Raw genomic sequence first — 47,492 nt, 5'->3', positions numbered from 1 at the left:
GCGCCCGCTGCTACGCCCTGCACCCCTGGATCGACGGCCGCCACCGTGACGGCGCCCAGCTCTCCACCGGCGGCTCCCGGCGCCTGGGCACCCTCCTCGGACACGTCCACACCTGCCTGGAGCAGGTCATGGAGCGCACGCCGCCCGGCGAGGAGTACGAGAGCGCCCGCCCCGAGGACACCTTCCGGGTCATCGACGAGCTGCTCCCCCTCGCCCGGGCCCGCCGGCCCCGCACCTGCTTCGACGAGCTCGCCGAGCACCGGCTGCTCGAACGCCGGGTCCTCCTCGCCGAGCACGCCCACCGCCGCCCCCCGCCCGCCGCCGCGGCCGGCTGGGTGCACGGCGACTTCCACCCGCTGAACCTGCTCTACCGGGGCGCGGAGCCGGCCGCGATCCTCGACTGGGACCGCCTGGGCGTCCAGCCCCGGGCCGAGGAGGCCGTCAGGGCCGCCGCCATCTTCTTCGTACGGCCGGCGGGCGAACTGGCGCTGGGGAAGGTGCGGGCCTACGCGCGGGCGTACCGGCGGGCGGCGGGTGCGGACGCCGCCGAACTCGCCGCGGCGGTGCACCGGGTGTGGTGGGAGCGCCTCAACGACTTCTGGATACTGCGCTGGCGCTACCAGCTCCACGACCGAAGGGCCGACCCGCAGTTTCCTGCGGCGTCGGCCCTGGCGGTGTGGTGGACCCGCGAGTACGAGGCGGTGCGCGACGCCTTCGCGGGGTGAGCGGTCCGGCTCCCGGTCAGGGAGTGGTCCCGCCGTCGCCCACCCCGGTCGTCGTACCCGTGTTGGTGTTGCCGGTCGTCGTGCCGGTGTTCGAGTTGCCCGCCGACGTACCCGTGTTGGTGTTGCCCTCCGTGGTGCCCTGGGTGCTGCCTTCCGTGGTCCCCTCGGTGGTGTTGCCCTCCGTGGTGCCCTCGGTCCCCTCCGTCGTCCCCTCGGTGTCCGTCCCGCCGTCGGACGGGTCCGTCGACGGCGACGACGGGGTGTCCGTCGGCGTGCTCGGGGTCGACGGTTCGTACGACGGCGTGTACGGCGGGGTCCAGGGCTGCTGGTTGCCGCCCGTGGACGTGGCCGGCTCACTCGTCTCCTGCGAGGGCGTCGGCGTCGGGGTGGGCGAGTCCTGCGTCTTGGAGGGCGAGTTGGAGACCGTCGGCGGCGTCGTCCTACCGCCGCCCTTCTCCCCGGCCTTGTCCAGCGCGTACACCACACCCGCCATGATCGCGATCAGCGCGAGCGCCACGAACAGCAGCATCTTGCCGCGGCCGCCCCTGCGGCCCTGGGAGCCGTAGCCGCCGTCCGGACCGTAACCGCCGTGCCCGCCGCCGTCGTAGCCGCCGTCGTCGGCGTTCACCGGCGGCAGGATCGGGCGCTGCGCGGTCTCGTGGTGCATCGGGTGGCCGAGCGCGGCCGTCGCGGCGACGCCCCCGACCGGTGTGTGGCCGCCCTCGTGGAGCTCCACCGGCCCGGTGTTCCACGTGCCCGTGTGGCCGCCCTGCTGCTGGAGCATCTGCAGGCCGTACTGGATCAGCCCGCGCATCTCCTCCGCGCTCTGGAACCGGTCGTCCGGGTCCTTCGCGAGCGACCGCATGACCAGACCGTCGAGCTCCGGCGGCGCCGCCTGGGCCACGTCCGACGGCGGGATCGGCGCGTCCTGGACGTGCTGGTAGACCACCGAGAGCGGGGTCTCGCCCGTGAACGGGGGGCGCGACGCGAGCAGTTCGTAGAGCAGGCAGCCCGTGGCGTACAGGTCGGAGCGGTGGTCGACGGCCTTGCCGAGGGCCTGCTCGGGGGAGAGGTACTGCGGCGTGCCCATGACCATGCCGGTCTGAGTCATCGTCGACTGCGCGCCGTGCAGGGCGCGGGCGATGCCGAAGTCCATGACCTTCACCGCGCCGCCGTCCGTGATGATGACGTTCGCGGGCTTGATGTCACGGTGCACGATGCCGTGCTGGTGCGAGTACGCGAGCGCTTCGAGGACGCCCGAGACGATGATCAGGGCCTGCTCCGGGCCCGGCGCCTCGGCGCTGATCAGCAGGTCGCGGATGGTGCGGCCCTCGACCAGCTCCATCACGATGTACGGGACGGACTGGCTGCCCACCACGTCCTCGCCGGAGTCGTACACCGCCACGATGGCATGGTGGTTGAGTCCGGCGACCGACTGCGCCTCGCGCGTGAAGCGGGCCTTGGAGACCGGGTCCTCGGCGAGGTCGGAGCGGAGCAGCTTGACGGCCACGGTGCGGCCGAGACGTACGTCCTCGGCGGCGAACACCTCGGCCATGCCGCCGCGTCCCAGACGGTGGGTCAGCCGGTAGCGGCCGTCACCGACCACTCCGCCAACGCCCCAGGACTCCGCAGCAGCGCCCGACACACCGCCGCCTGCCTCGGATTCGGGTGCCATCAGTCCTCGCCGTCATCTGTTCCGCGTGTCTTCCCGTACCGCCGTCACGCTACAGGCTCCGTCCGGCAACACGGTCCGAGATGGACCGGCCATCCAACCGCCTCCGCGTACGCCTGTGCAAATTCGGGCCCATTCCTGTAACGCTTGCGAGACGCTTCTTGTGCGGAGGGTCACGGAACGGGCACCCGGCTTGACGTGTCGGTGCCCTCGGGCAGACTTGGCCAGGAAATTCCGGATCAGCGCCGCCACGCGCGCGTAGGGGGAAGCACGAATGAGCCAGGACGGCGCACAGGGCCGCTATGCGGGCGGTTCGGTCGCGGGCGGCCGGTACCAGCTTCGCGACCTGCTCGGCGAGGGCGGTATGGCCTCCGTCTACCTGGCCTACGACAGCGCGCTCGACCGACAGGTCGCCATCAAGACGCTGCACACGGAGCTCGGCAGGGAACAGTCGTTCCGCGAGCGGTTCCGGCGTGAGGCACAGGCGGTCGCGAAGCTGTCGCACACCAACATCGTCTCGGTCTTCGACACCGGCGAGGACACCCTCGACGGCGCCGTCATGCCGTACATCGTCATGGAGTACGTCGAGGGCCAGCCGCTCGGCTCGGTCCTGGCCTCGGACGTACGGCAGTACGGCGCGATGCCGGCGGACAAGGCGCTCAAGGTGACGGCCGACGTGCTCGCCGCGCTCGAGACCAGCCACGAAATGGGCCTCGTCCACCGGGACATCAAGCCCGGCAACGTGATGATGACCAAGCGCGGCGTGGTCAAGGTCATGGACTTCGGCATCGCGCGCGCCATGCAGTCCGGTGTCACCTCCATGACGCAGACCGGCATGGTCGTCGGCACCCCGCAGTACCTCTCCCCCGAGCAGGCCCTCGGGCGTGCGGTGGACGCCCGCTCCGACCTGTACTCGGTCGGCATCATGCTCTTCCAGCTCCTCACGGGCCGGCTGCCCTTCGACGCGGACTCGCCGCTCGCCATCGCGTACGCCCACGTGCAGGAGGAGCCGGTCGCGCCGTCCTCCGTCAACCGCTCGGTGACGCCGGCGATGGACGCGCTCGTCGGCCGCGCGCTGAAGAAGAACCCGAACGAGCGGTTCCCGAGCGCGGCGGCGATGCGGGACGAGTGCCTGCGAGTGCTGTCGGCCGGCCAGACGAGCGCTCCGGTGATCGTGGCGGGCGGTCCGGTCAGCAGCGGTTCCGGAGTCGGTTCGGCGGTCTTCCCGCCGGTCGGGCAGACGCCGCCGCCCCAGACGCACGGTGTCCAGCAGCCGTACCAGCCGCACACGCCCCAGCCGGGCCCGTACGGACCCGCGACGCCGGCCCCCACGCCTTCCTACGGATATCCGCAGCAGGCCCCGACGCCGGCTCCGATGTACCAGACGCCCACCCCGGGTCCGTACACGATGTCGCCGCAGCCGTCGTCGCCCGTGAGCGGTGGTGCCGGCGGGTCACGCCGGAACATGCCGGTGATCGTGGGCGCGATCGTCGTGGCGCTGGTCGCCATCGGTGGTGTCATCACGGCGCTCTCCATCAAGGAGGACCCGAACACCAATGCGGACGGTGACGACCCGAGCCAGAGCCAGACGGCGGCGCCGGGTCACAAGGGTCCCGATCTGACCAAGACGATCGACCCGAAGAAGTGCACGGAGCCGAAGGAGTCGAGAGACGACCCGGCGAAGTTCGAGATCCCGAACTTCACCTACAAGAACATCCAGTCGGTGAAGGCCTGTGTCCAGGCCGCGGGCTGGAAGATCATGACCCAGACGCCGGTGGACGAGGCCACGTACGGCGAGGGCACGGTCCTCAGCCAGTACCCGCCGGCCGGTGAGGACGCGACGGCGGAGAACGCCGAGTTCACGCTGGAGATCTCGACGGGCAACCCGCCGCAGTAGAGGGCCGCGTCGCCGCCGGGCCCGGGGGCCGGGGCGGCGGGGCCCGAGCCGCTGGGTCCCGGGGTGTCCGTCATTCGTGCGCAGGCGCCGGGATGCCGGATATGCCCCGACATGTGACGCTGAAGCGCAGATCTCGGCGGCTCGGTACGGGAGGCGGTCCCGGTGGTTCCAGGACTCCGCCGCGCGCGGACGCGGGCCCTCGGCCCGGCGCTCGTGTGCGGGCTGGTGATGGGTGTCGTGCCGACGGCGTACGGGACCGAGAGGGGGCCGGCGCCTCACCCCTCGGTCTCGACGAAGGCCCTTTCGAAGACTCCTTCGAAGGCGCCCGGGACGGCGCCGGCGCCCGCGAAGACCTCGCCGCACGCCTCTGGTTCGTGGAGAACACGGGGGAAGGTTCCGGGGGAGACCACGTCGCATGGGCCGGGAACGGCGTCGGGAACGGCTGCGGGCCCGTCGCCGGACGGCTCATACGGCTCATACGGCTCGGACGACCCCCACGGCTCCCACGGCTCCCACGGCTCGGACGGCTCCCACGGCTCGCATCGCCCGCGCTCGCCCGGCGCGAGCCCCCACGCCGGGCCCTCCGGCCCTCTTGCCCCTCCCCCTCCGTCCGGCCCGCCTGGCTCGCCTGGCTTGCCGGGCCCGCCTGGCCCGCCCGGCCCTTCGCGAACGGTCGCGCCTTCGGCGCCGTCCGGACCGGTCTCGGCGACGAGTTCCGTACCGGCCTCCGCGAACGCGAGCGAGTCTCCCGGCCCCGGCCCTGCCGGATCACTGGCCGGGCGTCCGGCCGGGGAGGGGCGCGAGCGACCCGGCCGCCCGCCCTCGTCGCCCGGGCCGGGCGACCCGAGCAGCCCCCAGGCGTCGAGCCCCTCACGTACCAAAACTGCAACAGCCGACCCGCCCCCCGAGGAGTGGGAGGCACCGGACGAGGCCCTCGAAGCGGTACCCGAGGGGGAGGTCCCGCCCTTCGAGTCCCCCGCCGCGAGCGCGCCCGCCGCCGCCCCTGGGACCATCACCGGGGCCACCGGCACCCTCGCTGACCGGCAGATTCCCGTCCTGACCCTGGGCGCGGGGCTCGCGATGATGGGGCTCGGCATCGGCTTCCTCGGTGTCCGGATGCGCCGCCACTGAGCGCCGGCGTCCCCCGGACGACCCCCTTCCGTCCCCCTTGAGACGGACCCTCGGCATCCCCCCGAGGTCGCTTGTCCGCGTGGGCATACTCGGTATACATACTGAGTATGTCGATCCGCCACGGGCTTCTGGCCCTCCTCGAACGCGGGCCGCGCTACGGCTCGCAGCTCCGTACGGAGTTCGAGTCCCGCACAGGCTCCACCTGGCCCCTCAACGTCGGCCAGGTCTACACGACCCTCAGCCGTCTCGAACGGGACGGCATGGTCACGCAGGACGGCGAGGACGAGGCGGGCCACGCCCTCTACTCGATCACCGACAGCGGCCGGGAGGAACTGAGGAGCTGGTTCGAGAAGCCCGTCGACCGCACCAGCCCCGCCCGTGACGAGCTCGCCATCAAGCTCGCCATGGCCGTCGGGGCACCCGGCGTCGACATCCGCGCCGTCATCCAGTCGCAGCGCCACCACACCGTGAAGGCGATGCAGGACTACACCCGGCTCAAGGTCCAGGCGCTCGCCGCCCTCGAGAGCGGCCCGTCCCGGGAACGCGACGACGTGGCGTGGCTCCTCGTCCTGGAGCAGCTGATCTTCCAGACCGAGGCCGAGGCCCGCTGGCTCGACCACTGCGAGTCCCGGCTGATCCGGCTCTCCACAGCGGTGGGCGAGAACCGGCCGGCCCCGACCGCCGCCGCCCCGGTCCAGACCGTGGGCCCGACACCGCTGCACTGACCCCGCGGCCCGTGCCCCGGCCTGGGCCCGGCCCTGGAACCGGGCGCCCGGCCGGGCCCCGCGCGCCCAGCACGCCCGCAGGCCCGCACCTCGCCCACCCCATGTCCCGTACCACCTCTCAACCGCTCCGTACGCGGTGGCCGTCCGGCACCCGGACGTCCGCCGGCGTACGCCTTAGGGGGACCCCTCCATGTCCACACAGCAGCCCGTGCTGCGACTGCAGAACCTGACCCGCGTCCACGGCTCCGGCGCCACGGAGGTGCATGCCCTGCGCGGCATAGACCTCGACGTGTTCCCCGGGGAACTCGTCGCCGTCATGGGCCCCTCCGGCTCCGGCAAGTCCACCCTGCTCACCATCGCGGGCGGCCTGGACACCCCCACCTCCGGCCGGGTGATCGTCGAGAACACCGACATCACCACCGCCGACCGCAAGGCCCTCGCCGCCCTGCGCCGCCGCAGCATCGGTTACGTCTTCCAGGACTACAACCTCATCCCCGCCCTGACGGCCGCCGAGAACGTCGCCCTCCCCCGGGAGCTGGACGGGACCTCCGCACGCAAGGCACGCGGCGAGGCCCTCGCCGCCCTGCAGGAAATGGACCTCGGCCATCTCGCCGACCGCTTCCCCGACGAGATGTCGGGAGGCCAGCAGCAGCGGGTCGCCATCGCCCGCGCCCTCGTCGGCGACCGGCGCCTCGTCCTGGCCGACGAGCCCACCGGCGCCCTGGACTCCGAGACCGGCGAGTCCGTCCTCGCCCTGCTGCGCAGCCGCTGCGACGCGGGCGCCGCCGGCGTCCTGGTCACCCACGAGCCGCGCTTCGCCGCCTGGGCCGACCGCGTCGTCTTCCTCCGGGACGGTGCCGTCGTCGACCAGACCGCACGCAGCGAAGCCGACTCGCTCCTGTCCGGCCAGGCGGCCGAACGGTGAAGAACTGGTTCCACTCCTGGCGCGCCGCGGTCCGCATCGCCCGCCGCGACGCCTGGCGCTACAAGGGCCGCAGCTTCCTGGTCCTCGCCATGATCGCCCTGCCCATCCTGGGCGTCAGCGCCGTCGACCTGACCCTGCGCAGCTCCGAGCTCTCCGCCTCGGAGAGTCTCGACCGGATGATCGGCGCCGCCGACGCCCGCTTCAACGACGCCGCCGTGGCTGGTGTCCCGATCCTCCAGACGCCCGACGGCGAGATGCACACCCCGGCGAAGGACTACGGGGACAAGGTCTGGCCCAGCGGCCCGACCGATGTCACCAAGACCTTCCCGGCCGGCGCCGTCGTCCTGACCGACAGCTCCGGAAGCGCCAAGCTCACCACCGCCCACGGCCTGCTCCAGACCGAGGTCCGTGAGCTCAAGGCCGCCGACCCGGTCGCCCGGGGCATCCTGACGCTCCTGGACGGCCGCTTCCCGGAGAAGGCGGACGAGGTCGCCGCCACCTCGCACTTCCTGGAGACCAGCGGGCTGAAGGTCGGCTCCGCCCTCTCCCCGCGCGGCTCCGACACCACGTACCGGATCGTGGGCTCCTACGAGCTTCCCAACGACCTGAAGACCGATCAGGTCAACGCCCTGCCGGGAGCCTTCCTCGCCCCGTACGCGAAGGCCGTCGAGAAGGCCGGGCTGACCGCGCCCGGCGTCTCCACCACGTATCTGGTGAAGACGCCCGGTGGTTTCACGTGGAACATGGTCCAGCAGATCAACACCAAGGGTGTGGCGGTCACCTCGCGTGCCGTCCTCCTGGATCCGCCCGCCGACTCCGAGGTCCCGCTCTACCAGAAGGACGGTTGGGCCAATTTCGAGACCAGCGCGGGCGCCCAGGCCGCGGAACTGGCCGCTCTCGGCACCGTCGTCGGCCTCGCCATGCTGGAGATCTGCCTGCTGGCCGGGCCCGCGTTCGCCGTCGGCGCCCGCCGCTCACGCCGCCAGCTGGGGCTCGTCGGCGCCAACGGCGGCAGCCGGAGCCACATCCGCGCCATCGTGCTCAGCGGCGGACTCGTCATCGGCGTCGCCGCGGCCGTCACCGGCACCGTGCTCGCGCTGATCCTGACCTTCGCCCTCCAACCGCTCCTCGAGGACGCCATGGGGCAGCGGTTCGGCCACTTCGACATCCGCCCCCTGGAACTGCTCGCCATCGCGCTGCTCGCCGTGCTGACCGGCCTGCTGGCCGCGATCGTCCCGGCCATCACCTCCTCCCGTCAGACCGTCCTGGCCTCGCTCACCGGCCGTCGCGGTGTCCGCCGCAGCAGTCGCGTGCTGCCGCTGGTCGGCCTGGGCGCCCTGCTCCTGGGCGGCGCGATCGCGCTCTACGGATCGCTCGTCTCCGACCAGTTCGTCATCGTCGCGGGCGGCAGCGCCATCGCCGAGCTGGGTGTGGTCGCCATGACCCCCGCGCTCGTCGGCCTCTTCGGCCGCACCGGCCGCTGGCTGCCGCTCTCTCCGCGGCTCGCGCTGCGCGACGCCGTGCGCAACCGGGGCCGTACGGCACCCGCCGTCGCCGCGGTGCTCGCCGCCGTCGCCGGAACCGTCGCCGTCTCCACGTACGCGGCGAGCGACGACGCCCAGCAGGCGGCCGAGTACACGGCGCGGCTCCCGCACGGCGCGGTCTCCGCCCTCGTCGTCGAGGACGGCGGGCGGGACGTCCCCGCGGTCCGCGAGGCCGTCCAGCGCCTGTTTCCCATCGACACCCGGGCGGACGTGAACCGCGTCTCGGTCGGCAAGCCCGGCTGCTCGCCCTACGGCGAGGGCGCCGGCTGCGGCCGCTACGAGATCGTCATCCCCCCGGCCAACGAGTGCCCGCTCTGGGCCCGCTCCGACCGCGGCGAGGACCCCTCGGAGAAGTTCTCCAAGGAGGAGCGGCGCAAGCTCGCCGAGGACTGGCGCTGCCAGGAGCACAGCGGCGGCTTCCACGGCGACGGCGGACTGCTCGTCGGCGACGCGAAGCTCCTGAAGGTCCTCGGGATCGAGGACGCGGGCGCGGAGAAGGCCCTGGCCGAAGGCAAGGTCGTCTCCTTCTCCAAGGCCCAGCTCGACCGGAACGGCAAGGTCACCGTCAAGGTGATCACCGACACGGAGAAGGCCCTGAAGGCCGAGCAGGAAGGCAAGCCGGCTCCGGGCACCCTCACCGCCCTCCCGGCCCATCAGGTGTCCGGCGACCCGAACTCGTACGGCGTGCAGGCGCTGATCACCCCGGCCGCGGCCAAGGCCGCCGGTCTCTCCACGGTGCCGCTCGGCTCGTTCTACTCCACCGAACGGATGCCCACCGCCGAGCAGCGCCAGAAGCTGGACGGCGAGATCGCCAAGCTCGGCAGCGACGTCGATTTCCACCTGGAGGAGGGGTTCGTCGGGGAGAGCAGCATCGTGCTCCTCGTGCTGACCGTCTTCGCCGGTCTGGTCACCATCGGCGCCGCCGGCATCGCCACCGGGCTCGCCCAGGCCGACGCCGAGGCCGACCTCAAGACGCTCTCCGCCGTCGGGGCGCCGCCGCGGGTGCGCCGCACGCTCAGCGGTTTCCAGTGCGGGGTGGTGGCCGCGATGGGGGTGATCCTCGGATCAGCGGCCGGGGTGCTGCCGGCGATCGGGCTGCGGCTGACCGAGGAACGCGAGCGGCTGCGCTTCTACGAGGAGAGCCTGGACGAGGGCTGGGGCGCCATGTCGTCCCCGCCGTACGTGCCGATCGTCGTCCCCTGGGAGACGCTCGCGGCGCTCCTGGTGCTCGTACCGCTGGGTGCCGCGCTGCTCGCCGCCCTGGTGACGCGCTCGCGCGGCGCCGTGGCCCGCCGCGCCGCGATCTGACCGGATTCGTTGCCTTGTCGTGCCCCTGGAGGAGGGTGGATCACGCTCCACCAGGGGCACACCGTGAGGTGACGCACGTGTGCGAGAGAATGGCGGCATGGAGATGCCGAGGAATGAACGGTCGCAGGAGAGCCCCCAGGTCCTCATCGTGGGACAGGACGGAATGGCGCTCGGCGGCACTCAGGGTGACGACGAATCCCGCGAGGTCCCGGTGACGGAAATGGTCGAGCAGCCTGCGAAGGTCATGCGCATCGGCAGCATGATCAAGCAGCTCCTGGAAGAAGTACGGGCGGCTCCTCTCGACGAGGCGAGCCGGGTCAGACTCAAGGACATCCACGCCAGCTCCGTGAAGGAGCTGGAGGACGGGCTCGCCCCCGAGCTGGTCGAGGAACTGGAGCGTCTCTCCCTGCCGTTCACGGACGAGGCGATCCCCTCCGAGGCGGAACTGCGCATCGCCCAGGCGCAGTTGGTCGGCTGGCTCGAGGGCCTCTTCCACGGCATCCAGACGGCGCTGTTCGCCCAGCAGATGGCGGCCCGCGCCCAGTTGGAGCAGATGCGCCGGGCGCTCCCGCCGGGAGCGTCCCACGACGATGACGACGAGCAGGGCCCCGGACACGCGGTCCGCTCGGGCCCGTACCTGTAGGTCCGTCACCTGTAAGGTCCGTCGCTGTACGCGGCATGCGTGAGGGCCCGGCACACACCGTGTGCCGGGCCCTCACGCGTTGCGGGGTCGGGTCGACCGGTCAGCGCTGCGGCGCGAGCAGGAGGACCTTGCCGACGTGGTCGCCGGAGTCCACCGCCCGGTGCGCCTCGGCCGCGCGCGGCATAGGCACCGTACGGTGGACGACCGGGCGGACCGTGCCCGCGCCGACCAGCGGCCACACGTGCTCGCGTACGGCGGCGACGATGGCCGTCTTCTCGTGCAGCGGGCGGGCCCGCAGGGTGGTCGCCGTGATCGCGCCGCGCTTGGCGAACAGCGCGCCGATGTTCAACTCGCCCTTCACCCCGCCCTGCATGCCGATGATCGCCAGGCGCCCGTTGACCGCGAGGGCCTTCACATTGCGGTCCAGGTACTTCGCGCCGACGATGTCGAGGATGACGTCCGCGCCGGCGCCGTCCGTCGCCTTGCGCAGCTCCTCGACGAAGTCCTGCTCGCGGTAGTCGATCAGGATGTCCGCGCCGAGCTCGGCGCACCGCGCGAGCTTCTCGGGGCTGCCCGCGGTGACCGCGACCCGGGCGCCGACCGCCTTGGCGAGTTGGATCGCCATCGTGCCGATGCCACTCGCGCCGCCGTGCACCAGCAGCGTCTCGCCCGGCCGCAGGTGAGCGATCATGAACACGTTCGACCAGACCGTGCTGGTGGCCTCCGGCAGCGCCGCGGCCGTGACGAGGTCGACTCCGTCCGGCACGGGAAGCAGCTGCCCGACGGGCACGGCGACCTTCTCCGCGTAACCGCCGCCGACCAGCAGCGCGCACACCTCGTCGCCGACGGACCAGCCCGACACCCCCGGACCGAGCGCGGCGATCCGCCCCGAACATTCGAGGCCGGGGTACGGAGAGGTGCCGGGCGGGGGATCGTAGAAGCCCTGGCGCTGGAGCAGGTCGGCACGGTTGACGGCGCTGGCCACCACCTCGACGACGACCTCGCCCTCGGCGGGCACGGGATCGGGCACCTCGGCCCAGACGAGGGCTTCGGGTCCACCTGGTTCCGGAATCGTGATCGCATGCATGGCGGCGAGGCTACTCGGGCGGAGTCGTCAGCGGCGGGACGGGCGCCGCGCGCACGATCGTGATCACACGGTCCGTCAACTGCAGCGGACTGGCGGCCGGGTCGTCGTAACCGAGCAGCCGGTGCCCGCGCAGGACGCTCACCACCAGGTCGTCGGTCTCCCGCACGTTCTTGCCCACCTCGGCCTTTATCACCGGCCGTTCCACCAGGTCGAGGCCCGAGCCCTGCTGGATCAGGTCCTCCATGACCGTGCCGGCGCTGGGGCTGAGCACGGAGAGTCCGAGCAGCCGTCCGGCGGCGCTGGCGCTGGTGATGACGGCGTCCGCACCGGACTGGCGCAGCAGCGGCGCGTTCTCCTCCTCACGGACCGCGGCGACGATCTTCGCGCCCCGGTTGAGCTGGCGGGCGGTCAGGGTGACCAGGACGGCCGTGTCGTCGCGCTGGGTCGCGATGACGATCTGACGGGCCTTCTGCACCTCGGCACGGAGCAGGACATCACTGCGCGTCGCGTCGCCGACCACGCCGACGAACCCGTCGGCGTTGGCGGTGTCGATCACCTTGCTGGAGGGATCGACGATCACGATCTGCTCCTTGCGCAGCCCCGTCGCGCAGAGGGTCTGGATCGCGGAACGGCCCTTGGTACCGAAGCCGACGATGACGGTGTGGTCGCGCAAGGTGGACCTCCAGCGGTTCAGCCGCCACTCCTCCCGGGTCCTTTCAGTGAGGACCTCGAGAGTGGTGCCGACCAGGATGATCAGGAACAACACGCGCAACGGCGTGACCAGCAGGATGTTGACGAGCCTCGCCGAGTCGCTGTGCGGGACGATGTCGCCGTAGCCCGTGGTGGAGAGGGTCACCGTCGCGTAGTAGGCGCAGTCGAGGAAGTCGAGGGTGCCGTTGGCGTTGTCGTGGTAGCCGTCGCGGTCCAGGTAGACGATGAGGGTCGTGAGGGCCAGCACCCCCAGCGCCATCAACAGGCGCTTGCCGACCTGCCACAGCGGCTTCTCGACGATCTGGCGGGGAAGGTGCACCCGGGAGGGGGAGACCTTCTCGTCCACGTGACGGGCCATGACGTCACGACTGGGAAGTTTCACGTGAAACATGCTCCTTGTGCCGCGCCCGGGGCCGGCGACACCGGCCAGGGCAGGTCGAGGATCTCCAGCACGTCACCGGGGCGCGCGCCGCCGGGCGGGACCACGGCCATGCCGTCCGCCGCGGCGATACCGCGGAGCATCGCCGGACCGTTGTAGTGCAGGGGGACGACCTGATCGCCCCGGTGGACGACGGGGACCAGCCGGGTGTCGTGCGGATGACCGTGCACCTCGTCCCGTACGGCTGCGCGGTACGGGGTGGAGGCCGGGGCTCCCGCGAGGGCGCGCAGCAGCGGCTCGGCGAGGGTGAGCAGCCCGGAGATCGCGGCGAGGGGGTTGCCGGGCAGCCCGACCAGGTGCCGGCCGCCTTCGAGGCGGGCGAGCAGCATCGGGTGGCCGGGGCGGACCTTCACCCCGTCGACCAGGAGCGCGGCTCCGGCCTGGGCGAGCACGGGGTGGACGTGGTCGACGGGGCCGGCCGCCGTACCTCCGGTGGTGATCACCAGATCCGCCGGGGACCCGATGACGGCGGCCCGCAGGGCGTCGGCGTCGTCACCGATCCGGCGGGTGGCGAGGACGTCGGCGCCGAGCGTGTTCAGCCAGGGGCCGAGCATGGGGCCGAGAGCATCGCGGATCAGCCCGTCGTGGGGGAGTCCGGCCGTCAGAAGCTCGTCGCCGAGGACCAGGATCTCCACCCGGGGGCGGGGCAGCGTGGGCAGCTCGTCGTAACCGGCGGCCGCGGCGAGGCCGAGGACGGCCGGAGTCACCGGGGTTCCGGCGGGCAGCAGCTGGTCTCCGGACCGGCACTCCTGGCCCCGGGGACGGATGTCCTGGCCGGGCACGACCTCGCGCCGGGCGTGCAGATGACCGCCGGCGTCGGTTCGGGAGTGCTCGCTGCGGACGACCGCGGTGGTCTCGGGCGGAACGCGGGCGCCGGTGGCGATCCGCACGGCCGTCCCGTCCTCCAGCGCGGTGGCGGAAGCGTGCCCGGCGAGGACGGCTCCCTCGTCGCGGATCGCCCAGGGGCCGGGGCCCGCGACCGCCCAGCCGTCCATGGCCGAGGTGTCGAAGGACGGGAGATCGGTGAGCGCGCGGAGCGGCTCGGCGAGGACGTGGCCGAGGGCCTGCCCGAGAGGGGTCGCGTGGCGACGGGGGCGCTCGGGATCGCGGTGGTCGGGACTGGAGCCGGGGCGAGCGGGGCCGGAGGGGCCGGTGGTGGGGTGGCCCGGGCCCGGGTGGGCGGGGCCGGTGTGGGCTCCGGCGCGGGTGGCGACGTCCCGGGCGTCGGGCCAGGGGGTGGCGCGGTGGCGTTCCGTCTTGGCGCGGGGCACCCCGGCAGGGGAATCCTCGGCGCGGACCGAGGCGGTCCCGGGCGGCGCGCTGCGCGGCGAGGCGGTCCGGTGTGCGAGGGTGCGCGGCGCGACGAGGGCGAGCGCCTCGTCGACGCCATCGCTCTCGGGCTCTGCGCCGGATGTGGCGCCGGGCTCGGCGCCCGTCTCGGCGCCGGCGACCGGTCCCGAGCCGGTGACGGGTCGGATGACCTTCCCCGCGGCGCGCTGCTGAGGGTGGGTCATCCGGCGTCGTCCTGCTTGCCCTGGTCCGTCTCGGCGGCCCAGCGGTTGGCGAGCGCGGCGGCCTTGCGGGCCGCCTCGGCGACCGCCTCCGGGCCCCCGTCGGCTCCGGCCCTGCCCGCCGCGTAGCCGACCAGGAACGTGGTCAGCGGTGCGGCGGGGCGGGCTACGCCGTGGGCGGCGTCCCGGGCCAGATCGAGCAACACGCCGGTGTCGACGTCGATCTCGATGCCCAGTTCGTCCTTGACTGCGGTGATCCATTCGTCCAGCACGTTCCCATGCTCCCTGATCCGGGTCCGGGCCGCTGCGATGTCCTCCCAGGTGTCGCAGTCGAAGGAGGCCAGGGGCGCCGCGGTGATCCGGATGACGCGGAGCTCCTGGGTGAGCAGACGCAGCGGCAGGCCGGAAAGGGTGCCGTGCGCGGAGGTGATGAGAGCGAGCTCACGCCGGAGCGCCTCGGTGCGGTAGGCGGCGACCAGCGGCTGGTCCCGTCCGCCGGCGTCCACCAGGAGCGCGGCCTCGGAATGGGGGGCCCCGCCCAGTGCGTCGAGGAGCTGTCGGCAGGTCCCCTCGTCGAGGAACGGCAGATCGGCGGAGAGGGCGAGCACGGTGCCGGCCTCGACCCGGCACAGCCCCGCGTCGAGCGCCGCCAGGGGCCCTTGCCCGGGCGGCTGCTCCCTGGCCCAGACCACGGGTCGTACGGTCTCCCGGCGCCCGCCGACGACCACGGTGCGCCCGGCCCCCCGGCAGGCGGCGAGCACCCGGTCGAGCAGGGCCCGGCCCCCGACCCGCACGGCGGGTTTGTCCACCCCGCCGAGCCGGCCGGCGGCACCTCCGGCCAGCACGATGGCGTCATACGCGGTCGTCATCCCAGCAGTATGGTCCGCCTCCGCCCGCTCCGGCCCGGAGGACCGGCCACTGTCTCAAGGACGGAGACGGGTGCCGGGGCTGCGGCCCGTGCGGCGTGCCGGGGGCCGCCCGGCCCCCGGCACGCTGTCAGAGGGTGCGCAGCAGGACCGCGGGGTGCTCGACGCAGTCCGCGACATAGCGGAGGAAGCCGCCGGCCGTGCCGCCGTCGCAGACCCGGTGGTCGAAGGTCAGCGACAGCTGGACGACCTGGCGGACGGCCAGTTCGCCCTGGTGGACCCATGGCTTGGGGATGATCCGGCCGACTCCGAGCATCGCCGCCTCGGGGTGGTTGATGATCGGCGTGGAGCCGTCGACCCCGAACACCCCGTAGTTGTTCAGCGTGAACGTCCCGCCCGTCAGGTCCGCCGGGGTCAGCGTCCCCTGCCGCGCCGCCTCGGTCAGCCGCGCGAACTCCTCGGTCAGCGACTCCGCCGTCCGCGTCCCCGCGTCCCGGACCACCGGGACGACCAGACCACGCTCGGTCTGGGCCGCGAACCCGAGGTGCATGGACGGCAGCCGAACGATCTCCCGGGCGGCCATGTCCACTGTGGAGTTGAGCTCCGGGTGGCGGGAGAGCGCATGGACGCAGATCCGGGCGAGCAGCGCGAGCAGCGAGATCTTCGGCCCGCCTGCGGCGTTCATCGCGGTCCGTGCCGCCATGAGCTCGGTCGCGTCGGCGTCCACCCAGCAGGTCGCGTCCGGGATCTCCGTACGGCTGCGCGACAGCTTGTCGGCCACGGCGCCGCGGACTCCCCTGAGGGGAATCCGCTCACCGGCACCCGCGGCCACCGGCGCGGACGTCGACACCCGGCCGGGCGCCGACCCGTTCGCGGACACCGGCACGGACGCGGGTGCCGCGGGTGCGGCAGCCGTCCCGGCTGCGGTCACGGCCCGTTCCACGTCGGCCCGCAGGATCAGCCCGTCCGGACCCGATCCCCGCACCTCGCGCAGATCCAGCCCCTTCTCGCGGGCCAGCTTCCGCACGAGCGGCGAGATCACCGGCACGGGCCCCTGGTGACCGGCGGTGGGCGCGGCGGTGCGCGGGGCGGTGGCGACCACCTGCGCCGATCCGGCCGGGGCGCCCGACGGCGTACCGGTCAGCACCGGGTCGTCACGGCGCACCCGGCGGCGTCGCGCCGCGGGGCCGGCCGTGCCGTACCCGACGAGCACATTGCCGGAGTACTCCGACGACACCGCCGACTCCGCCGGCACCGGCGACTCCGAGGAAGCGGGCTTCGCGGCCGAGGCGCCCGGGGCGCCTGTCGCCGGCGCCTCCGTTCCTCCCACCGCGACCGTCAGCAGCGGTGCGCCGACGGGAAGTTCGGTCCCCTCGTCGCCGAAGCGGGCGGTCACCACGCCCCCGTAGGGGCAGGGCACCTCGACCATCGCCTTGGCGGTCTCGACCTCGACGACCGGCTGGTCGATGGCGACGACATCGCCGACGTTCACCAGCCACCGCACGATCTCCGCCTCGGTCAGCCCCTCCCCGAGGTCCGGCAGCTTGAACTCGAGCACCTGGGCCATCAGCTCCCCGCCTCCCACTGCAGCCGCGCCACCGCGTCGAGGATCCGGTCCACGCCCGGCAGATGGTGCCGCTCCAGCATCGGCGGCGGGTACGGGATGTCGAATCCGGCGACCCGGAGCACCGGCGCCTCCAGGTGGTGGAAGCAGCGCTCGGTCACCCGCGCGGCGATCTCGCCGCCCGGGCCGCCGAAGCCGGCCGACTCGTGCACGACGACCGCCCGCCCGGTGCGCCGCACCGACGCGCAGACCGTCTCGTCGTCGAACGGCACCAGCGAGCGCAGGTCGACCACCTCCAGGTTCCAGCCCTCCGCCCGGGCGGCCTCGGCCGCCTCCAGACAGACCGGCAGGGACGGCCCGTACGTGATCAGCGTGGCGCTGCTTCCGCTGCGCCGCACCACGGCCTTGCCGATCGGCTCCACCGGCGCGGGCGCCTCGGGCGACCAGTCGGCCTTCGACCAGTACAGCCTCTTGGGCTCCAGGAAGACGACCGGGTCGTCGGAGGCGATCGCCGCCCGCAGCAGACCGTAGGCGTCCTCGACCGTGGCCGGGGTGACGACATGGAGCCCCGGAGTCGCCATGTAGTACGCCTCGGAGGAGTCGCTGTGGTGCTCGACGCCGCCGATCCCGCCGCCGTACGGCACGCGGACCACCAGCGGCATCGGCATCGCGCCGCGGGTGCGGTTCCGCATCCGCGACACATGGCTGATCAGCTGCTCGAACGCCGGGTAGGCGAACGCGTCGAACTGCATCTCGACGACCGGACGCAGCCCGTACATCGCCATGCCGACGGCCGTGCCGAGAATGCCGGCCTCGGCCAGCGGCGTGTCCGTGCAGCGGTCCTCGCCGAACTCCTTCGCCAGGCCGTCCGTCACCCGGAAGACACCGCCCAGCGTGCCGACGTCCTCGCCCATCACATGGACGGTCGGGTCCTCGGCCATGGCGTCGCGCATGGCCCGCTGCAGGGCCTGGGCCATGGTGGCGGGCTTGGCCGAGGCCTTGTCCGCCGTCTTCTGCGCGGTCGTCATCACGCCTCGCTCTCGGCGTCGAGTTCGGCACGCAGCTGCGCCGCCTGCTCGCGCAGCTGGGTGGTCTGCTCGGCGTAGACGTGCGCGAACAGATCCATCGGGTCGAGGACGGGGTCGGCGTTCATCCGCTCGCGCAGCGCCGCCGCCATCGTCTCCGCGGCCTCGGCCGCCGCCCGCTTCCCGTCCTCGTCGAGGATTCCGCGCTCGGTCATCTCCCGCTCCAGGAGGAGGATCGGGTCGTGTGCCCGCCACGCCTCGACCTCGCTGTCGCCGCGGTAGCGCGTGGCGTCGTCGGCGTTGGTGTGCGCGTCGATGCGGTACGTGACGGCCTCGACCAGCGTCGGTCCGCCGCCCCGTCGCGCCCGTGCCACGGCCTCGGTCAGCACCTGGTGGACGGCGACGGCGTCGTTCCCGTCGACGAGCCGGCCCGGCATGCCGTACCCGACGGCCTTGTGGGCCAGGGAGGGGGCCGCGGTCTGCTTGGCGAGCGGCACGGAGATCGCGAAGCCGTTGTTCTGGACCAGGAAGACCACCGGCGCCTGCCAGACGGCGGCGAAGTTCAGCGCCTCGTGGAAGTCGCCCTCGCTGGTGCCGCCGTCGCCGACCATGGCGAGCGCGACCACGTCGTCGCCCTTGAGCCGGGCGGCGTGGGCCAGGCCCACCGCGTGCGGCAGCTGGGTGGCGAGCGGGGTGGACAGCGGCGCCACGCGGTGCTCACGCGGGTCGTACCCGGTGTGCCAGTCCCCGCGCAGCAGCGTCAGGGCCTGGACGGGGTCGAGGCCACGGGCGACGGCGGCGAGGGTGTCGCGGTACGAGGGGAACAGCCAGTCGCGGTCCTCCAGGGCGAGCGCGGCCGCGACCTCGCTCGCCTCCTGGCCGGTGGTGGAGGGGTACACCGCGAGGCGGCCCTGCTTGGTCAGGGCGGTGGCCTGCGCGTTGTACCGACGGCCGCGTACCAGCTCCGCGTAGAGCCGCCGCAGCAGCTCGGGGTCGGCGGAGGCCACGGCGTCCGTGCCGAGGACCCGGAACGGCTCGGCGTCGGGCAGCAGCGGGCCCGGGTCGGTGCGGGGCTTCCACGCCGGCGGCGGAGTGGGCCGGTAGGCAGGGGTGGCGGCGGGCGGCTCTTGGACTGTCGAACTGCGCTGTTGCAACGAGTCCACCTCCTCGTGGGAGCGGGCATAAGACCCGAGGGCGGGTGGCGCGAATGTGGCGCGCCTCACCTACCGATTGTTCGGTCGTGGAGGCATTTTGGCTACAGGCGCCCTCAGCCTGTGGACAATCGGTTCTCCACAGCCTGGGATAGGAGCATGTCGTCCATGGGAGAGAGGCGGGGGGACATGGCGGATGAACAAATGGCCGAGGGCCGGGAGCGGGGCCTGCCCCCCGGCCCGAGCACACCGCCCGGCCCCGGGCCCGGTGGTACGTCCCAGGCGCCGGTGGTGCGCCCCCTGGACGCCATCGACCGCGACATCCTCCGCCTCCTCCAGACGGACGGCCGCGCCTCGATACGAGCCGTCGCCGAGCGGGTCCACGTGTCGCGGGCGAACGCCTACGCGCGGATCAACCGGCTCATCGACGACGGGGTGATCCGCGGCTTCAGCGCGCGCGTCAACCACGAACGCGCCGGGCAGGGAGCATCGGCGTACATCACGCTCAAGATCGTGCAGAACTCCTGGCGCACCGTGCGCGAGCAGCTCCAGGCCCTCCCCGGCGCCGCGCACATCGCACTCGTCAGCGGAGACTTCGACGTCCTGCTCCTGGTCCACACGCCGGACAACAGGACGCTGCGCGAGCTGGTGCTGACCAAGCTCCAGTCGATCCCCGAGGTGCTCTCCACCCGCACGCTGCTGGTCTTCGAGGAGACGGACCTGGATCCGGACCACTGACCCGGCCGGCCCGCCGCGCGGGCCCCTCCTCCGCCAGGCGGCTCCGGGGGCCGGCTCGTCAGCGGACGGTGCGCAGCCCGTCGAAGGCGAGGTGGACGACGGTGTCGGCGAGCTGCTCGCGGTCCGCGTTGCCGCCGGGGTGCGGCCGGTACCACTCCACCAGCGAGTTGATCATGCCGAAGAGCAACCGGGTGGCCAGCTTGATGTCCACATCGGCCCGCAGGTCCCCGTCGGCCACGGCGGCTTTCAGCAGCTCGGCGACCTTCTGGTCGAACTCCCGGCGCCGGTCCAGCGCCCACCGCTCGGTGCCGGTGTTGCCCCGCACCCGCAGCAGCAGCGTCACGTACGGCAGCTCCGCCGTCAGCACCTCGACGGTGCGCCGGGTCACGTACTCGACCCGCTCGATGGCCCGTCCCTGCCCGGCGCCCGGCTCGTCGAGGATGGCGAAGAGCCCGTCGAGGGCGCGGCTGACGGCGCGCCGCAGCAGCTCCTCCTTGCCCGTGACGTGGTGGTAGATCGAGGACTTGGAGATCCCCGCCGCCTTGGAGAGGTGCTCCATGGAGGTGCCGTCGTAGCCGCGCTCGTTGAAGACCCGCACGGCGACGGAGAGCAGCGTCTCGGGGGTGTACGTGTCGCGCTTCGCGGTGGTCATGACGAGGCCTCCGCGCCCGCCGAGGCCTGCTCGGCGGCGGACTGCTCGGCTGCCGCGGCGTGCTCGGCGGCGACGCGCCGGCGCAGCGCCTGGGAGGGGGCGTAGCGGCCCGTCGGGTACTCCTCGTGGAGGTTCGAGAGCGTCTCGAGCACCCAGCCCGCGCCCAGCTCCTCGCCCCAGGCGAGGGGCCCGCGCGGGTAGTTCACGCCGAGCCGCATCGCGGTGTCGATGTCGTCGGGTTCCGCCACCGCGCGCGTGGCGGCGTCGAACGCGAAGTCGGCGAGCATCGCGACCGTCCGGGCGACGATCATGCCGGGGACGTCACGGATGACGCTGACCTTCTTGCCGGCCGCCTGGAAGAGGCCGATCGCCTCGGCAAGTGCGCCGTCCGCCACTGTGGAGGCCGGGGCCAGGACGATCCGCTCGCAGGTGCGGAAGTCCAGCGCCAGGTCGAAGTGGATGACCGGCATCTCGGCGTCGTCGGCCGCGGTGCCGTCGGCGAGGAAGAGCCTGGTGCCGCTGGGCAGCTCGATCCAGCCGGGATAGCCCGGCACGGCGTCGTCCGCGAAGTCGACCGGGACGCCGGCTTCCTGGATCACTCGTGCCAGTTCGCGGGCCTGGTAGAGGTCGCCCTGGACCGTGACGGAGGCCGGCGGCCTGGCCGGCGGCGCGGTGTGCGGCTCGGCGGCCGGCGCGCCCTCCCCGTACGGGAACCAGCCGTGCCCCGACTTGCGGCCGAGCCGGCCCGATTCCACCAGGCGCCGCTGGGCGAGGGACGGGGTGAACCTGGGGTCCTGGTAGAAGGATTCCCAGACGGAGCGGGTGACGGCCTCGTTCACGTCCTGACCGATGAGGTCGGTCAGCTCGAAGGGCCCCATGCGGAAGCCGCCGCACTCGCGCAGGGCCGCGTCGATGGTGGCCGGATCGGCCGCACCCTCCTCGTGGACCCGCAGCGCCTCCGCGTAGAAGGGCCTGGCTATGCGGTTCACGATGAAGCCGGGGGTGTCCGCGCAGCGCACCGGCGTCTTGCCCCAGCTCTTCGCGGTCTCGTACGCGCGCGTGGCGGCGGCCGGGTCCGTGGCGAAGCCGCTGACGACCTCGACGAGCGGAAGCAGCGGGGCCGGGTTGAAGAAGTGCAGCCCCACGAACCGGCCGGGCAGCCGCAGCGCGCCCGCGACGGCGGTGACGGAGAGGGAGGAGGTGTTGGTGGCGAGAAGGGTGTCGTCGCCGACGATCTTCTCGAGCTCGGCGAAGAGCCGCTGCTTGACGGCGAGGTCCTCGACGACCGCCTCGACGACGAGGGCGGCGTCGGCCAGCTCCGCCGGCTCGGCCGCGGCGTGCAGGCGGGCCACGGCGCCGTCGCGCTCCGACCGGTCCATCCGGCCTTTCGCGACCAGGCGGTCCAGGCGGGCGGCGAGCGCGGTGACGGCCGCCTCGGCCCGGCCGGGGGCGCTGTCGTAGAGGCGTACGGGATGTCCGGCGACCAGGGCGACCTGGGCGATTCCCTGGCCCATGGTCCCCGTGCCGACGACGGCGACGGTACGGCTCCGGTCGACGGGCTCGGCTCCGGTCCCCGGCGCGGCGTCCGGTACGGCGTCGCTCACATTGGCGGTCATACGACTGATCCTCCCCGATGGGTTGTCCACAGCTTCGACAGAACCCCTTGTCCCGACCGATCGTTCGGTTACTCTAACTCTGTCCGCCCGTCCACGCCCAGCTCGACGAGGAGTTGGTCCCGCAATGGCCGCCGCTCAGCTGACCACCGACGCCCTGGCCGAGAAGCACCGGTCCACACTCGACCAGGCTCTCGACACCATCCGCACCCGTGCCTACTGGTCGCCGCACCCCGAGCATCCCAAGGCCTACGGCGAGAACGGCTCGCTGGACGCCGCCGCGGGCCTCGACGCGTACAAGTCGCTCCTCGACCGGCGCTTCGAACTGGACCAGCCCGGCACGGACGGCTGGACCGGTGGCGAGATCTCGCCTTATGGCCCCGCCCTCGGCGTGGAGTACCCGCACGCCGACATCGACGTCCTGCTGCCCGCGATGCGCGTCGGCATGGCCGCCTGGCGCGACGCCGGCGCCGAGGTGCGCGCCCTGGTCTGCCTGGAGATCCTCGCCCGGATCTCCGCCCGTACGCACGAGTTCGCGCACGCGGTCATGCACACCAGCGGCCAGGCCTTCATGATGGCGTTCCAGGCCGGCGGCCCGCACGCCCAGGACCGCGGTCTGGAGGCGGTGGCGTACGCGTACGCCGAACAGACCCGCACTCCCGGCAGCGCCGACTGGTCCAAGCCGCAGGGCAAGCGGGACCCTCTGGAGCTGGCCAAGTCCTTCACGCCGGTCGCCCGCGGCATCGCGCTGATGATCGGCTGCAACACCTTCCCGACGTGGAACGGCTACCCGGGCCTGTTCGCCTCCCTGGCCACCGGCAACCCGGTCCTGGTCAAGCCGCACCCGCGTGCCGTCCTCCCGCTGGCGCTCACGGTCCGCGTCGCCCGCGAGGTCCTGGCCGAGGCCGGATTCGACCCCAACCTGGTCGCGGTGGCCGTCGAGCGGCCCGGCGAGGGCATCGCCAAGACCCTGGCCGTCCGCCCCGAGATCCGGATCATCGACTACACCGGGTCCACCGCCTTCGGCGAATGGCTGGAGACCCACGCCCGCCAGGCGCAGGTCTACACGGAGAAGGCGGGCGTCAACACGGTGGTCGTCGACTCCACCGACGACTACAAGGGAATGCTGTCCAACCTGGCGTTCTCCCTCTCGCTCTACAGCGGCCAGATGTGCACCACCCCGCAGAACCTGCTGATCCCCCGCGACGGCATCACCACGGACGCGGGACCCAAGTCGTACGACGAGGTGGTCACCGATCTCGCCGCCGCGGTCGGCGGTCTCCTCGGCGACGACGCGCGGGCGAACGCCCTGCTCGGCGCCTTGGTCAACCCCGATGTGAAGGCGCGACTGGAGGCCGCGGCCGGCCTCGGCGAGGTGGCGCTCGCCTCCCGCGAGGTCGCCAACCCGGACTTCCCGGACGCCGTGGTCCGTACGCCCGTCATCGTGAAGCTCGACGGCTCCAAGCCGGACGACGAGGCCGCGTACCTCTCCGAGTGCTTCGGCCCGGTCTCCTTCGCCGTCTCCGTCGACTCGACCACCGACGCGCTGGAGCTGCTGCGCCGCACGGTCCGGGAGAAGGGCGCGATGACGGTCGGCGCGTACACGACCTCGGCCGACACCGAGCGCGCCGTCGAGGAGGTCTGCCTGGAGGAGTCGGCCCAGCTCTCGCTGAACCTGACGGGCGGGGTCTACGTCAACCAGACCGCCGCCTTCTCCGACTTCCACGGCTCCGGCGGCAACCCTGCCGCGAACGCGGCGCTGTGCGACAGCGCCTTCGTCGCCAACCGCTTCCGGGTGGTGGAGGTTCGCCGCCAGGCGTGAGCCAGGGCGCTCGCGGGGGCCCTCAGGGCCCCCGCGAGCACTCCCAAGGCCTCAGCGCCGTATCAGCCCCGGCCCGACCCCTGCCCCTGCAGGGGCTTGGCGCCGTCGCCGACCTCGGCGTACCGCTGCACCCAAGCGTGCATCGCGATCGCGGCCGCGGCGCCCGCGTTGATCGACCGGGTCGAGCCGAACTGGGCGATCGAGCAGACCATCGCCGCGTGCTCGCGCGCCTCCTCGGTGAGCCCCGGCCCCTCCTGCCCGAACAGCAGCACACAGCGCCGCGGCAGCACGGTCCGCTCCAGCGGCACCGCGCCCGGCAGATTGTCGATCCCGATGATCGGCAGCTCCTCGGCGGCCGCCCACGCCGTCAGCGACGCGGTGTCGGGGTGGTGGCGCACATGCTGGTAGCGGTCGGTGACCATGGCACCGCGCCGGTTCCAGCGCCGCCGGCCCACGATGTGGATCTCCTTGGCCAGGAAGGCGTTGGCGGTCCGCACCACCGACCCGATGTTGAAGTCGTGGCCCCAGTTCTCCACCGCGACATGGAAGTCGTGCCGGCGGGTGTCCAGGTCGGCGACGATCGCCTCCCGCGTCCAGTAGCGGTAGCGGTCGACGACGTTGCGCCGGTCGCCCCCGGCCAGCAGCTCGGGGTCGTAGCGCTCACCGTCCGGCCAGGGCTGCGGATGCGGCCCCACACCGACCTCGGGGGCGTACCCCTCGTCGAACTGGATCGGCTCGGACTCTTCTGCGGTGCTCACCCCACGAGGGTACGGGGGGTGTTCTCACCGCCCGTACGACGCTGCTCCGGCACCCTCCCCCCGTACCGGCGCGGCAACAGCCGGGACAGCAGCCGGTCCCGGCCGCGCCCCACCCGCGCCCCGAGCCAGACCAGGAAAGCCGTCGGCAGGAACACCGCGTCCGCGGAGATCATGGCGAGCGAGAACAGCGGCAGCCCGAGGAGCACGGCGATCCCGGCGTGCTCAAGCATCATCGCGACCAGCAGGACGTTCTTCACCCTGCGGTTGAAGAGGGCGAACGGGAAGGCGACCTGGACCAGCACGGTGCCGTAGGTCAACACCATCACCATCACGCCGCTGGATGCGAGCAGGTCGGAGAGGGCCGGCCAGGGCGTGAAGTAGTCCAGATGAAGCGGGTAGTACAGCGCCGTGCCGTCCTGCCAGCGCGAACCCTGGATCTTGTACCAGCCGGCCGTGGCGTAGATCAGACAGACCTCGGCCATCATCACGACGAGCGCGCCGTTGTGGGCGAGGTTGGCGAGGACGTCGAGGAGCGTGCGCGGCTCGCCCGGGGTGAAGCGGCACACCAGCCACCACAGCGCCTGCCCCAGCCACAGCACCCACAGCAGCACCACCAGCCACACAGATCCGGTCACATCGGCGAAGGCGGTGGCGGCGAGCAGGAAGCCCCCCAGCACCGTCCACAGCAGCGGGCCGACGACGTCTCGGCGGGGCGGCAGGCCGTGCGCGTCCTCGTTCGCCTCGTCGCGGGCCTCGCCGTGCGCCGCGGCGCGGGCTTCCCTGGCGGCCCGGCGGGCGTCCAGTGACCAGACCTGGCCGCAGCGGGTCAGGACCAGGTAGATCGCGAGGAGGTGGAGGACGTTGTCGCCGCCGTCGCCCACGAAGACGGAGCGATTCTGCAGTGAGAGCACCCCGACCATGAAGACCACCGACACGGCACGCGTCCGCCAGCCCAGCAGCAGCAGGGCGGCGGAGAGCACGGCGAGCGCGTAGACGATCTCGAACCAGAGCCGGCCGTCCGACCACATCAGCGCCGTGAACGCGTCGTTGTCGGCGATCAGCTGCCGGCCCATCTCCCACGACCAGGGGCCGTCGGGTCCGTACAGCTCATGACGGTGGGGCAGCTCGCGCAGCAGGAAGAGCAGCCAGGTGAGTGAGACGCCGATCCGTACGATCGCGGTCTGGTACGGGCCGAGCGCCGAGGCCGTGACCCGCTGGACGGCCCGGCCGAGCCGCCGGTCGAGCGGCTCCCGGCCGTCCTCCCGCCGGACGCGCCGGACGTGCTGGACGTGCCGACCGGGGTCCGGGCTCGCCGAAGGTGCGTTCACCGGGCCTCCTCCGTACGGTTCTCCTGCGCCGCGCCGGGCAGATCGGCGGGGCCGACCCGCCACCAGGGCAGCTCCCGGTGGGCAGGGGCGGCGTCGGTCCGCTCGGTGCTCCACGGCGGGGCGGGCACCGCCCGAACCGTCTGGCGGAGCTGGATCCGCTCCACCGTGCCGCCGAGGCGCTGCCCCTCCAGGCGCAGCATGACGATCCGGCGTAGGTAACTCTCGGAGAGCGTGCCCCGCAGGCCGTTGGGCCGATGGTCGTCGGTGTGGGAGTTCAGATAGAAGTCCCACGCCCGGCGCAGCTCGTTCTGCTCGGTGTGGCTGGGCACCAGGCTGCCGCGGATCGCTTCGGCGTCCTGCGCGGAGAGATCGATCCAGCCCGTGGTGCGCCGGGAGCCGTCGGCGGGTGCGACCTGGGCGCGGACCTGGACGGAGACGTTCTGCTGGAGCGGATTGGGGGCGAAGAGCTTCCAGTTCTGCTCGAACTCGGGATAGACCCAGTCGTCCACGGCCTCGCCGTGCCGCTTGGTCAGCGTGTTCGAGGGCGCGACGTGCAGGAAGACCATCGCGAGGTGCGCGCAGGCGAGGACGCCGACGACGGCGAGCGCGACAGCCGCCACGACCTGGTACGGGAGCGAGAGCGAGGCGATCCCCGCACCGGAGGGGGCGTCCGGTTCGGGGGCCGGGGGCTCCTCGAGTCCGCCCGCGTCGTCGTACGCGTCCATCCTGCCCCGATCCCGTTCGGCCCACCCCGGTTATCCACAGGGTTGACACCATACGGGCCGCCGACCGACCATTGAAGTCATTCAACCGAACGATCGGTCGGTAGGGGGTCCGATGACCGCAGGGACGGCAGCGACAGCCGTGACAGCAGTGACCGCGGACGCACAGGGCGTGCGAGCCGAGCAGGACACCGCCGCGGCGGCCGGCCAGGCCGCCCACGAGGCGGTGTTCGATGCCGCCGTCGCCGCCGACGAGCGCATCGAACCGCGCGACTGGATGCCCGACGCCTACCGGGCCTCCCTCGTCCGCCAGATCGCGCAGCACGCCCACTCCGAGATCATCGGCATGCAGCCGGAGGCCAACTGGATCACCCGCGCCCCCACACTGCGGCGCAAGGCCATCCTCATGGCCAAGGTCCAGGACGAGGCAGGCCACGGCCTGTACCTGTACAGCGCGGCGGAGACCCTCGGCACCAGCCGCGACGAGCTCCTCGACAAACTCCACTCCGGCCGCCAGAAGTACTCCTCGATCTTCAACTACCCCACCCTGACCTGGGCCGACGTCGGCGCGATCGGCTGGCTCGTGGACGGCGCCGCCATCACCAACCAGGTCCCCCTCTGCCGCTGCTCGTACGGCCCGTACGCCCGCGCCATGATCCGGGTCTGCAAGGAGGAGTCCTTCCACCAGCGTCAGGGATACGAAGCCCTCCTCGCCCTCTCCAAGGGCACCGAGGCGCAGCACGCCATGGCCCAGGACGCGGTGAACCGCTGGTGGTGGCCGTCCCTGATGATGTTCGGCCCGCCGGACGACGAGTCGGCCCACTCCGCCCAGTCCATGGCCTGGAAGATCAAGCGGCACTCCAACGACGAACTGCGCCAGCGCTTCGTCGACATCGCCGTCCCCCAGGCCGAAGCCCTCGGACTCACCCTCCCCGACCCGGACCTGCGGTGGAACGAGGAACGCGGACACTACGACTTCGGACCCATCGACTGGACCGAGTTCTGGGACGTCCTCAAGGGCAACGGCCCCTGCAACGAACAGCGGCTCAGCAAGCGCCGCCAGGCCCACGAGGACGGCGCCTGGGTCAGAGAAGCCGCCGCCGCGTACGCCGACAAGCACTCGACGAACCACCCAGAGCAGCACACACAGCAGCGCACGGAGCAGCAGGAGAACGGGGAGGCACGGGCATGACCACCGACGGATGGCCCCTGTGGGAGGTGTTCGTCCGCTCGCGCCGCGGACTTTCCCACACCCACGCGGGCAGCCTGCACGCCCCGGACGCCGAAATGGCCCTGCGCAACGCCCGGGACCTGTACACCCGCCGAGGCGAAGGCGTCTCCCTCTGGGTCGTCCCCTCCGCCGCGATCACCGCCTCCTCCCCCGACGAGAAGGACCCCTTCTTCGACCCGTCGGCTGACAAGCCCTACCGCCACCCGACGTTCTACGAGATCCCGGAGGGGGTGAAGCACCTGTGACCGCGCAGACCACCGCGATCGAGGCCGCCGCCCTCGCCCTCGGCGACGACGCCCTCGTGCTCTCCCACCGCCTCGGAGAATGGGCGGGCAACGCCCCCGTCCTCGAGGAGGACGTCGCCCTCGCCAACATCGCGCTCGACCTCCTCGGCCAGGCACGCGTCCTGCTCTCCCTCGTCGGCGACGAGGACGAACTCGCCTACCTCCGGGAAGAGCGCGCCTTCCGCAACACCCAGCTCGTCGAGCAGCCGAACGGCGACTTCGCCCACACCATCGCCCGCCAGCTCTACTTCTCCACCTACCAGAAGCTCCTCTACGGACAGCTGGCATCCGGCGAAGGACCCTTCAGCGGCCTCGCGGCCAAGGCCGTCAAGGAAGTCGCCTACCACCAGGACCACGCCGAGCACTGGACCCTGCGCCTCGGCGACGGCACCCCCGAGAGCCACACCCGCATGCAGCGGGCCTGCGACGCCCTCTGGCGCTACACCGGCGAAATGTTCCAGCCCGTCGACGGGCTCGACGTGGACCTCACCGCCATGGAGAACAGCTGGCTGGCATCGGTCACCGCCGTCCTCGAACAGGCCACCCTCACCGTGCCGGACGGGCCCCGCACCGGCGCCTGGACCGCAGGCGCCGGCCGACAGGGCCTGCACACCGAACCCTTCGGACGGATGCTCGCCGAGATGCAGCACCTCCACCGCAGCCACCCGGGGGCGACATGGTGACCATGACGGCCCTGGAGGAGGAACTGAGCCGGATCGCCGGCGCCGTCCCCGACCCCGAGCTGCCCGTCCTCACCCTGCGGGAACTGGGAGTCCTGCGCGGCGTCCAGGTGCTCGGCCCCGGCCGGGTCGAGGTCGAACTGACCCCGACCTACACCGGCTGCCCCGCGATCGAGGCCATGGCCTCCGACATCGAGCGCGCCCTGCACGACCACGGCGTGCCCGAGGTCTCCGTCGTCACCGTCCTCGCCCCCGCCTGGTCCACGGACGACATCAGCGACGAAGGCCGCCGCAAACTGGCCGAGTACGGCATCGCCCCGCCCCGCCCGCAGGGCCCGGCCGACGGCCCCATACCCCTCACCCTGGCGATCCGCTGCCCCCACTGCGGCTCCACCGACACCGAACTGCTGAGCCGGTTCTCCTCCACGGCCTGCAAGGCACTGCGCCGCTGCACGACCTGCCGCGAACCGTTCGACCACTTCAAGGAGTTGTAGATGTTCCACCCGCTCGAGGTGAGCGAGGTCGAGCAGCTCACGGACGACTCGGTGGCCGTCACCTTCGCGGTCCCGCCCGAGCTGCGCGAAACCTACCGCCACCTCCCCGGCCAGCACCTCGCCCTGCGCCGCACCACGCCGAACGGCGAGGAGATCCGCCGCACGTACTCGATCTGCGCCCCCGCCACCCCGGCCGGCCAGGACCCCGTACTGCGCGTGGGCATCCGCCGGGTCGACGGCGGCGAGTTCTCCACGTACGCCCTCAAGGAACTGGCCGTCGGCGACACCGTCGAGGTCATGGAGCCCACCGGCCGCTTCGTCCTCGCTCCCCGCCCCGGGCACTTCGCCGCCGTCGTCGGCGGCAGCGGCATCACCCCAGTCCTCTCGATGGCGGCGACACTCCTCGCACAGGAACCCGAAGCCCGGTTCTGCCTGATCCGCAGCGACCGAACCGCCTCTTCCACAATGTTCCTCGACGAGGTGGCCGACCTCAAGGACCGCTACCCCGACCGCTTCCAGCTCGTCACCGTGCTCTCCCGGGAGGAACAGCAGTCGGGCCTCCCCTCCGGACGCCTCGACCAGGAACGGCTCACCGGCCTGCTGCCCGCGCTCCTGCCCGTCGGCGACATCGACGGCTGGTTCCTGTGCGGCCCCTTCGGCCTCGTGCAGAGCGCCGAACACGCCCTGCGCGGACTCGGCGTCGAACGCGGCCGGATCCACCAGGAGATCTTCCACGTCGACGACGGATCGGCCCCCGCCCCGGCGCCCACCACCGGCGCACCCGTCCACGCCACCCTGACAGCCACCCTGCACGGCCGCTCCGGCAACTGGCCCGTACAGGAGGGCGAGACGCTGCTCGACACCGTGCTCCGGGCCCGCGCCGACGCCCCCTACGCCTGCAAGGGCGGCGTGTGCGGCACCTGCCGCGCCTTCCTGGTCGGCGGCGAGGTCCGGATGGACCGCAACTTCGCACTGGAGCCCGAGGAGACCGAAGCCGGCTACGTCCTGGCCTGCCAGTCGCACCCCGCCACGGCGGAAGTGGAGCTCGACTTCGACCGCTGACACCCGGCGGCACCGGAAGCCCTGCGCGGCCATTCCCTTCCCCTAGAACCTGTTCTATCTTGACGATCCGTCAGACGCCGGATCGTCAAGGCGGAAACAGCACCAACGGGAGGGCACGGCTGTGGACTTCACCTTCACCGAGGAACAGCAGGCGGCCGTCGAGGCAGCCCGAGCGATCTTCTCCGACGTCCCGCCCGACGGCGTACCGAGCCCCGCGCTCACCCCCGGCGCCGTCGCCGACGACTTCGACCGACCGCTCTGGTCCCGCCTCGCCGCCGCCGACCTCCTCGGCCTGGCCCTCGCCCCCGAACACGGCGGCGCCGGCCTCGACACCATCGCGCTCTGCCTCGTCCTGCGCGAATCCGCCCGCGTCCTCGCCCGCGTACCCCTCCTGGAAACCAGCGCGGTCGCCATGACCGTCCAGCGGTACGCCGACGCCCACACCGCCGCCTCCCTGCTCCCGGGCGTCGGCCGCGGCGAACTCGTCCTCACCGCCGCCTCCAACGGCCGCAGCGGACACGACCCCGCCGAACTCGCCGTCACCGCCCACCGCGACGGCAGCGACGGCACCGGCTGGACCCTCGACGGCCTCCAGAGCGCCGTCCCCTGGGCACACGCCGCCGACCGCATCGCCGTCCCCGCCCACACCTCCGAAGGACACACCGTCCTCGCCCTGGTCCCCCGCACCCATCCGGGCCTCACCCTGGCCGAGCAGTACTCCACCAGCGGAGAACTCCTCGCCGAACTCCACCTCGACTCCGTACGCCTCACCGACGACGACGTCATCACCGCCGACGGCGCCTGGGAATGGCTCCGCGGCGTCCTCACTACCGGGACCTGCGCCCTCGCCCTCGGCCTCGGCGAGAACGTCCTCACCATGACCAGCCGGTACACCGGAAAACGCGAGCAGTTCGGCCACCCCGTGGCCACCTTCCAGGCAGTCGCCGTCCAGGCCGCCGACCGCTACATCGACCTGCGCGCCATGGAAGTCACCCTCTGGCAGGCCGCCTGGCGCATCAGCACCGGAGCCGACGGACCGCTACCCCCCGCCGCGGACATCGCCGTCGCCAAGATCTGGGCATCGGAAGGCGTACGCCGCGTGGTGCAGACCGCGCAGCACCTCCACGGCGGCATCGGCGCCGACACCGGCCACCCCCTGCACCGCTACCACGCCTGGGCCAAGCAGCTCGAACTCGCCCTCGGCCCCGCCCCGGCCCACGAGGAAGCATTGGGCGACCTGCTGGCCGCCCACCCACTCGCCTAGAAGAACCTGATCAGAGGACGAAGGCCGGGCTGCCGCTCTCCGTCACCATCGGACGCCCGGCGCCGTCCCAGGCCAGCATGCCGCCGTCGACGTTCACCGCGTCGATCCCCTGCTGCACCAGGTACTGCGTCACCTGCGCCGAACGGCCACCGACCCGGCACATCACAAAGGCACGGCGACCCTCGGCCACCGCCTCCGTCACCTCACCGAAGCGCGCCACGAAGTCGCTCATCGGCACATGCAGCGCGCCCTCGACGTGACCGGCCGCCCACTCGTCGTCCTCCCGGACGTCCAGCACCAGGGCATCGGCCGGCACGGAGGCCACGTCCACCGAGGGCAGCGGGGCGAAATTCATGGGACAGGCCTTCTCTCGTCGGAACCGCTCTTCGAAAAAAACCTACTGCACCAGCGCGGACAGCTCCGCTTCCCGCTCGGAGACCTGCGCGAGAAGCTGCTCGGCGATCTCCTCCAGGAGCCTGTCCGGGTCGTCCGGCGCCATCCGCAGCATCGCGCCGATCGCGCTCTCCTCCAGCTCCCGGGCCACCACGGTCAGCAGCTCCTTACGGTGCGACAGCCACTCGAGCCGCGCGTACAGCTCCTCGCTCTCGCTGAGCGGCTCCTTCTCGGGCACCGGACCGGCCGCCCACTCGGCCGACAGCTCCCGCAGCAGCCCGGCGTCACCGCGTGCGTACGCCGCGTTCACCCGCGTGATGAACTCCTCACGCCGCTTCCGCTCGTCCTCGTCCCGCGCCAGGTCCGGGTGCGCCTTACGGGCCAGCTCGCGATACAGCTTGCGGGCCTCCTCGCTCGGCCGGACCCGCTTGGGCGGCTGCACCGACTGCCCGGTCAGCATCGCGGCGGCCTCGGGGGACAGCCCTTCGGAGTCGATCCAGTCGTGGAACAGCTCCTCGACGCCCGGCATCGGCATGACGCCCGCCCGCGCCTCCTGCGCCCGCCGCAGATCCTCCGGATCCCCGCTCCGGGCGGCCCGTGCCTCGGCGATCTGCGCGTCCAGCTCGTCGAGCCGCGCGTACATGGGGCCGAGCTTCTGGTGGTGCAGCCGGGAGAAGTTGTCCACCTCCACCCGGAAGGTCTCCAACGCGATCTCGAACTCGATCAGCGCCTGCTCGGCCACCCGCACGGCCTTCTCCAGCCGCGCCTCGGGCCGCTCGCCTCCGGGCCCACCGCCCGTGGCGGCACCCTCCGCGCCGGCACCCCGGTCCGCGCCCTGGTCCACGTCCACGTCCTCGCTCCGGCTCGTCACCCCACCAGCCTACGATCCCCCGGGGGGCCCTCCCCCCTCCCTCCCCCCGCCCCATCCCCCGTGTTCGTCGGCGCGGCGTGGTGGCAGGCGGCAGGCATCAGCTGCCGTCGGCCGTCACACGCCCCGCTCGGCCGGTATCCGGCCGTTGTTCACCGCCTTCACCAGGTCGGTGTGGTCCGCCGTGGTGCGGTCCGCGTATGCCACGGCGAAGGCGGCGATCGCCTCGTCCAGTTCCTCGTTCTTGCCGCAGTAGCCGGCTATCAGCCGCGGGTCGGCGCTGTGGGCGTGGGCGCGGGCCAGCAGTGCGCCGGTCATGCGCCCGTAGTCGTCGAGCTGGTCGGGCGTGAGGGCGGTGGCGTCGACGCTGCCCTTGCGGTTGCGGAACTGACGCACCTGGAAGGGGCGCCCGTCCACCGTCGTCCAGCCCAGGAGGATGTCGCTGACGACCTGCATCCGCTTCTGGCCCATGACCACTCGCCGCCCCTCGTGGTCCGGGGCGGCGTCGGGGAAGCCGACGGCCGGAAGGTGGGGGAGCAGGGCGGAGGGCCGTGCCTCCTTCACCTGGAGGACCAGCGGCTCGCCCCGGTGGTCGAGCAGCAGGACGACGTAGGAACGCGTGCCGACGCTGCCGGTGCCGACGACGCGGAAGGCGACGTCGTGGACGGCGTACCGCGCGAGCAGCGGCAGCCGGTCCTCCGACACGGTCTTCAGGTACGCGCCGAGGGAGGCGGTGACCGCCGCCGCTTCCTCGTCGGGGACACGGCGCAGTACCGGGGGTGCGTCGACGAACCGGCGGCCTCCGCCTTCGGTGTCGGTGACGGACTCGGTCGACCGGGCGGCGAACCGGGCGCTGGTGTTGTTCCGGGCTTTCTCCGAGACGCGTTCGAGGGTGCCGAGCAGGTCGCGGGCGTCGGTGTGGGAGACGAGTTCCTCGTCGGCGATGGCGTTCCAGGCGTCGAGGGCGGGGAGGCGGGCGAGCAGCCGCATGGTGCGCCGGTAGGCGCCCACGGTGTCGAAGGCCGCGGCCCGGCAGGTGTCCTCGCTCGCGCCGGTTTCACGGCCGGCGAGGACGAGGGAGGTGGCCAGACGCTTGAGGTCCCATTCCCAGGGGCCGACGACGGTCTCGTCGAAATCGTTGAGGTCGATGACGAGCCGCCCGCGGGCGTCGCCGTAGAGGCCGAAGTTCGCCGCGTGTGCGTCGCCGCATATCTGGGCGCCGACGCCGGTGACAGGGGAGCCGACGAGATCGTGGGCCATGAGCCCGGCGGAGCCGCGCAGGAACGCGAAGGGGCTCACGGTCATTCTTCCGACGCGTATCGGTGCCAGCTCCGGTACCCGGTCGCGGCTCGACTCCTCGACGGCGCGTACGGCGTCGGGCCGGTCGGCGGCGAGTGACAGGGTGTCGTGGGTGGAGCGGGGGACTCGTCCGCGCAGGGCTTTGCCGCGTTCCTTGGGGGAGTCGGTGGCCCCGGCGGGGGCTCGCTTCGCGAATCCGGGCACGTGCGGAATGCGCGCGTGTCCGGTACTCCGCTGTTCTGGTACCGCTGCCGCGATCTCGCCCATGGGACGTCCTCCCCCGACTCGTACGACGCTGTCCAACATCAACTGGGCATGACGGTACAGCCGGGCCCGGCGGCCCGTCTGCCCCTGTGGACAACCTGCGGTTCGGGGAAAACTACGTCACCCCTTCTAGACGCCGACGGCTTCCTCGATCTCCTCTTCCTCCTCCTTCTCGCTGGCGGTCCCGGTCGTCAGGGCGGGCCGTCGGCGGTGTGCCTCGGTGAGGCCGGCGGCGGCGGTCAGGGCGAGGCCGGCGAGGAGCCAGAGGGCGAGGACCAGGGTGTGCCGGCCGAGTCCGGTGCCGTCGAAGTACACGTGGCCGCGGACGCCTTCGACGAAACCTGCGCCGTTCCAGAAGGCGTGGAGGGAGCCGAAGAAACCGGGCTGGAGTTCGGGGCGGTAGATGCCGCCGGAGCTGGTGAAGTTGAGCATGACGAACAGGACCATCACGCCGAGGGTGGTCCAGCGGCGCAGGTAGGTGTGGAGTCCGACGCCGATGAGGAGGATGCCGGCCGCGTACAGCCAGGACAGGGCCCACAGTCCGCCGAGTCCGTGGTCGACGAGGTGGAACATCGGTCCGGCGAAGATGGTGCCGATCAGGCTGACGACGAGGGACGTTCCGGCGGCGAGGAGTGCGCGGACGCGCAGGGGGAGGACGGCGCCGGCGCCCGCGATCACGGCGACGGAGGCGTAGGAACCGATGCTGAGGGCGACGAGCAGGAAGAAGATGCCCTGTCCGGTGGGGTCGCCGGCCGAGACGGGGGCGACGTCGGTCACCTTCAGCGGTGCGCCCTGGTCCGCGGCGACCTTGGTGAAGACCTTTTCGACGGCCATGGCGCTGGTGTCGGAGGAGGCCGAGGCGACGAGCAGCTCGGGCCGGGGGCCGGGCAGGTAGGCGCCGAAGCTGGAGCGGTCGAGCAGCGCGGAGACGGCGGTCTCGCGGTCGGCGGCGGTGCGGACGTCGAGGGCGCCGTCGCCCTTGTCGTGGAGGGTCTGGGCGAGCACCTGGGCGGTGGGGCCGGAGCCGACGACGTCGACGCGCAGGTCGTGGGGTGCGGGGGCGTGGAAGGCGCCGAGGTAGGCGATTCCCATGCCGATGCACATGAGCAGGGGGGTGAGCAGGTGCCCGAGGACGTGCCGCAACGCGCTCGGGGAGTGCGGTCGTGCCGAGTTCCGGCCTGCGGGGTTCAGTCCTGTGGACACGAGCGAGCTCCTTGGTTGGCTTTTACAACTAAATTACCGTTGTACTGTACAACCAAAGCGGGACAGGCCGCGAGCGACAGTGAGGAGCGCACCATGACCGACGGCGCGCGGGACACATCCGTCGACAGCATCCAGCGGGAGCTGACGGCCTTCGCCCGCCGGGCGCGTGCCGCGGCGGCCCGGCTCCATCCCGAGCTGCCGCTCGTCTCGTACACGCTGCTCGCGCACATCGTCGACAAGCAGGGCTGCCGGGCCACCGATCTCGCCGCGCACTACCTGCTGGACAAGTCCACCGTCAGCCGGCAGGTCGCCGGTCTGGAGAAGCTCGGTCTGGTCGAGCGCCGCCCGGACCCGGACGACCACCGCGTCCAGGTCCTGCACCCGACGGAGGCGGGCGACGACCTTCTCGCCTCCACACAGGCGAGCCGCCTCGCCGCCTACCAGGAACGCCTACAGGACTGGTCGGCCGAGGACCTGGAGCGGTTCGCCGCCTATCTGATCCGCTACAACGCCGCGGGCACCGCCGGTCTCCCCGGCCCCATCCGCTGACGGGACCCCGCGGGATCCACCCGGGCGGCCTACAGAGCTACAGTCCGGCGTCCCGCGCCAGCAGCGCCGCCTGCACCCGGTTCTCACAGTCCAGCTTCGCCAGGATCCGGCTCACATACGTCTTCACCGTGGCCTCGCTCATGTGCAGCCGTCGCCCCGCGTCCGCGTTGGACAGCCCCTCCCCGAGCAGCGCGAGAACCTCCCGCTCCCGTTCGCTCAGTGCCGCCACCCGCCGTCGGGCCTCCTCGGCACGCGCCACCTCCCGGCCCGAGGCCAGCTGCTCCACCACGTGCCGGGTGGCCGCGGGCGAGAGATAGGCGTCCCCCGCCGCGGCGGCCCGCACCGCCCGGATCAGTTCGGCCGGCGCCGTGTCCTTCAGCAGGAACCCGGCGCCCCCGTGCTCCAGGGCCCGCAGGACGTTCTCCCGCTCCCCGAAGGTGGTCAACACGATCACCCGGGCCGCCGGCGCCGCCCTGCGCAGCTCCGGCAGCGCGGAGAGCCCGTCGAGCAGCGGCATCTGGATGTCGAGCAGCACGACGTCGGCGGCGTGCGTCCGCGCCCGCTCGACCGCCTCCCGGCCGTTCGCCGCCTCCGCCACCACCTCGATCTCCTGGTCGGAGGTGAGGATCATCCGGATCCCCGCTCTGATCAGCGGCTCGTCGTCGGCGATCACGACCCTGATGCGCTGCCCTGCCACTGCTTCTCCCCCACGGCTACCGATACGGCGGGGCCAGCGCTACCGCTTGACCTCGTACGACTTCTTCTCGATCAGCTTGCCGTCCTTGAAGCAGAACCGGAAAACCGGCTCGGTCTCGAAGCTGTCGCCCATCTCCGAGGACATCAAGACCAGGCACTTCGATCCGGCGGGCTCCGCGGGCCCCTTGCCGTGCAGCCCGGCGGTGGTGACCGTGTCGCCGGAGGGCAGCTTGTCGCGGACCTCCCGCTCGGCCGTGCCGACCTTCACCGCGTCGTACTGGGCGGGGTCGATCATCCCCTCCTTCAACGAGCCGACCATGAAGTAGATGCCGAAGCCGGCCGCCACCATCAGCAGCACCAGCGCGGCGAACGCGATCCCGCACCCCAGCGCGACCCCGCCGCTCCTGCTTCTGCCGCCTCCGCGCAACGCCATCGCCAACTCCCGCTCAGTGAACGTCCAGTCGGCCGGTCCGACTGCGACCGGTCCACCGTGGCGCACCACGGGCGCCGTCGACTGCTGTCGGAAGTCGTCGGCCGCATCGACCAAAGGCGCTGCTTCGACGACCCCGTACGGCAGCACTCCGGCGACCCGGAAGCCGCCGTCGTCGGTCGGGCCGGTGTGCACCATGCCGCCCACCAGCCGGGCCCGCTCGTGGAGCCCCGTCAGCCCCTGGCCTCCGCTGACCACGTCCTGCGGCGCCGCACCGGCCGCCTCGTTGACGATCTCCACGACGAAGGAGTCCGGTTCGTACCGCAGCTCCACACCGATCAGCGCGCCCGGCGCGTGCTTGTAGGCGTTGGTGAGCGCTTCCTGAACGATCCGGTACGCCGCGTGGTCGGCGGCCGGCGGCAGCGGCTGGTACTCCCCGATCCGGCGCAGCTCGACCTGGGTGCCGGCCGACCGGGCGGCCTCCACGAGCCCCTCGATACCTGCGGTCCCCCGCGCCGCCCGTCCCGATTCGTCGCCCGCGCGCACGGCCCTGTGCGGCGGCTCGGCCGGTGCCTCGATCCCGTCGCGCAGGATGCCGACGACCTCGCGCAGCTCGTGCATCGCGGTCACCGACGCGTTCCGCAAAACGCCGACGGCCTCGCGCTGGCGGTCGGTCAGCTCCCGGTCCACCTCCAGTGCTCCGGTGTGGACGGAGATCAGCGCCAGTTGGTGCCCGAGGCTGTCGTGCATGTCCTGGGCGATGCGCTGCCGCTCCCGAAGCCGCGCCTGCCCGGCCACCATGGCCCGCTCCCGCAGCAACTGGGCGTTGCGTTCCTGCAGGGCGTGCAGCAGGGTCCGCCGCTGGGTCCAGTAGCGGTTGGCGAGTCCGGGCGCCAGCGTCGTCGCCAGGTAGTACAGCGTCGACAGGAGTGCGAGGCTCAGCACCCTGTGCAGGTCCCAGGCCTCGACCAGTGTCGTCGCGAGGTTCAGCACGTACGCGACCGTGAACACCACCAGCGCACGGCCCGCGCCCGCGACGTAACGCCCCGCCGACCAGCCGACGAGGATCAGCAGCACCAGGAAGCCCGGCACCAGAGGGGCGAGCGTGCCGGTGACGACCAGCACGGTCGCGGGCAGTCGGCGCCGCAGCAGCGACAACAGGGCGGCGGCCAGGGCGACCCCGGCGAGCTGCCATCCCTCGCCGCCCAGCAGTTCCTCGGTCCCGGCGGCCAGCAGCGCCATGACGACGGCGAGGACCGCCTCGCCGGCGGCCCTGCGCCGCGACCACATCCCGGGCACGGTGAACCACCGCCACCCGGCGCCGATCCCGGCTCTGATCTTCGAAGACGCGTCCACACCCGCACGATAGGCAGCGCGCCGCGCCGCCCGCGGCCCTCTTTCGTCGCGCTCTTCCGCGACGAACGTCGACGAACGTCCGACCGCGCCGACGCCCGTCCCTGCTCCGAACGTCCCACCCCGCCGATGCCCGTCCCCGTTCCGAACGTCCGACCGCGCGGCCCCCGCGCCGTGACGAATGTGACGTTCGCAACGTCGGTCAAACGCGGAAGCCCCGTAGGTCGATGACCTACGGGGCTTCCGTCTGGTGCGCGAGGGGGGAGTTGAACCCCCACGCCCTTTCGGGCACTGGAACCTGAATCCAGCGCGTCTGCCTATTCCGCCACCCGCGCATTGGGTGTGCTCCGGGCTCCCTCACCTTTCGGTGCGATCGCCTGGCGACATCTGAAGATTAGCACGTCGCAGACGGTGGATTCACATCCGTTGTTTCGCCCCCTCTTCGAGCGAACAAGGAGGAAGACAGGAGGAGACACCAGGCGTCGGCGGGAGGGAGACGGGAAGCGGGGACGAGGGAGGAGGGAGGCCAACGGGAGGGCGGCACCGGGCGACGAGCCCCGCCGGACGAGCCGGACGGTCACAGCCCCGCCCCGCTCCCCCTGCTTGGCCCCCGGGTGCGGGACACTGTCCACAGGCCGCCTCTACGATCCGTGGGGAAAGGTCTGTGAGAGGTGACACTCGTCCACAGGGCAGAGAAGGGGAACCAGCCGATTTCCCGACGCGTGGATACGATCAGTAAGCAGTACCAGGACGACAACGACGGAGGAGGTGCCCCATGGGAGTCCTGAAGCGTTTCGAGCAGCGGCTCGAAGGTCTGGTCAACGGCACCTTCGCCAAGGTCTTCAAGTCCGAGGTCCAGCCCGTCGAGATCGCCGGCGCGCTGCAGCGCGAGTGCGACAACAACGCGACGATCTGGAACCGCGAGCGGACCGTCGTCCCCAACGACTTCATCGTGGAGCTGAGCACCCCCGACTACGAGCGTCTCAGCCCGTACTCGGGACAGCTCGGCGACGAACTGTCCGGTCTCGTCCGGGACTACGCCAAGCAGCAGCGCTACACCTTCATGGGCCCCATCAAGGTCCACCTGGAGAAGGCCGACGACCTCGACACCGGTCTGTACCGGGTGCGCAGTCGCACGCTCGCGTCGAGTTCGTCACAGCAGCAGGCTCCGGTCGCCGGCCCCCAGCAGGGCCGCGCACCGGGTGGATACGGCTATCCTCCGGCCGGTGCGCCGCCGATGCCCGCGGCCCCGCCGCCGGGCGCGGCCGGCATGCAGCGGCCCGGCCAGCCGCCCGTCGGCGGCCGTCCCGCGGCCGGCGGTCCCGGCCCCATGCCCTCCTCCGGCGCCCAGGTGCGCCGGTGGATCGAGATCAACGGCACCCGCCATCAGATCTCTCGCCCGACCCTGGTCCTTGGCCGCAGCACCGACGCGGACGTGAGGATCGACGATCCCGGCGTCTCCCGCCGGCACTGCGAGATCCGGACCGGAACGCCCTCGACGATCCAGGATCTCGGGTCCACCAACGGCATCGTGGTGGACGGGCAGCACACCACCCGCGCTACGCTCCGCGACGGCTCGCGGATCGTCGTGGGCAGCACCACCATCGTTTACCGGCAAGCCGAAGGGTGAAGCGGGGGCAATGTCAGAGCTGACCCTGACGGTCATGCGGCTGGGTTTCCTGGCCGTTCTGTGGCTGTTCGTGATCGTGGCCGTCCAGGTCATTCGCAGCGACCTGTTCGGCACGCGTGTCACGCAGCGCGGTTCGCGCCGCCAGGACGCCCGGCCGCAGCAGAACGCGCGGCAGGCGGCCTCGCCGCCACCCCAGCGTGGCCAGCAGAGCGCGGGCGGCGGACGGCAGCGCCGCGGCGCCCCGACCAAGCTGGTCGTGTCCGAGGGCACCCTCACCGGCACGACGGTCGCCCTCCAGGGGCAGACCATCACGCTGGGCCGGGCCCACGACTCGACGATCGTGCTGGACGACGACTACGCCTCCAGCAGGCATGCCAGGATCTACCCGGACCGGGACGGCCAGTGGATCGTCGAGGATCTCGGGTCCACCAACGGCACGTATCTCGACCGGACCCGTCTCACCACCGCCACACCGATTCCGCTGGGCGCGCCGATCCGCATCGGCAAGACCGTCATCGAGCTGCGGAAGTAGTACGACAATGAGCGAGCGGAGCGAGCGGGCCGAGGCGGTCCCCACGACGAGCCGTGCGACGGACCGACAGGTCCGGGCCGCGGACCGGCACGGGCTCCCGACCGGAGGGTGGGCAGTGTGGCTCGAGACCGGCTGTACCCCGAGGCGGCGTCGACAGGGGAGGTGCGCATGAGTCTCTCTCTGCGCTTCGCCGCCGGGTCGCACAAGGGCATGATCCGCGAGGGCAACGAGGACTCCGGCTACGCCGGCCCCCGTCTGCTCGCCATCGCGGACGGCATGGGCGGCCAGGCCGCCGGCGAGGTCGCCTCCTCGGAGGTGATCTCCACCCTCGTCACCCTCGACGACGACGTCCCCAGTTCGGACATCCTCACCTCGCTCGGTGCCGCGGTGCAGCGCGCCAACGAGCAGCTGCGGATGATGGTCGAGGAGGACCCGCAGCTGGAGGGCATGGGCACCACGCTCACCGCCCTGCTGTGGACGGGCCAGCGCCTCGGCCTGGTGCACGTCGGCGACTCGCGCGCGTACCTGCTGCGCGACGGTGTGCTGACGCAGATCACGCAGGACCACACCTGGGTGCAGCGGCTCGTCGACGAGGGCCGGATCACCGAGGAAGAGGCCACCACCCACCCACAGCGCTCGCTCCTCATGCGGGCGCTGGGCAGTGGCGACCACGTGGAGCCGGACCTGTCGATCCGTGAGGTCCGGGCCGGCGACCGGTATCTGATCTGCTCCGACGGGCTGTCCGGAGTCGTCTCCCACCAGACGATGGAGGACACCCTCGCCAGCTACCAGGGTCCGCAGGAGACCGTGCAGGAGCTGATCCAGCTCGCGTTGCGCGGCGGCGGCCCCGACAACATCACGGTGATCGTCGCCGATGTCCTCGACGTCGACGGCGGCGACACCCTCGCCGGGCAGCTCAGCGACACCCCGGTCATCGTCGGCGCGGTCGCCGAGAACCAGGTGCCGCAGGCGGACGGCGGGGCGATGCAGACCCCGGCCGGCCGGGCCTCCGGTCTCGGCCGCCCCGCGCCGCACCAGCAGCCCCCGGCGGGCGGCTTCGGCCCGCCCGGCAGCGGCGACGACCACGGCTACGGCTCCATGCCGCCGCAGGGCTCGTTCGGCACGTACAACGACGAGGACTTCGACAAGTACGAGAAGTACGAGAAGCCGCGCACCGGGTGGAAGTGGTTCAAGCGCGGCTTCTTCCTGCTCCTCGCGCTCGCCGTGCTCGGCGGCGGACTGTACGGCGGCTACCGCTGGACGCAGACCCAGTACTACGTCGGTTCCAACGAGCAGCATGTGGCGCTGTACCGGGGCATCAGCCAGGACCTGGCCTGGGTCTCGCTCTCGGAGGTCGAGAAGGACCACCCCGAGATCGAACTCAAGTACCTCCCGCAGTACCAGCGCAAGCAGGTCGAGGACACGATCGCCGGCGGCAGCCTCGGCAAAGCGCAGACGAAGATCGCGGAGCTGTCCGCGCAGGCTTCGGCCTGCAAGAAGGCCGAGCAGCGTCGTGAGGCGGCCGACAAGGCCGCCGACCAGGCGAGCAAGCCGCCGGCCGACGGCGCGACCCCGCCAGATTCCAAGCCCACCACAGCCGCTCCCTCCCCGGGCCCCACCCTCACGGAGGACGAGCAGAAGCTGGCCTCGAACTGCGGCAAGCAGTAAGCACCCGTAGGGGGCCTTTCACCACCATGAGCGTTGTCACCAACACGACCACCATCGGCGCGATCGAAGCGCCGAGCCGCCGCAACACCGAGCTGGCGCTGCTCGCGTTCGCCGTCGTCATCCCGGTGTTCGCGTACCTCAACGTCGGGCTGGCGCTGGACGGCGAAGTGCCGTCCGGCATGCTCGGCTACGGGCTCGGCCTCGGCCTGCTCGCAGGCGTCGCGCATCTCGTGGTGCGCAGGTTCGCGCCGTACGCGGACCCGCTGCTGCTGCCCCTGGCCACGCTGCTCAACGGCATGGGCCTGGTGCTGATCTGGCGGCTCGACCAGTCCCCGCGGCTGATCGCCCTGGCGAAGCGCCAGTACGGCGCCTTCAGCGCCTCCGCGCCCAACCAGATGATGTACTCCGCGATCGGCATCGCCATGTTCGTCGGCGTGCTGCTGATTCTGAAGGACCATCGTGTCCTGCAGCGCTACACGTACATCTCCATGGTGGCGGCGCTCATCCTGCTGCTGCTGCCGCTTGTCCCGGGCCTCGGCACGGACAGCTTCGGCGCCAAGATCTGGATCAGGGTCGGCGGCTTCTCCATCCAGCCCGGTGAATTCGCCAAGCTGGTCCTGGCGGTGTTCTTCTCCGGCTACCTGATGGTGAAGCGGGACGCCCTGGCCCTGGCCAGCCGCCGCTTCATGGGGCTCTACCTGCCGCGCGGCCGCGACCTCGGCCCGATCCTGACGATCTGGGCGGTCAGCCTCCTCATCCTGGTCTTCGAGAACGACCTCGGTACCTCCCTCCTGTTCTTCGGCATGTTCGTGATCATGCTGTACGTGGCGACTGAGCGGACCAGCTGGATCGTCATGGGTCTGCTGATGGCCACGGGCGGCGCGGTCTTCGTCAGTACCTTCGCCAGCCACGTCCAGTCCCGTGTGGCAGCCTGGCTCGACCCGTTCGAGTGCCTGAAGACGGCGCCCGAAGGCAGCAACATGGCGTATGCCTGCGACCAGATGACCCAGGTGCTGATGTCCTTCGGCTCCGGCGGCATCCTCGGCACCGGCCTCGGTCAGGGCAACTCCGACCTGATCCAGTTCGCCGCCAACTCCGACTTCATCTTCGCCACCGTCGGCGAGGAGCTTGGCCTGACCGGTGTGATGGTCTTCCTGCTCCTCTACGGGCTGATCATCGAACGGGGTGTCCGCACCGCCCTAGCCGCCCGCGACCCCTTCGGCAAGCTGCTCGCGATGGGCCTGTCCGGCGCCTTCGCGCTGCAGATCTTCGTCGTGGCCGGCGGTGTGATGGGGCTCATCCCGCTGACCGGTATGACGATGCCGTTTCTCGCGTACGGCGGTTCCTCGGTGATCGCCAACTGGGCCCTGATCGGCATCCTGATCCGGATCAGCGACACCGCGCGCCGCCCGGCGCCAGCCCCCGCCCCGTCCCCCGATGCCGAGATGACCCAGGTGGTCCGTCCGTGAACAAGCCCCTGCGCCGGGTCGCGATCTTCTGCGGCCTGCTGGTCCTCGCCCTGCTGATCCGGGACAACTGGATCCAGTACGTCCGCGCCGACGAGCTGAACTCTCACCCGCGGAACAAGCGGGTCACGATCGAGCGGTACGCCAATGAGCGCGGCAACATCATCGTGGACGGCAAGCCGATCACCGGGTCGGTCGACTCCCAGGACCCGTACTACCGGTTCAAGCGGACCTACACTGACGGTCCCATGTGGGCGCCGGTGACCGGGTACGCCTCGCAGGCCTACGACGCCAACCAGATCGAGAAGATCGAGGACGGCATCCTCACCGGCAACGACGACCGGCTGTTCTTCGACCGGACGCTGGCGATGTTCACCGGCGACAAGAAGAAGGGTGGCAACGTCGTCACGACGTTGAGCAGCGCCGCCCAGAAGGCCGCGTTCAAGGGGCTCGGCAGCAAGACGGGTGCTGTCGTCGCCATAGAGCCCAGGACGGGCAAGATCCTCGCACTCGCCTCCACCCCGTCCTACGACCCGTCCTCCTTCGCCGGCTACTCCTCCAAGGACGAGAAGGCCTGGGTGGCGCTGGAGGAGGACAAGAATAAGCCGAAGCAGAACCGCGCGCTGCGCGAGATCTACCCGCCCGGCTCGGTCTTCAAGGTCGTCACGGCCGCCGCTGCGCTGGAGCACGGCAAGGTCACGGACATCGACGCGGCCACCGACACCCCCGAGCCGTACAAGATCCCGCTGTCCACCGTGCCCATGAAGAACCACGCCAGCGGCTGCCAGAACGCCAGCCTGAACGAGGCACTCCGCATCTCCTGCAACTCGGTCTTCGCCAAGCTCGGCGACCAGGTCGGCCGGGACGCCATGGCCGAGACCGCCGAGAAGTTCGGATTCAACGCCGAGCAGTTCACCCCGGTCCGTTCGGCCGCCTCCGTCTACGACAAGAAGATGGACCGCGGCGGCAACGCGCTCTCCTCGATCGGCCAGTTCAACACGGCGACGACTCCGCTCCAGATGGCCATGGTCACGGCGGCGATCGCCAACGACGGCAAGCTGATGAAGCCGTACATGATCGACAAGCTCGTGGCTCCGAACCTCGACGTGATCAAGCAGAACGAGCCGGAGGAGATGAGCCGCCCGCTGTCGCAGCGGAACGCCCAGCTGATCCAGACGATGATGGAGAACGTCGTCGAGAACGGCACCGGCGGCAAGGCCGACCTGAACACGGACGGCGTGAAGGTCGGCGGCAAGACCGGTACGGCGCAGCACGGCGAGAAGAACGCCAAGCGCCCCTACGCCTGGTTCATCTCCTACGCCAAGACCGACCAGGGCTCCCCGGTCGCCGTCGCTGTCATCGTCGAGGATTCCGCGGGCACCAGCCGTGAGGACATCAGCGGTGGCGGTCTGGCGGCCCCGATCGCGAAGGCCGTGATGAAGGCGGTCCTGAAGAACAGGAGCTGACCCTGCGGCCGGGCACCGGCCAGGTACCGGTCAGGTATCAGGTGCCGGTCGCGGGCGGAACGCCTTCCCGGGGCCGGTAGCGTATGCGCGAACAGCACACCGCCGGACCACCACATCGGTGCGGTCGGGACAGACGGAGAGGGCTGGATTAGCTATGGAAGAGCCGCGTCGCCTCGGCGGCCGGTACGAGCTGGGCTCGGTGCTCGGCCGTGGTGGCATGGCGGAGGTCTACCTCGCCCACGACACCCGGCTCGGCCGCACCGTCGCCGTGAAGACGCTGCGGGCCGACCTCGCCCGCGACCCGTCCTTCCAGGCCCGGTTCCGCCGTGAGGCCCAGTCGGCCGCCTCGCTCAACCACCCGGCGATCGTCGCGGTCTACGACACCGGCGAGGACTACGTCGACGGGGTCTCCATCCCGTACATCGTGATGGAGTACGTCGACGGCTCGACCCTGCGTGAGCTGCTCCACTCCGGGCGCAAGCTGCTGCCCGAGCGCACGCTCGAGATGACCGTGGGCATCCTCCAGGCGCTGGAGTACTCCCACCGGGCCGGCATCGTGCACCGTGACATCAAGCCGGCGAACGTCATGCTGACGCGTACCGGTCAGGTCAAGGTCATGGACTTCGGCATCGCGCGCGCCATGGGCGACGCGGGCATGACCATGACACAGACCGCGGCGGTCATCGGCACGGCCCAGTACCTCTCCCCGGAGCAGGCCAAGGGCGAGCAGGTCGACGCCCGCTCCGACCTGTACTCCACCGGCTGCCTGCTCTACGAGCTGCTGACCGTCCGGCCGCCCTTCGTGGGCGACTCGCCGGTCGCGGTCGCGTACCAGCACGTACGGGAGGAGCCGCAGCCGCCGAGCAACTTCGACGCCGAGATCACGCCCTCGATGGACGCCATCGTCCTGAAGGCGCTGGTCAAGGACCCCGACTACCGCTACCAGTCCGCGGACGAGATGCGAGCGGACATCGAGGCGTGCCTCGACGGGCAGCCGGTCGCGGCCGCGGCGGCGATGGGCGCCGCGGGGTACGGAGGCTACGGCGGCGGTTACGGCGGCTACCCGCCGGACGACCAGCCGACGAAGGCGCTGCGCCAGGCCGATCCGGCCGGCCAGACCTCCATGCTTCCGCCGATGAACCCGGACGACGGCGGCTACGGCTACGACGACCGCCCGGACCGCCGCCGCCAGCAGAAGAAGAAGTCGAACACCTCGACGATCCTGCTGGTCCTGGCGGGCATCCTGGTCCTGGTCGGCGCGATCCTGATCGGCCAAGCGCTCTTCGACGGCAAGGAGGGCCCGGAGCAGGTGATCGTGCCGTCGCTGGTCGGCAAGACGCTGGAGGAGGCCAACGGGCTCGCGGCCAACGCCCAGGTGAAGGTGGCGCAGTCCGGCGCCGAGCGCTGCGACCAGCCCAAGGGCACCATCTGCCGGCAGACGCCCGTGGCGGACGGCACGGCGAAGATGACCGTCGACGAGACCATCTCGGTCGTCATGTCGGAGGGCGCTCCGCAGATCGAGGTCCCGACGGTCACGGAGATGTCCCAGGCGAGCGCCGAGAAGCTGCTCAAGGACAAGGGCTTCAAGGTCGTCGTGAAGTCGGAGGAGTCGGACGAGGAGCCGGGCACGGTCCTGCGACAGACCCCGGACGGTGGCTCGAAGGCGGAGCAGAACTCCGACGTGACGATCACGGTGGCGAAGAAGGAGAAGTCGCAGCTGCCCGACGTCACCGGCCGGAACTACGACCAGGCCGTCCAGGACCTGAAGCTGCTGGGCTTCGAGAACGTCGCCCGCCAGGACGTGGACTCGGAGCAGCCCGCCAACACGGTCATCGGCATGAACCCGAACGGCGGCACCGACCAGCCCAAGGACGTCCAGATCACGCTGAAGGTCTCCAAGGGCCCGCAGCAGACCCAGCAGCCCGTCCCCAGCCTCTTCGGCATGACCCTGGACCAGGCCCGTGCCCAGCTCGCGGCGGCCGGCTACCAGCTCGGCACCGTGGACGGCTCGTCGGACGGCAACGCCCGCATCAAGGAGCAGGACGTCCAGGCCGGCACGGTGGGCCAGCCGAACCAGGCGATCAACGTGAAGACGTTCGGCGG

40 protein-coding genes and 1 tRNA gene are annotated in these 47,492 nt (G+C 71.8%); 21 read left to right on the top strand and 20 right to left on the bottom strand.

Translation table 11 applies throughout. The annotated features are described in order from the left end of the window. Positions 1–725, top strand: a 725-nt coding sequence (locus IE136_RS04905) for a phosphotransferase (RefSeq protein WP_189599606.1), incomplete at its 5' end; no start/stop codon positions are given. Positions 726–741: 16 nt separating this feature from the next. Here IE136_RS04905 and IE136_RS04900 read toward each other — a convergent pair. After that, a complete protein-coding gene (locus tag IE136_RS04900; protein ID WP_158988476.1) occupies positions 742–2,400 on the bottom strand; it encodes a protein kinase domain-containing protein in 1,659 nt (552 codons plus the stop codon). A gap of 271 nt (positions 2,401–2,671) precedes the next feature. Between IE136_RS04900 and IE136_RS04895 the strand changes: the two genes are divergently transcribed. From IE136_RS04895 to IE136_RS04875, 5 genes are all read left to right on the top strand, one after another. Next, positions 2,672–4,294, top strand: coding sequence for a protein kinase domain-containing protein (locus IE136_RS04895; RefSeq protein ID WP_189599605.1), 1,623 nt, complete (start codon positions 2,672–2,674; stop codon positions 4,292–4,294). A 1,238-nt stretch (positions 4,295–5,532) separates the two neighbouring features. Next, on the top strand, positions 5,533–6,150 hold the full coding sequence (locus IE136_RS04890) for a PadR family transcriptional regulator (RefSeq protein WP_229818634.1): 618 nt from the start codon (positions 5,533–5,535) through the stop codon (positions 6,148–6,150). Between the two features lie 190 nt (positions 6,151–6,340). Next, positions 6,341–7,075: an ABC transporter ATP-binding protein gene (locus IE136_RS04885; protein ID WP_158988478.1), complete on the top strand. Its 735-nt coding sequence runs from the start codon at positions 6,341–6,343 to the stop codon at positions 7,073–7,075. Continuing rightward, positions 7,072–9,927: an FtsX-like permease family protein gene (locus IE136_RS04880; RefSeq protein ID WP_158988479.1), complete on the top strand. Its 2,856-nt coding sequence runs from the start codon at positions 7,072–7,074 to the stop codon at positions 9,925–9,927. The genes IE136_RS04885 and IE136_RS04880 overlap by 4 nt, the downstream gene beginning before the upstream one ends. A 97-nt stretch (positions 9,928–10,024) precedes the next feature. Further along, on the top strand, positions 10,025–10,570 hold the full coding sequence (locus IE136_RS04875; protein ID WP_158988480.1) for a bacterial proteasome activator family protein: 546 nt from the start codon (positions 10,025–10,027) through the stop codon (positions 10,568–10,570). Between the two features lie 100 nt (positions 10,571–10,670). Here IE136_RS04875 and IE136_RS04870 read toward each other — a convergent pair whose 3' ends face one another. The 7 genes from IE136_RS04870 to pdhA form a co-directional block, all read right to left on the bottom strand. Further along, a complete protein-coding gene (locus tag IE136_RS04870; RefSeq protein ID WP_189599603.1) occupies positions 10,671–11,657 on the bottom strand; it encodes an NAD(P)H-quinone oxidoreductase in 987 nt (328 codons plus the stop codon). A gap of 10 nt (positions 11,658–11,667) precedes the next feature. Further along, positions 11,668–12,759 (bottom strand): potassium channel family protein, encoded by a 1,092-nt coding sequence (locus IE136_RS04865; protein ID WP_189599601.1) that lies wholly within the window; start codon positions 12,757–12,759, stop codon positions 11,668–11,670. Further along, positions 12,747–14,321: a molybdopterin molybdotransferase MoeA gene (locus IE136_RS04860; RefSeq protein WP_189599599.1), complete on the bottom strand. Its 1,575-nt coding sequence runs from the start codon at positions 14,319–14,321 to the stop codon at positions 12,747–12,749. The genes IE136_RS04865 and IE136_RS04860 overlap by 13 nt, the downstream gene beginning before the upstream one ends. Beyond that, on the bottom strand, positions 14,318–15,187 hold the full coding sequence (locus IE136_RS04855) for a DUF6457 domain-containing protein (RefSeq protein ID WP_158988484.1): 870 nt from the start codon (positions 15,185–15,187) through the stop codon (positions 14,318–14,320). Before IE136_RS04855 ends, IE136_RS04860 begins: the two co-directional genes overlap by 4 nt. Before the next feature lie 127 nt (positions 15,188–15,314). Then, entirely contained in the window at positions 15,315–16,751 is a 1,437-nt protein-coding gene (locus IE136_RS04850) for a dihydrolipoamide acetyltransferase family protein (RefSeq protein WP_189599597.1), read from the bottom strand. Further along, positions 16,751–17,776, bottom strand: a complete 1,026-nt coding sequence (locus IE136_RS04845; RefSeq protein WP_189599595.1) for an alpha-ketoacid dehydrogenase subunit beta — start codon at positions 17,774–17,776, stop codon at positions 16,751–16,753. Before IE136_RS04845 ends, IE136_RS04850 begins: the two co-directional genes overlap by 1 nt. Continuing rightward, on the bottom strand, positions 17,776–18,936 hold the full coding sequence (gene pdhA, locus IE136_RS04840; protein ID WP_158988487.1) for a pyruvate dehydrogenase (acetyl-transferring) E1 component subunit alpha: 1,161 nt from the start codon (positions 18,934–18,936) through the stop codon (positions 17,776–17,778). Before pdhA ends, IE136_RS04845 begins: the two co-directional genes overlap by 1 nt. A 177-nt stretch (positions 18,937–19,113) precedes the next feature. On the opposite strand from pdhA, the gene IE136_RS04835 reads away from it, so the two are divergent. Continuing rightward, positions 19,114–19,662 carry an Lrp/AsnC family transcriptional regulator gene (locus IE136_RS04835; RefSeq protein WP_158988488.1) on the top strand — a complete coding sequence of 183 codons (549 nt, stop codon included), beginning with the start codon at positions 19,114–19,116 and terminating at the stop codon, positions 19,660–19,662. Between the two features lie 58 nt (positions 19,663–19,720). On the opposite strand, the gene IE136_RS04830 is transcribed toward IE136_RS04835, so the two are convergent. Next, complete coding sequence (locus IE136_RS04830; protein ID WP_158988489.1) at positions 19,721–20,314, bottom strand: TetR/AcrR family transcriptional regulator; 594 nt, start codon at positions 20,312–20,314, stop codon at positions 19,721–19,723. Next, positions 20,311–21,930, bottom strand: coding sequence for a 3-hydroxyacyl-CoA dehydrogenase (locus tag IE136_RS04825; RefSeq protein ID WP_189599593.1), 1,620 nt, complete (start codon positions 21,928–21,930; stop codon positions 20,311–20,313). Before IE136_RS04825 ends, IE136_RS04830 begins: the two co-directional genes overlap by 4 nt. Before the next feature lie 124 nt (positions 21,931–22,054). Here IE136_RS04825 and paaN point away from each other — a divergent pair, with 124 nt between their 5' ends. Then, on the top strand, positions 22,055–23,749 hold the full coding sequence (gene paaN / locus IE136_RS04820; protein ID WP_189599591.1) for a phenylacetic acid degradation protein PaaN: 1,695 nt from the start codon (positions 22,055–22,057) through the stop codon (positions 23,747–23,749). Positions 23,750–23,811: 62 nt separating this feature from the next. On the opposite strand, the gene IE136_RS04815 is transcribed toward paaN, so the two are convergent. The 3 genes from IE136_RS04815 to IE136_RS04805 are packed head-to-tail and all read right to left on the bottom strand — an operon-like array spanning position 23,812 to position 26,560. Next, positions 23,812–24,507: a TrmH family RNA methyltransferase gene (locus IE136_RS04815; protein ID WP_189599589.1), complete on the bottom strand. Its 696-nt coding sequence runs from the start codon at positions 24,505–24,507 to the stop codon at positions 23,812–23,814. Continuing rightward, positions 24,504–25,835, bottom strand: coding sequence for an HTTM domain-containing protein (locus IE136_RS04810; protein WP_229818633.1), 1,332 nt, complete (start codon positions 25,833–25,835; stop codon positions 24,504–24,506). Before IE136_RS04810 ends, IE136_RS04815 begins: the two co-directional genes overlap by 4 nt. After that, positions 25,832–26,560 (bottom strand): DUF5819 family protein, encoded by a 729-nt coding sequence (locus IE136_RS04805; RefSeq protein WP_158988493.1) that lies wholly within the window; start codon positions 26,558–26,560, stop codon positions 25,832–25,834. The genes IE136_RS04810 and IE136_RS04805 overlap by 4 nt, the downstream gene beginning before the upstream one ends. A 112-nt stretch (positions 26,561–26,672) precedes the next feature. Here IE136_RS04805 and paaA point away from each other — a divergent pair, with 112 nt between their 5' ends. The 6 genes from paaA to IE136_RS04775 all read left to right on the top strand — a co-directional run bounded on the left by paaA (position 26,673) and on the right by IE136_RS04775 (position 31,572). Next, a complete protein-coding gene (gene paaA / locus IE136_RS04800; RefSeq protein ID WP_229818632.1) occupies positions 26,673–27,749 on the top strand; it encodes a 1,2-phenylacetyl-CoA epoxidase subunit PaaA in 1,077 nt (358 codons plus the stop codon). Continuing rightward, positions 27,746–28,033, top strand: a complete 288-nt coding sequence (gene paaB, locus IE136_RS04795) for a 1,2-phenylacetyl-CoA epoxidase subunit PaaB (protein WP_158988494.1) — start codon at positions 27,746–27,748, stop codon at positions 28,031–28,033. The genes paaA and paaB overlap by 4 nt, the downstream gene beginning before the upstream one ends. Further along, entirely contained in the window at positions 28,030–28,755 is a 726-nt protein-coding gene (gene paaC, locus IE136_RS04790; RefSeq protein WP_229818631.1) for a 1,2-phenylacetyl-CoA epoxidase subunit PaaC, read from the top strand. Before paaB ends, paaC begins: the two co-directional genes overlap by 4 nt. Next, the gene (paaD, locus tag IE136_RS04785; RefSeq protein WP_158988495.1) at positions 28,749–29,246 is read left to right on the top strand and encodes a 1,2-phenylacetyl-CoA epoxidase subunit PaaD; all 498 of its coding nucleotides are present in this window, start codon (positions 28,749–28,751) and stop codon (positions 29,244–29,246) included. Before paaC ends, paaD begins: the two co-directional genes overlap by 7 nt. Further along, positions 29,247–30,308, top strand: coding sequence for a 2Fe-2S iron-sulfur cluster-binding protein (locus IE136_RS04780; RefSeq protein WP_158988496.1), 1,062 nt, complete (start codon positions 29,247–29,249; stop codon positions 30,306–30,308). A 121-nt stretch (positions 30,309–30,429) separates the two neighbouring features. After that, positions 30,430–31,572: an acyl-CoA dehydrogenase family protein gene (locus IE136_RS04775; RefSeq protein ID WP_189599587.1), complete on the top strand. Its 1,143-nt coding sequence runs from the start codon at positions 30,430–30,432 to the stop codon at positions 31,570–31,572. A 10-nt stretch (positions 31,573–31,582) separates the two neighbouring features. Here IE136_RS04775 and IE136_RS04770 read toward each other — a convergent pair whose 3' ends face one another. From IE136_RS04770 to IE136_RS04755, 4 genes are all read right to left on the bottom strand, one after another. After that, a complete protein-coding gene (locus IE136_RS04770; protein ID WP_158988498.1) occupies positions 31,583–31,927 on the bottom strand; it encodes a rhodanese-like domain-containing protein in 345 nt (114 codons plus the stop codon). A gap of 42 nt (positions 31,928–31,969) precedes the next feature. Then, positions 31,970–32,809: a J domain-containing protein gene (locus tag IE136_RS04765; RefSeq protein ID WP_373309014.1), complete on the bottom strand. Its 840-nt coding sequence runs from the start codon at positions 32,807–32,809 to the stop codon at positions 31,970–31,972. A gap of 141 nt (positions 32,810–32,950) precedes the next feature. Then, on the bottom strand, positions 32,951–34,399 hold the full coding sequence (locus IE136_RS04760; RefSeq protein ID WP_158988499.1) for a DUF2252 domain-containing protein: 1,449 nt from the start codon (positions 34,397–34,399) through the stop codon (positions 32,951–32,953). 126 nt (positions 34,400–34,525) lie between these two features. After that, positions 34,526–35,599, bottom strand: coding sequence for an ABC-2 transporter permease (locus IE136_RS04755; protein WP_229818630.1), 1,074 nt, complete (start codon positions 35,597–35,599; stop codon positions 34,526–34,528). Between the two features lie 93 nt (positions 35,600–35,692). Here IE136_RS04755 and IE136_RS04750 point away from each other — a divergent pair, with 93 nt between their 5' ends. Further along, on the top strand, positions 35,693–36,148 hold the full coding sequence (locus IE136_RS04750) for a MarR family winged helix-turn-helix transcriptional regulator (protein WP_158988500.1): 456 nt from the start codon (positions 35,693–35,695) through the stop codon (positions 36,146–36,148). Between the two features lie 37 nt (positions 36,149–36,185). Here IE136_RS04750 and IE136_RS04745 read toward each other — a convergent pair whose 3' ends face one another. The 3 genes from IE136_RS04745 to IE136_RS04735 all read right to left on the bottom strand — a co-directional run bounded on the left by IE136_RS04745 (position 36,186) and on the right by IE136_RS04735 (position 38,962). Further along, the gene (locus IE136_RS04745) at positions 36,186–36,845 is read right to left on the bottom strand and encodes a response regulator (RefSeq protein ID WP_189599584.1); all 660 of its coding nucleotides are present in this window, start codon (positions 36,843–36,845) and stop codon (positions 36,186–36,188) included. Positions 36,846–36,884: 39 nt separating this feature from the next. Then, positions 36,885–38,564 (bottom strand): sensor histidine kinase, encoded by a 1,680-nt coding sequence (locus tag IE136_RS04740; RefSeq protein ID WP_189599752.1) that lies wholly within the window; start codon positions 38,562–38,564, stop codon positions 36,885–36,887. 311 nt (positions 38,565–38,875) lie between these two features. After that, positions 38,876–38,962: transfer RNA gene (locus tag IE136_RS04735), tRNA-Leu, on the bottom strand. A gap of 440 nt (positions 38,963–39,402) precedes the next feature. On the opposite strand from IE136_RS04735, the gene IE136_RS04730 reads away from it, so the two are divergent. From IE136_RS04730 to pknB, 6 genes are all read left to right on the top strand, one after another. Further along, positions 39,403–40,257, top strand: a complete 855-nt coding sequence (locus IE136_RS04730) for an FHA domain-containing protein (protein WP_158988502.1) — start codon at positions 39,403–39,405, stop codon at positions 40,255–40,257. Between the two features lie 10 nt (positions 40,258–40,267). Next, complete coding sequence (locus IE136_RS04725; RefSeq protein ID WP_158988503.1) at positions 40,268–40,789, top strand: FHA domain-containing protein FhaB/FipA; 522 nt, start codon at positions 40,268–40,270, stop codon at positions 40,787–40,789. Between the two features lie 168 nt (positions 40,790–40,957). Further along, positions 40,958–42,457: a Stp1/IreP family PP2C-type Ser/Thr phosphatase gene (locus IE136_RS04720; RefSeq protein ID WP_158988504.1), complete on the top strand. Its 1,500-nt coding sequence runs from the start codon at positions 40,958–40,960 to the stop codon at positions 42,455–42,457. A 26-nt stretch (positions 42,458–42,483) separates the two neighbouring features. Continuing rightward, positions 42,484–43,926 (top strand): FtsW/RodA/SpoVE family cell cycle protein, encoded by a 1,443-nt coding sequence (locus IE136_RS04715; RefSeq protein ID WP_158988505.1) that lies wholly within the window; start codon positions 42,484–42,486, stop codon positions 43,924–43,926. Then, complete coding sequence (locus tag IE136_RS04710) at positions 43,923–45,389, top strand: peptidoglycan D,D-transpeptidase FtsI family protein (RefSeq protein WP_158988506.1); 1,467 nt, start codon at positions 43,923–43,925, stop codon at positions 45,387–45,389. The genes IE136_RS04715 and IE136_RS04710 overlap by 4 nt, the downstream gene beginning before the upstream one ends. A 154-nt stretch (positions 45,390–45,543) precedes the next feature. Next, a partial coding sequence (pknB, locus tag IE136_RS04705; protein ID WP_189599583.1) for a Stk1 family PASTA domain-containing Ser/Thr kinase occupies positions 45,544–47,492 on the top strand: 1,949 nt, incomplete at its 3' end.

This window comes from Streptomyces lateritius (genome assembly GCF_014649715.1).
GTDB lineage: Bacteria > Actinomycetota > Actinomycetes > Streptomycetales > Streptomycetaceae > Streptomyces > Streptomyces lateritius.
The sequence above is the reverse complement of the archived record's forward strand: the minus strand, read 5'-3'. Positions and strand labels throughout refer to the sequence as shown.

Excerpts from the sequence above, each read along its gene's own strand:
- IE136_RS04900 (WP_158988476.1), bottom strand. The coding sequence starts at position 2,400 with ATGGCACCCGAATCCGAGGCAGGCGGCGGTGTGTCGGGCGCTGCTGCG.
- IE136_RS04895 (WP_189599605.1), top strand. The coding sequence starts at position 2,672 with ATGAGCCAGGACGGCGCACAGGGCCGCTATGCGGGCGGTTCGGTCGCG.
- IE136_RS04890 (WP_229818634.1), top strand. The coding sequence starts at position 5,533 with ATGTCGATCCGCCACGGGCTTCTGGCCCTCCTCGAACGCGGGCCGCGC.
- IE136_RS04885 (WP_158988478.1), top strand. The coding sequence starts at position 6,341 with ATGTCCACACAGCAGCCCGTGCTGCGACTGCAGAACCTGACCCGCGTC.
- IE136_RS04875 (WP_158988480.1), top strand. The coding sequence starts at position 10,025 with ATGGAGATGCCGAGGAATGAACGGTCGCAGGAGAGCCCCCAGGTCCTC.
- IE136_RS04870 (WP_189599603.1), bottom strand. The coding sequence starts at position 11,657 with ATGCATGCGATCACGATTCCGGAACCAGGTGGACCCGAAGCCCTCGTC.
- IE136_RS04865 (WP_189599601.1), bottom strand. The coding sequence starts at position 12,759 with ATGTTTCACGTGAAACTTCCCAGTCGTGACGTCATGGCCCGTCACGTG.
- IE136_RS04860 (WP_189599599.1), bottom strand. The coding sequence starts at position 14,321 with ATGACCCACCCTCAGCAGCGCGCCGCGGGGAAGGTCATCCGACCCGTC.
- IE136_RS04855 (WP_158988484.1), bottom strand. The coding sequence starts at position 15,187 with ATGACGACCGCGTATGACGCCATCGTGCTGGCCGGAGGTGCCGCCGGC.
- IE136_RS04850 (WP_189599597.1), bottom strand. The coding sequence starts at position 16,751 with ATGGCCCAGGTGCTCGAGTTCAAGCTGCCGGACCTCGGGGAGGGGCTG.
- IE136_RS04845 (WP_189599595.1), bottom strand. The coding sequence starts at position 17,776 with ATGACGACCGCGCAGAAGACGGCGGACAAGGCCTCGGCCAAGCCCGCC.
- IE136_RS04835 (WP_158988488.1), top strand. The coding sequence starts at position 19,114 with ATGGCGGATGAACAAATGGCCGAGGGCCGGGAGCGGGGCCTGCCCCCC.
- IE136_RS04830 (WP_158988489.1), bottom strand. The coding sequence starts at position 20,314 with ATGACCACCGCGAAGCGCGACACGTACACCCCCGAGACGCTGCTCTCC.
- IE136_RS04825 (WP_189599593.1), bottom strand. The coding sequence starts at position 21,930 with ATGACCGCCAATGTGAGCGACGCCGTACCGGACGCCGCGCCGGGGACC.
- paaN (WP_189599591.1), top strand. The coding sequence starts at position 22,055 with ATGGCCGCCGCTCAGCTGACCACCGACGCCCTGGCCGAGAAGCACCGG.
- IE136_RS04805 (WP_158988493.1), bottom strand. The coding sequence starts at position 26,560 with ATGGACGCGTACGACGACGCGGGCGGACTCGAGGAGCCCCCGGCCCCC.
- paaA (WP_229818632.1), top strand. The coding sequence starts at position 26,673 with ATGACCGCAGGGACGGCAGCGACAGCCGTGACAGCAGTGACCGCGGAC.
- paaB (WP_158988494.1), top strand. The coding sequence starts at position 27,746 with ATGACCACCGACGGATGGCCCCTGTGGGAGGTGTTCGTCCGCTCGCGC.
- paaD (WP_158988495.1), top strand. The coding sequence starts at position 28,749 with ATGGTGACCATGACGGCCCTGGAGGAGGAACTGAGCCGGATCGCCGGC.
- IE136_RS04780 (WP_158988496.1), top strand. The coding sequence starts at position 29,247 with ATGTTCCACCCGCTCGAGGTGAGCGAGGTCGAGCAGCTCACGGACGAC.
- IE136_RS04770 (WP_158988498.1), bottom strand. The coding sequence starts at position 31,927 with ATGAATTTCGCCCCGCTGCCCTCGGTGGACGTGGCCTCCGTGCCGGCC.
- IE136_RS04760 (WP_158988499.1), bottom strand. The coding sequence starts at position 34,399 with ATGGGCGAGATCGCGGCAGCGGTACCAGAACAGCGGAGTACCGGACAC.
- IE136_RS04750 (WP_158988500.1), top strand. The coding sequence starts at position 35,693 with ATGACCGACGGCGCGCGGGACACATCCGTCGACAGCATCCAGCGGGAG.
- IE136_RS04740 (WP_189599752.1), bottom strand. The coding sequence starts at position 38,564 with ATGTGGTCGCGGCGCAGGGCCGCCGGCGAGGCGGTCCTCGCCGTCGTC.
- IE136_RS04730 (WP_158988502.1), top strand. The coding sequence starts at position 39,403 with ATGGGAGTCCTGAAGCGTTTCGAGCAGCGGCTCGAAGGTCTGGTCAAC.
- IE136_RS04725 (WP_158988503.1), top strand. The coding sequence starts at position 40,268 with ATGTCAGAGCTGACCCTGACGGTCATGCGGCTGGGTTTCCTGGCCGTT.
- IE136_RS04720 (WP_158988504.1), top strand. The coding sequence starts at position 40,958 with ATGAGTCTCTCTCTGCGCTTCGCCGCCGGGTCGCACAAGGGCATGATC.
- IE136_RS04715 (WP_158988505.1), top strand. The coding sequence starts at position 42,484 with ATGAGCGTTGTCACCAACACGACCACCATCGGCGCGATCGAAGCGCCG.